Source organism: Indolivaga alginatilytica (assembly GCF_003201355.1).
Lineage (GTDB): Bacteria > Bacteroidota > Bacteroidia > Bacteroidales > Dysgonomonadaceae > Dysgonomonas_A > Dysgonomonas_A alginatilytica.
In genome coordinates this window covers 115,344-173,014 of the sequence record NZ_QICL01000001.1, presented here as the reverse complement: position 1 = coordinate 173,014, position 57,671 = coordinate 115,344, and the positions used below count along the sequence as shown (strand labels likewise).

51 protein-coding genes and 1 tRNA gene (2 of these 52 cut by a window edge) are annotated in these 57,671 nt (G+C 36.6%); 30 read left to right on the top strand and 22 right to left on the bottom strand.

What is annotated here, in order from left to right:
• The 9 genes from CLV62_RS00710 to CLV62_RS00670 all read left to right on the top strand — a co-directional run.
• Window positions 1-463, top strand: partial view of an ExbD/TolR family protein gene (locus tag CLV62_RS00710; protein ID WP_394337191.1) — the 3' portion only. 191 nt of this gene lie to the left of the window's left edge; 463 of the gene's 654 nt are visible here — the last part of the coding sequence; its start codon lies beyond the left edge, outside the window; the stop codon is at window positions 461-463.
• Between the two features lie 23 nt (window positions 464-486).
• The gene (locus CLV62_RS00705; protein WP_110308865.1) at window positions 487-1,317 is read left to right on the top strand and encodes an energy transducer TonB; all 831 of its coding nucleotides are present in this window, start codon (window positions 487-489) and stop codon (window positions 1,315-1,317) included.
• Window positions 1,318-1,425: 108 nt separating this feature from the next.
• Window positions 1,426-1,665, top strand: a complete 240-nt coding sequence (locus CLV62_RS00700) for a hypothetical protein (RefSeq protein WP_110308864.1) — start codon at window positions 1,426-1,428, stop codon at window positions 1,663-1,665.
• 119 nt (window positions 1,666-1,784) lie between these two features.
• The gene (locus tag CLV62_RS00695; protein WP_110308863.1) at window positions 1,785-2,732 is read left to right on the top strand and encodes a PstS family phosphate ABC transporter substrate-binding protein; all 948 of its coding nucleotides are present in this window, start codon (window positions 1,785-1,787) and stop codon (window positions 2,730-2,732) included.
• A 73-nt stretch (window positions 2,733-2,805) separates the two neighbouring features.
• Window positions 2,806-4,437: a tetratricopeptide repeat protein gene (locus tag CLV62_RS00690; RefSeq protein WP_110308862.1), complete on the top strand. Its 1,632-nt coding sequence runs from the start codon at window positions 2,806-2,808 to the stop codon at window positions 4,435-4,437.
• Window positions 4,438-4,729: 292 nt separating this feature from the next.
• Window positions 4,730-5,998: a methionine adenosyltransferase gene (gene metK, locus CLV62_RS00685; protein WP_110308861.1), complete on the top strand. Its 1,269-nt coding sequence runs from the start codon at window positions 4,730-4,732 to the stop codon at window positions 5,996-5,998.
• 165 nt (window positions 5,999-6,163) lie between these two features.
• Entirely contained in the window at window positions 6,164-7,045 is an 882-nt protein-coding gene (locus CLV62_RS00680; RefSeq protein ID WP_110308860.1) for a DUF4271 domain-containing protein, read from the top strand.
• Complete coding sequence (locus CLV62_RS00675) at window positions 7,042-7,794, top strand: uroporphyrinogen-III synthase (RefSeq protein ID WP_170120004.1); 753 nt, start codon at window positions 7,042-7,044, stop codon at window positions 7,792-7,794. Before CLV62_RS00680 ends, CLV62_RS00675 begins: the two co-directional genes overlap by 4 nt.
• A gap of 77 nt (window positions 7,795-7,871) precedes the next feature.
• Window positions 7,872-8,567: a M48 family metallopeptidase gene (locus tag CLV62_RS00670; RefSeq protein ID WP_110308858.1), complete on the top strand. Its 696-nt coding sequence runs from the start codon at window positions 7,872-7,874 to the stop codon at window positions 8,565-8,567.
• Window positions 8,568-8,740: 173 nt separating this feature from the next.
• Here the strand turns inward: CLV62_RS00670 and cdd are convergent, their stop codons facing one another.
• Window positions 8,741-9,223: a cytidine deaminase gene (gene cdd / locus CLV62_RS00665; protein ID WP_110308857.1), complete on the bottom strand. Its 483-nt coding sequence runs from the start codon at window positions 9,221-9,223 to the stop codon at window positions 8,741-8,743.
• A gap of 139 nt (window positions 9,224-9,362) precedes the next feature.
• Here cdd and CLV62_RS00660 point away from each other — a divergent pair, with 139 nt between their 5' ends.
• Window positions 9,363-10,310, top strand: a complete 948-nt coding sequence (locus CLV62_RS00660; protein ID WP_110308856.1) for a glucosaminidase domain-containing protein — start codon at window positions 9,363-9,365, stop codon at window positions 10,308-10,310.
• Here the strand turns inward: CLV62_RS00660 and CLV62_RS00655 are convergent.
• Window positions 10,296-11,342: a glycosyltransferase family 2 protein gene (locus tag CLV62_RS00655; RefSeq protein WP_170119979.1), complete on the bottom strand. Its 1,047-nt coding sequence runs from the start codon at window positions 11,340-11,342 to the stop codon at window positions 10,296-10,298. The genes CLV62_RS00660 and CLV62_RS00655 overlap by 15 nt on opposite strands.
• Window positions 11,343-11,451: 109 nt before the next feature.
• Complete coding sequence (locus tag CLV62_RS00650; protein ID WP_110308854.1) at window positions 11,452-12,345, bottom strand: DUF3078 domain-containing protein; 894 nt, start codon at window positions 12,343-12,345, stop codon at window positions 11,452-11,454.
• A gap of 299 nt (window positions 12,346-12,644) precedes the next feature.
• On the opposite strand from CLV62_RS00650, the gene CLV62_RS00645 reads away from it, so the two are divergent.
• From CLV62_RS00645 to CLV62_RS00635, 3 genes are all read left to right on the top strand, one after another.
• Complete coding sequence (locus CLV62_RS00645; RefSeq protein ID WP_110308853.1) at window positions 12,645-13,355, top strand: hypothetical protein; 711 nt, start codon at window positions 12,645-12,647, stop codon at window positions 13,353-13,355.
• 103 nt (window positions 13,356-13,458) lie between these two features.
• Complete coding sequence (ettA, locus tag CLV62_RS00640; protein ID WP_110308852.1) at window positions 13,459-15,144, top strand: energy-dependent translational throttle protein EttA; 1,686 nt, start codon at window positions 13,459-13,461, stop codon at window positions 15,142-15,144.
• Window positions 15,145-15,355: 211 nt separating this feature from the next.
• Entirely contained in the window at window positions 15,356-17,872 is a 2,517-nt protein-coding gene (locus tag CLV62_RS00635; protein ID WP_245903945.1) for a DUF5686 and carboxypeptidase-like regulatory domain-containing protein, read from the top strand.
• Between the two features lie 95 nt (window positions 17,873-17,967).
• Here the strand turns inward: CLV62_RS00635 and CLV62_RS00630 are convergent, their stop codons facing one another.
• The 5 genes from CLV62_RS00630 to glf form a co-directional block, all read right to left on the bottom strand.
• On the bottom strand, window positions 17,968-19,476 hold the full coding sequence (locus tag CLV62_RS00630) for a glycosyltransferase family 39 protein (RefSeq protein WP_170119978.1): 1,509 nt from the start codon (window positions 19,474-19,476) through the stop codon (window positions 17,968-17,970).
• Window positions 19,477-19,497: 21 nt separating this feature from the next.
• Window positions 19,498-20,862: an ArnT family glycosyltransferase gene (locus CLV62_RS00625; protein ID WP_170119977.1), complete on the bottom strand. Its 1,365-nt coding sequence runs from the start codon at window positions 20,860-20,862 to the stop codon at window positions 19,498-19,500.
• A gap of 143 nt (window positions 20,863-21,005) precedes the next feature.
• Entirely contained in the window at window positions 21,006-21,719 is a 714-nt protein-coding gene (locus CLV62_RS00620; protein ID WP_110308848.1) for a glycosyltransferase family 2 protein, read from the bottom strand.
• Window positions 21,716-22,132 carry a GtrA family protein gene (locus tag CLV62_RS22325; protein WP_110308847.1) on the bottom strand — a complete coding sequence of 139 codons (417 nt, stop codon included), beginning with the start codon at window positions 22,130-22,132 and terminating at the stop codon, window positions 21,716-21,718. The genes CLV62_RS00620 and CLV62_RS22325 overlap by 4 nt, the downstream gene beginning before the upstream one ends.
• The gene (gene glf / locus CLV62_RS00610) at window positions 22,129-23,244 is read right to left on the bottom strand and encodes a UDP-galactopyranose mutase (RefSeq protein WP_110308846.1); all 1,116 of its coding nucleotides are present in this window, start codon (window positions 23,242-23,244) and stop codon (window positions 22,129-22,131) included. The genes CLV62_RS22325 and glf overlap by 4 nt, the downstream gene beginning before the upstream one ends.
• A gap of 230 nt (window positions 23,245-23,474) precedes the next feature.
• Between glf and CLV62_RS00605 the strand changes: the two genes are divergently transcribed.
• Both CLV62_RS00605 and CLV62_RS00600 read left to right on the top strand, forming a co-directional pair.
• Complete coding sequence (locus CLV62_RS00605) at window positions 23,475-24,284, top strand: threonine/serine exporter family protein (RefSeq protein WP_110308845.1); 810 nt, start codon at window positions 23,475-23,477, stop codon at window positions 24,282-24,284.
• A 4-nt stretch (window positions 24,285-24,288) separates the two neighbouring features.
• Window positions 24,289-24,813 carry a threonine/serine exporter family protein gene (locus CLV62_RS00600; protein WP_394337190.1) on the top strand — a complete coding sequence of 175 codons (525 nt, stop codon included), beginning with the start codon at window positions 24,289-24,291 and terminating at the stop codon, window positions 24,811-24,813.
• A 13-nt stretch (window positions 24,814-24,826) separates the two neighbouring features.
• Here the strand turns inward: CLV62_RS00600 and CLV62_RS00595 are convergent, their stop codons facing one another.
• The 3 genes from CLV62_RS00595 to CLV62_RS00585 form a co-directional block, all read right to left on the bottom strand.
• Window positions 24,827-25,339 (bottom strand): contractile injection system tape measure protein, encoded by a 513-nt coding sequence (locus CLV62_RS00595; protein WP_146212652.1) that lies wholly within the window; start codon window positions 25,337-25,339, stop codon window positions 24,827-24,829.
• Window positions 25,340-25,473: 134 nt separating this feature from the next.
• Window positions 25,474-26,850, bottom strand: coding sequence for a C1 family peptidase (locus CLV62_RS00590; RefSeq protein WP_110308843.1), 1,377 nt, complete (start codon window positions 26,848-26,850; stop codon window positions 25,474-25,476).
• Between the two features lie 59 nt (window positions 26,851-26,909).
• Window positions 26,910-28,706: a MutS-related protein gene (locus tag CLV62_RS00585; RefSeq protein WP_110308842.1), complete on the bottom strand. Its 1,797-nt coding sequence runs from the start codon at window positions 28,704-28,706 to the stop codon at window positions 26,910-26,912.
• Between the two features lie 373 nt (window positions 28,707-29,079).
• Here CLV62_RS00585 and CLV62_RS00580 point away from each other — a divergent pair, with 373 nt between their 5' ends.
• Window positions 29,080-30,492 (top strand): aminotransferase-like domain-containing protein, encoded by a 1,413-nt coding sequence (locus CLV62_RS00580; protein ID WP_110308841.1) that lies wholly within the window; start codon window positions 29,080-29,082, stop codon window positions 30,490-30,492.
• Here the strand turns inward: CLV62_RS00580 and CLV62_RS00575 are convergent.
• From CLV62_RS00575 to lon, 11 genes are all read right to left on the bottom strand, one after another.
• Window positions 30,489-31,679, bottom strand: coding sequence for an aminotransferase-like domain-containing protein (locus CLV62_RS00575; protein WP_110308840.1), 1,191 nt, complete (start codon window positions 31,677-31,679; stop codon window positions 30,489-30,491). The two genes, CLV62_RS00580 and CLV62_RS00575, sit on opposite strands and share 4 nt — an antisense overlap.
• A 217-nt stretch (window positions 31,680-31,896) precedes the next feature.
• Complete coding sequence (recO, locus tag CLV62_RS00570) at window positions 31,897-32,619, bottom strand: DNA repair protein RecO (RefSeq protein WP_110308839.1); 723 nt, start codon at window positions 32,617-32,619, stop codon at window positions 31,897-31,899.
• A 108-nt stretch (window positions 32,620-32,727) separates the two neighbouring features.
• Window positions 32,728-33,399 (bottom strand): OmpA family protein, encoded by a 672-nt coding sequence (locus tag CLV62_RS00565; protein WP_110308838.1) that lies wholly within the window; start codon window positions 33,397-33,399, stop codon window positions 32,728-32,730.
• Between the two features lie 27 nt (window positions 33,400-33,426).
• Entirely contained in the window at window positions 33,427-33,756 is a 330-nt protein-coding gene (locus tag CLV62_RS00560; RefSeq protein WP_110308837.1) for a hypothetical protein, read from the bottom strand.
• A gap of 93 nt (window positions 33,757-33,849) precedes the next feature.
• Complete coding sequence (gene topA / locus CLV62_RS00555) at window positions 33,850-36,285, bottom strand: type I DNA topoisomerase (RefSeq protein ID WP_110308836.1); 2,436 nt, start codon at window positions 36,283-36,285, stop codon at window positions 33,850-33,852.
• A 252-nt stretch (window positions 36,286-36,537) separates the two neighbouring features.
• On the bottom strand, window positions 36,538-37,488 hold the full coding sequence (locus CLV62_RS00550; protein ID WP_110308835.1) for a glycosyltransferase family 2 protein: 951 nt from the start codon (window positions 37,486-37,488) through the stop codon (window positions 36,538-36,540).
• 3 nt (window positions 37,489-37,491) lie between these two features.
• Window positions 37,492-38,019, bottom strand: coding sequence for a DUF4199 domain-containing protein (locus CLV62_RS00545; protein ID WP_110308834.1), 528 nt, complete (start codon window positions 38,017-38,019; stop codon window positions 37,492-37,494).
• Window positions 38,020-38,107: 88 nt separating this feature from the next.
• Window positions 38,108-39,187, bottom strand: coding sequence for a GyrI-like domain-containing protein (locus tag CLV62_RS00540; RefSeq protein WP_110308833.1), 1,080 nt, complete (start codon window positions 39,185-39,187; stop codon window positions 38,108-38,110).
• 75 nt (window positions 39,188-39,262) lie between these two features.
• Window positions 39,263-39,532, bottom strand: coding sequence for a zinc ribbon domain-containing protein (locus tag CLV62_RS00535; RefSeq protein WP_110308832.1), 270 nt, complete (start codon window positions 39,530-39,532; stop codon window positions 39,263-39,265).
• A gap of 131 nt (window positions 39,533-39,663) precedes the next feature.
• On the bottom strand, window positions 39,664-40,116 hold the full coding sequence (locus tag CLV62_RS00530) for a GNAT family N-acetyltransferase (protein WP_110308831.1): 453 nt from the start codon (window positions 40,114-40,116) through the stop codon (window positions 39,664-39,666).
• Between the two features lie 131 nt (window positions 40,117-40,247).
• A complete protein-coding gene (gene lon / locus CLV62_RS00525; RefSeq protein ID WP_110308830.1) occupies window positions 40,248-42,731 on the bottom strand; it encodes an endopeptidase La in 2,484 nt (827 codons plus the stop codon).
• A gap of 177 nt (window positions 42,732-42,908) precedes the next feature.
• Between lon and CLV62_RS00520 the strand changes: the two genes are divergently transcribed.
• The 14 genes from CLV62_RS00520 to CLV62_RS00455 all read left to right on the top strand — a co-directional run.
• On the top strand, window positions 42,909-43,628 hold the full coding sequence (locus tag CLV62_RS00520) for a tRNA1(Val) (adenine(37)-N6)-methyltransferase (protein WP_110308829.1): 720 nt from the start codon (window positions 42,909-42,911) through the stop codon (window positions 43,626-43,628).
• A 521-nt stretch (window positions 43,629-44,149) separates the two neighbouring features.
• Complete coding sequence (locus tag CLV62_RS00515) at window positions 44,150-44,908, top strand: SDR family NAD(P)-dependent oxidoreductase (RefSeq protein WP_110308828.1); 759 nt, start codon at window positions 44,150-44,152, stop codon at window positions 44,906-44,908.
• A gap of 105 nt (window positions 44,909-45,013) precedes the next feature.
• Window positions 45,014-45,748, top strand: coding sequence for a hypothetical protein (locus tag CLV62_RS00510; RefSeq protein ID WP_110308827.1), 735 nt, complete (start codon window positions 45,014-45,016; stop codon window positions 45,746-45,748).
• Between the two features lie 30 nt (window positions 45,749-45,778).
• On the top strand, window positions 45,779-47,287 hold the full coding sequence (locus CLV62_RS00505) for an NAD(P)H-hydrate dehydratase (RefSeq protein WP_110308826.1): 1,509 nt from the start codon (window positions 45,779-45,781) through the stop codon (window positions 47,285-47,287).
• Window positions 47,288-47,459: 172 nt separating this feature from the next.
• A tRNA-Glu gene (locus CLV62_RS00500) sits at window positions 47,460-47,531 on the top strand.
• Between the two features lie 42 nt (window positions 47,532-47,573).
• Entirely contained in the window at window positions 47,574-47,825 is a 252-nt protein-coding gene (gene rpsT, locus CLV62_RS00495) for a 30S ribosomal protein S20 (RefSeq protein WP_110308825.1), read from the top strand.
• A gap of 227 nt (window positions 47,826-48,052) precedes the next feature.
• On the top strand, window positions 48,053-48,265 hold the full coding sequence (locus CLV62_RS00490) for a hypothetical protein (protein ID WP_110308824.1): 213 nt from the start codon (window positions 48,053-48,055) through the stop codon (window positions 48,263-48,265).
• 234 nt (window positions 48,266-48,499) lie between these two features.
• Window positions 48,500-50,458, top strand: coding sequence for a DNA topoisomerase (ATP-hydrolyzing) subunit B (gene gyrB / locus CLV62_RS00485; protein ID WP_110308823.1), 1,959 nt, complete (start codon window positions 48,500-48,502; stop codon window positions 50,456-50,458).
• A 143-nt stretch (window positions 50,459-50,601) separates the two neighbouring features.
• Window positions 50,602-51,510 carry a S66 peptidase family protein gene (locus CLV62_RS00480; RefSeq protein ID WP_110308822.1) on the top strand — a complete coding sequence of 303 codons (909 nt, stop codon included), beginning with the start codon at window positions 50,602-50,604 and terminating at the stop codon, window positions 51,508-51,510.
• Window positions 51,498-53,006: a potassium/proton antiporter gene (locus CLV62_RS00475; RefSeq protein WP_245903942.1), complete on the top strand. Its 1,509-nt coding sequence runs from the start codon at window positions 51,498-51,500 to the stop codon at window positions 53,004-53,006. Before CLV62_RS00480 ends, CLV62_RS00475 begins: the two co-directional genes overlap by 13 nt.
• A 153-nt stretch (window positions 53,007-53,159) precedes the next feature.
• A complete protein-coding gene (locus tag CLV62_RS00470; RefSeq protein WP_110308821.1) occupies window positions 53,160-54,152 on the top strand; it encodes a M28 family peptidase in 993 nt (330 codons plus the stop codon).
• A gap of 50 nt (window positions 54,153-54,202) precedes the next feature.
• Window positions 54,203-54,634 (top strand): SufE family protein, encoded by a 432-nt coding sequence (locus CLV62_RS00465; protein ID WP_110308820.1) that lies wholly within the window; start codon window positions 54,203-54,205, stop codon window positions 54,632-54,634.
• A 153-nt stretch (window positions 54,635-54,787) separates the two neighbouring features.
• A complete protein-coding gene (locus tag CLV62_RS00460; RefSeq protein WP_110308819.1) occupies window positions 54,788-56,191 on the top strand; it encodes an arylsulfatase in 1,404 nt (467 codons plus the stop codon).
• 283 nt (window positions 56,192-56,474) lie between these two features.
• Window positions 56,475-57,671, top strand: the beginning of a protein-coding gene (locus CLV62_RS00455; RefSeq protein ID WP_110308818.1) for an alpha/beta hydrolase family protein. The gene runs 1,344 nt beyond the window's last position; only the first 1,197 of its 2,541 coding nucleotides appear in the window; the start codon lies at window positions 56,475-56,477; its stop codon lies off the right edge, out of view.

The following is a 57,671-nucleotide window of genomic DNA, read 5'->3' as shown; positions in this document are numbered from 1 at the left end:
AGAAGAGGATAAAAATCAGGTAAAAGCTTCTAAAGCGATTACTGTGATACTTGGTGAGAAAGATAAAATTTATTATTATGAAGGGGAACCTGATTATACTGATTTTAATACTCTAAAAGTAACAGATTATACTCCTGAAGGTTTTAGAAGTCTTTTATTGCAACGCAACGCGGATGCTGTGGCTAAAATAAGAGAACTAAGGATTGATAAAGTCAAGAAAAAAATTACAGAAGAAGAATTCAAAGAGCAGTCTAGTGAAATAAAAAATGCGAAAGACGGTCAGGTAGTTGTAATAAAACCTACAAACGGAGCTTCGTATAAAAATTTGGTAGATGTGCTTGATGAGATGGCTATCTGTAGTATTGGTAAATATGCTATTGTAGAAATGGCTGATGGAGATAATTTCTTAGTACAGAACTTTGAATCCAAAGGCGCATTATCAGCTCAGACTGGAGGAAAATAAATCACATATTTAATAACATAAAAATGGGAAAAGATATTAATTTAAATTCCTCTGAATGGCGTGATATAGTATTCGAAGGCAAAAATAAAAAATATGGAGCGTATGAGTTACGCAGCTCATCTTCAAAAAGACACGTTGTTGCATTTATTGTAGTACTTGTGTTTGTTGGAGTAGTTGCAGCGTTACCTGCTTTCCTTGAAGCTGTGAAAGCTGGCCAAAAGCTAGCCGGAGTAGATGAAGCTTTCGAATTATCGAATATAGCCAATGTAGAGGAACAGGTTCCGGAAGAAAACATTATACGTCAGGAAACCGCACCACCTCCCCCCCCTTTGAAGGCGACTATTCAGTTTACACCTCCTGTAATTACAGAAGACAGTAAAGTGAATGAAGATAAAGAAATGAAATCTATCGAGGAGTTAAACGAAACGAAAGTTCAGATCTCTATTGCAACCGTAGAAGGTACAAATGACAAAAACGCTGTAGATATTGCAGAATTGAAAGAGCATAAAGTGATTGTTGAAGAAAAGGAAGTAGAAAAACCTTTCGTCAGCGTAGAACAAATGCCACAATTCCCCGGTGGAGATATTGAATTGATGAAATTCATTAATGGAGGTATCAAATATCCAACTATTGCAGCAGAAAATGGAATTGAAGGACGTGTTGTAATTCGTTTCGTTGTCGGAAAAGATGGTAACGTATCTGATGTACAAGTAGTAAGATCGCTAGATCCTTCTTGTGATAAAGAAGCGGTGAGAGTAGTAAAAACAATGCCTAAATGGGTACCCGGTAAACAAAATGGACGTAATGTACCAGTTTATTATACGCTGCCTGTATTGTTTAAACTACAAAAATAAGAATATGTATGGCTTCACATAAGAAGTTACATAAACCATAATGTAAAAGAGAGAAGTTGATGATATTTTATATGGATTCACTTCTCTTTTTTAAAATATAAGCTACACATGGAAGAAGAAAAAAAGAATGGCATTACATTTAAGTTTATTTGGAATATTATCATGTTTGTGATATATCTGGGTATAGCTTATTTGATTGCTTTTACACCAATGCTTTTGCCTTACAATTACAGGGCGAATGACTCACATGATGATTTTGTAATACCTCGCATCGTACTGGGTGTAGGAGTTGCTGTATATGCTTTGTTCAGAGGGTATAGATTGTTGAAAGAAAGAAATTTTAAGTAATAGTAAATATTTATTGCTATGTTTTATGACTATAACTGCCTTTGGTTGTTATACTTGCCAAAGCAATAAAAAGCTCTGTGAGCTTAGTTAGCGAAGTTTTTATTTAATTATCATAATTTATGAGAAAAGTTGGTTTATTTTGTATATTGTTATTGATAACAATTTTCTCAGCGTGTAATAGCGGACAAATCAAAATTACACGAACTGATACTCCCACAAGCGGGGTAGCCGAGATCGCTGTTGATGATTGCTTTGCTCCCATAATTCAAGAACAGATAGATGTATTTGAAGCTTTGAATGATGAGGCATCAATTATTCCTATTTTTGCAAATGAAGTAGATGTTATAAATTTACTCTTAAAAGATAGTATCAGATTAATAATTGCAGCACGTGATCTTACTGATGCTGAAAGACAAGGCTTATTGAACAAGAAATTGCAAGCTCGTTCACAAAAGATAGCAATAGATGGTATTGCTTTAATCATTAACCAAGAAAATACGGACTCACTAATTAGTTTGTCTGCACTGAAAAAGATAATGACAGGCGAGATTGATTCATGGAAATCAATCAATCCGCAATCAAAATATGATAAGATTTCGGTTGTATTTGACAATCCGAACTCAAGTACAGTTCGTTTTATTAAGGATTCTATTAACAGAGGCGAACCTTTGGCTGAAACTTTAAAAGCTCAGGATAATAATAGAGCTGTTTTGGATTATGTAGCTAAAACACCTAATGCAATGGGTGTGATAGGTGTAAACTGGATCAATAATCCCGGCGATACAACTAATCTGAGTTTTTCCAATAAAATTCGGGTAATGTCTGTCAGTAAAAATGATGAACCTACTATTCAAAATAGTTTCCAACCATTTGCAGCTTATCTGGCATTGGGCGAGTATCCCTTAAGACGTGACGTATATGTAATATTATCGGATTTGAGAGGAACACTGCCAGCCGGATTTACTAGTTTTATAGCAGATGACAGAGGCCAGAGAATTATCTTAAAAGCAGGTTTAGTACCGGCAACAAGACCGATGCGATTGATTACGGTAAAAGAAAATTTCTGATAGTTAAGTGGAGTATGCACTGTCTATCGGTATAATTAAAATGAGTAAATAAACTATATTATAAGATTTAACGATGAAAAAAAAGTATTTATTAGGAGCTTTCCTTGGTTTATTACTTAGTTCTCCAATTTTTGCACAAAGCAATATTGGTGCTGACTATCTAAATACCGGAGAGCTAAAAGTTGCGAGAGAAATTTTTGAAAAGCAAATAAGTCAATCTCCAGCGGAAGCTTACTATTACTTAGGTGAAGTATCTTACCGTGAAGGTAATATGGCAGATGCTAAAGCAAATTACGAAAAGGGATTAGCTGCATCACCTGACTTCGTTCTTAATAATGTTGGTCTGGGTAAACTTTTATTAAAGACTAATCCTAAAGAAGCAGAAGAGCAATTCTCTATTGCTTTGAAAAAAGATAAAAAAGATGTAGCTGTACTTGTTGCAATTGCCCGTGCATATTATGATAATAATATGAAAGAAAAAGCGGATGCAAAATTGGCCGACGCAAGAAAAGCTGATAAAAAAGCACCGGCTATTTATATTCTGGAAGGTGATCTAAAGGCTAAAACAAATGTAGGGGAAGCCGCAGGTAGCTATGCTCAGGCATATACTTTCGATCCGACTTCTGCTATAGCTTATATCAAAACAGCACAGGTTTACGAAACTGTAAATCCTACTTTAGCTGTTGAAATGTTGCAAAAGGCCCTCGAAATTAATCCAAATTATACTTTAGCTTATAAGTATCTGGGTAGTATAAATTCTCATACTGCACATTTCCCTGAAGCAATTGAAGCATATAAAAAATATTTCGCACAAGGATCATATGATGTAACTGACTTGACTCGTTATGCAGGAGCATTATATTTCACGAAACAATTCGAAGAGGCTAAAAAATTGATAACTGAGGGTATCACTAAAGAGCCTAATAATTTTGTGTTGAACCGTCTTTTGATGTATAGCTACCTTCAATCGGGAGATTTTGTGAATGGATTGGCTGCTGCTGAGAGATTTTTCTCTTTAGATAAAGGTACCAGTGAATATATTGTTCAGGATTTTATGACTTATGGCGAATTGTTGAGCAAAAATAATCAATTGGATAAGGCTTTGCTTCAATATGATGCAGCTATCAAATTAGACCCTTCTAAGTCGGCTGTTTATAAAGAGATAGCTGTTGCTTGTGCAGATGCCGGTCAATATGCAGATGCTGCTAAATATTATCAGGAATATGTGGATAAAGCAGATCCTGCTACATTGGAAGCGACTGATTTCTTTACTTTAGGAAGATATTCTTACTTGTTTGCCAGCAGTAATATCAAAAGCGAAGATCCTGCTATAGCTGCACGGGCTAAAGAGCTTTTACTTCAGGCTGATAAAGCTTTTGCTACAGTAAGCGAACGAATTCCTGATAGTTATTTAGGATATTTCTGGAGAGCACGTACGAATGCATTATTAGATCCGGAAACTACAGGAGGATTAGCTAAGCCATATTATGAGCAAGTTGCAAGCATAGTAGTAGGAAAAGCTGACGGAAGTAATCAAACTGAATTACTGGAAGCTTATCAGTACCTAAGTTATTATTACTATCTGTTATTTGATAAATCGAAAAGTGCTACTGATAAAGAGCAAGTGAAATTATATAGTGAAAAAATGTTGGAGATAGATCCAACCAATACGGTAGCTCCTCAATTGTTGGAGGCTATTAAGTAACAGTTAGTACTAAATATAACAATCTGTTATAGCTATATTTATCAAGATAATGAACAAGGTCTAAGACCTTAAATAAGATTTATTTATCTTAATATATAAAAGATTGATACATAATTTTGTATCAATCTTTTTTGTTTCCAAAAATAAAGATACCTTTGTATCAGTTTACGGTGGATAGATTTGTACGATTGCAACCACAAGAAAAAATGCTAAAATAGATTATTCTTCATTTTTTTCTGCAACACTACATTTTGCTCCTCTTTTATTTTAATTAAAATAAAACTTAAGAGATATGAGTTATTTATTTACATCGGAGTCCGTTTCTGAAGGACATCCTGATAAAGTAGCAGACCAAATTTCGGATGCATTGTTAGATGAGTTTTTGGCTTATGATCCAAATTCGAAAGTAGCATGCGAAACTCTGGTAACAACCGGTCAGGTTGTATTAGCCGGAGAAGTTAAATCACAAGCATATATAGATGTGCCTGAAGTTACTCGTAATGTTATCGAGCGTATCGGGTATACAAAGAGCGAATATCAGTTCGAAGCTAAATCATGTGGTGTATTATCTGCAATACATGAACAATCGGATGACATTAACAGAGGTGTTGATAAAAAAGCCGATCCTATGGATCAGGGGGCAGGTGACCAAGGTATGATGTTTGGTTATGCAACTAACGAAACGGATAATTATATGCCTTTGGCTTTAGATCTGTCTCATGCATTATTACTTGAATTGGCTGCTATCCGTAAGAATGAGTTGGCTTTGATGCCATATCTTCGTCCCGATGCAAAGTCTCAGGTGACTATTGAGTACGATGATAATGGAACGCCTTTGCGTATAGATACTATTGTAATCTCTACTCAGCATGATGATTTTGGAAGCGATCAGGAAATGCAGGATTTGATCCGTAAAGATGTTATAAACATCTTGATTCCAAGAGTAAAAGAAAAGTATAAATTCCGTGAAGATATCATCAATCTTTTTGATGGTAATATAACTTATCATGTGAATCCTACCGGAAAATTTGTAATTGGTGGTCCTCATGGAGATACCGGATTAACAGGTCGTAAGATCATCGTTGATACTTATGGTGGTAAAGGTGCACACGGTGGTGGTGCTTTCTCCGGAAAAGATCCTTCGAAGGTAGACCGTTCTGCTGCTTATGCAAGTCGTCATATTGCTAAGAATCTGGTTGCGGCAGGTGTTGCTTCCGAAGTATTGGTTCAGGTTTCGTATGCTATCGGAGTAGCTAAACCGATGAACATCTATGTGAATACTTACGGAAAGGCTAATGTGAAGCTTTCGGATGGTGAGATAGCGAAGATCGTTGATCAATTGTTCGATATGCGTCCTAAAGCGATAGAAGACCGTTTGAAGCTAAGAAATCCGATCTATTCGGAAACTGCGGCATATGGTCATATGGGACGTGCACCTCAGGTTTTGACTAAAGTTTTTAAATCAAGATATAACCCTGAGCCCAAAGAGATAGAAGTTGAATTATTTACTTGGGAGAAACTCGATTTGGTTGACGTGATTAAAAAAGCGTTTAATCTGTAAATAAAAATGTATAGTAGCTATAACAGTTTATGATTGTTATGCTTAGTGAAATATTTAACAGGTCTGAGACCTTAATAATAAAAAAAGTGATGCATCCTTGATGATTTTATATCAAGGATGCATTGTTATAACTATCTTTGTGGCGAATTTAATTTTGCATAACTTTTGAATACCGAAGCAACAACATATTATGTGATAGATAGCCTGAGAATTGCCGAATCATGCAAAGATTCTGTAGATCATCGTGCGTTGTTCGCTTTCGAGAAAGATACCAGTCTCTTTTTCACAAAAGATAAACTTGAAGCCCGCTATGGTACTGCCGTTCAAACTCAAATGGGAGGAGGGCATGAAGGGGTCGGGAAAATATTTACATTGGAGCAGGATGATGGAGTGCTGGCACTCTTAGTGCTTTGCTTTCTTTTCTTTACGCGGGTTTTTAAAGGTGGATTTACTTTCTTTAAAGAGAATGCACGGTTATTATTTTCGACTCGTGAAAATCTGAACTTGTTTAGTGAAACTACAGTCACCGAATTTTGGTTCAATTTTATTCTTATTTTCCAAACGATATTGCTCGGCGCCATTGTGATTTTTGATGTCTTTCTGGAGTCCGATGCGTACAAAGTCCCGCAGCACAGCTTTTATACGATTATCTTATTTATGCTGACTATTTGGGTCTTCTTTTTCTTGAAATATTTATTATATAGAGTATTAGGTTATTTATTCGATATACGGGATCGGGTCAAGATATGGTTGAGAAGTTGTACGATAGTTTTTTCAATGATTGGTATTATAGCTTTCATACCTACATTGATGATGGTATATTCCCAAAATTTTCATGATTTTTTGCTAATATTCTTTCTTGGACTGTTCATTATCTCGCAGTTAATACTTTTTTATCGAGTTATAACTTTTTTTTTACAAGGGAATGTTAATTTTTTCTTTTTGATTGCCTACCTTTGTGGCGTTGAAATTATACCTTATATAATTTTGTATCAGGTATTGATTTATTTGTATAAAGTTGATCTAATTGGTTTATTATGGCTTTGAAAATAAAAAGAGTGCTGATCTCCCAACCGAAACCGGCAACTGAAAAGTCTCCTTATTTCGATATTGCAGAGAAATATAATGTGATAATCGATTTTAGGCCTTTTATTAAAGTAGAAGGTCTTGATGCGAAAGAGTTTAGACAGCAGCGTATCAATATTCAGGATTATACTGCTATAGTCTTTACAGCGAAAGTGGCAATAGATCATTTCTTTTCACTATGCGAAGAAATGAGAATAACGATGCCGGAAACGATGAAATATTTCTGTATTTCGGAGTCGGTAGCTCTTTACTTACAAAAGTATATCGTGTATCGTAAGCGTAAGATATTCTTTAGTACTACCGGAAAGATGGATGGCTTGGCTCCTTCATTGGTAAAGCATAACAAAGAAACCTTCCTGGTACCGGTATCGGATGTGCATAACGATGATATGACTAATGTTTTGGACGATAAGAAAATTTCTTACACCAAAGCAATTATGTATAGAACTGTAAGTACAGAATTTACACCGGAAGAAATAAAACAGTATGATATGCTTGTTTTCTTTAGTCCTTTGGGTGTACTATCTTTATTTAAGAATTATCCCGAATTTGAACAGGGTGAGGTTGCTATCGGTAGTTTTGGTGCGACAACAGCAAAAGGAGTGCGTGATGCTAATTTACGACTCGACTGTGAGGCTCCTTTACCCGGTGTTACTTCTATGACTGCAGCTTTGGAAGCTTTCATAAAAGAGAATCATAAGAAGAAATAGAAGGTTACTTACAATTATATGAAGAGCTTGATTTTTTTATTATAAAAAATCAAGCTTCTTTTAATAAGGGCTTTTAGATGAACGAAGAATTTATCGATAAAGATTTAGGCAGGATTGCTATAATCAGAAATGTTCGGGCAAAAAGTGTGATTGCACGCCGTAAGTCGGGTTATATTCAATTGACTGTACCTGATCGGTTTTCGATGAAGCAAATCTCAGATGTTTTTCAGAAAATGAAACCACGGCTCGAAGTTTTACCCGAAAAGCCTGTTATAAGCTTTTCTGCCGATTCGTCGTTTCAGACTTTCAGCTTTTCGCTGAAAATAGAGGAGAGAAAGATCAAGAATCATTATATGACTCTTAAGGATAATACGCTGTATATTGTATGCCCTGAAAATATTGATTTTGATGATTCTGACGTGCAAGGTATGATTCGTAATTGTATCGAAAAAGCAATGCGGCATGAAGCTAAACGTCTTTTTCCTGCTAAATTGACAGCTTTAGCAAAACAAAATAACTTTACATATACTGATCTTAAAATAAACAAGAGCAGATCCCGATGGGGGAGTTGCTCTTCTAAAAAAGGGATTAATCTCTCTTATTTTTGCTGTTTATTACCTGAATATCTAATCGACTTTGTTATGTTGCACGAACTTTGTCATACCATTGAGATGAATCATGGTGAAAGATTCTGGCAGTTATTAGATAGTGTAACCGATGGAAACGCCAGACAGCTTACCCTCGAATTAAATAAGTCTCAGGTACACTGGTGAATTTAAGGTCTCAGACCTTTTTATTCAATTGGATTAGTCGTTTATCACGATTCGGCATAGTTCAAGTAAATTTGATTCTGCTTTCACCGCTCTAAACGTTGCTTTGACCGATCATAACAGCCAGAGATAGTTCTGCTGATAAAATATCGCATTAAATTATTAAAGGTTACTTGCTACCCGTTTAAAGAATCTTTTCCAAAGCAAAAAGGCAATAAATCTCTTATCGAATCTACTTCATAGATATGATTCTCCCCATACATAATAATTTGGATGGGTGTATCATACCTGTTCTCTACTTCAACGAGTACTTGGCGGCACGATCCGCAAGGCGCACAAATGTCTTTAGTGAAGCTTCCTTTAGTCTGAGCTGCTATTGCTATTGCTTTGACTGCCAGACTAGGATAGTGTGCATTTGCATAAAACAGTGCAGTACGCTCGGCGCATATTCCGGAAGGGTAGGCTGCATTTTCCTGATTGTTTCCTGTTACAATAGTACCATCTTCGAGCAAAACTGCTGCTCCCACATGAAAGCCCGAATAAGGGGCATATGCTGAATTTGTAGATTTTTTAGCTTTTTCTATCAAATCTTTCTTCTCTTTTGAGCATTCTATTAAACTATAAACCCTTACTTTTGTAAGTATTTCTAAACTTTCCATCAATTATTAATGTTTATTGAGTAACAGCAAGTATTTAATACAACATTTTCAAAGAGAATAGTTAGTTGTACTCATACTTGCCGAAGTAATAAAAAGGTCTCAGACCTCAGATAACAATCAAAGATATAAAAAAATAGAGATGTCACACATATTTGAAAGAAAAGGTATTTTGAGATTATTGGTATTTGCGGTTCTATTGATACTGCTTCCCTATACACTTATTGCAGCTGAAAGAAAACGGAATACTTTTTATGATGCTTATGTTGAGAAATATAGCGATTTGGCAATTAGTCATATGAAGAAATATAAAGTACCGGCAAGTATTACATTGGCTCAGGGATTATTGGAGTCGGGAGCGGGTAGAAGCTCTTTGACTTTGAGATCAAATAATCATTTTGGGATAAAATGTCATAATGGTTGGAAAGGCGAATCGGTAATAGCTGCAGATGATACTCCTAACGACTGTTTCAGGAAATATAAGAAAGCAGAAGATTCGTTTGACGATCATTCTCGGTTTTTAAGTGAAAAACAACGTTATAGCGATTTGTTTTCATTAGATATAACCGACTATCGGGGATGGGCGAGAGGTTTACAAAAGGCCGGTTATGCCACTGATAAGGCGTATGCCAATAAGTTGATCAAACTGATTGAAGATTATGAATTGTATAGGTACGATAAAAAAGGTGGAAAAAGGGATGTGGAAAGAGAAGAGATCCAAATTATAACACCTGTTGTACCATCAGGTGTAAGACATATTCCTTACAAAACCCATGGTTTGGTATATGTAGTAGCCCAGAGAGATGATTCTTATGCTTCTATAGCAAGTGAATTTGGCTTTAAAGTGAAAGATTTATGTGAATACAACGAAGTACCCGACAATTTCCCGATTCAGGAAGGCGATCTGATTTATTTCCAGAAAAAGAAGAAAAAAGCAGATAAACCCTATTATGAGCATGTGGTGCAAGTGGGCGAATCGATGTACAGTATTTCTCAACTATATGGCATAAAAGTGAATAATCTCTATAAAATGAATAAAAGAGACTTCGAATATGTACCTGTTGAAGGCGATATTTTAAGATTGAGGTGAGTATTGAAGATTTGGTTTTCTAAGTTTTTTCATCTTTTTATTCCATAGCATATTTATTACGATATCTGTGTATCCCAATTTTATTAATAACCATTTAGGATTTCTTAAAGAGGCTCTTATAGTACGTTCCCATGTCAGTAGTTTTTTGATGTTATTGTCTGTGTAGTATTGCTTTATATTGTTCCTGATCTGAATGGGATCGCAGTTTATATCATTATTCTTAATTTCATTTTTGATCAGGTGATAATAGAAGATTACAGTAGTATTGTCGTTTAAATAAATTAAACTTTGGGTATCAGCATCATATTTTTTTAATATCTCTTTAATCACTTTGTTTGCAAAAGTACTACTCTTCATAAATTCTTTATTATAACTACGAATTAGAGAAGTTGTATTAACTCTGTAGGTATAATATTTATTGGTTAATATAACTAAATTTGTAGCCCTGATCAAAGTTTCTATAAAGAATGGTTTATCTTCAATCACTGTTATTTCGCAAAAGGTTAAATCTTTTATAATTTCTCGGCGAATACATAATGCACATACTGATCCCATCTTAGCTATAGCCATTTTGGCTGTACCTATAAATTGGTGAATAAATTGCGATCGGATTTCTGATTTAGAATATATAGTTTTACTGATATTGTGCTTTCTGTCAGTGAATGGTATATAGAAAACATCTATAGTATCTTTGCTTTTTTCCAGATAATCAATTATTTCCAAGTATAATCCTTGTCCTATAAAATCGTCGGAATCGATAAAGCAGACATAGTCTCCTGATGTATATTTTAAACCTAAATTTCGGGCGGCTGCTGCTCCCTTATTTTCTTGGTGTAAGACCTTTATTCGTTGATCTCTTGCAGAATAACTATTACATATTTGACCCGAAGTGTCGGTACTACCATCGTTGATTAGCAGCACTTCAAGATTTGAATAGTTTTGATTTAATACGCTGTCAATACATTCATGTAAATAATTTTCAACATTGTATACAGGTATTATAACTGATATTTTAATATTGGGCTCGGACATAACTATCATGCATTTGTATCTAAGATTGACGAATACTCGAAATGTTGCATCCGGTATCGTTTTTTTTAGTAAATAACTAAAATTATAGCGTAAACTAAAATATTGTTTTTTAGAAATTATACCCGATACCAATACCGATGATTTCTTTGAACTGAACTCTGGGGCCTTTTTTAGTACCGTCTTCGCTGATAGCTTTTATATCGTCATCATATTTCAAACTGGTATTGATGTTGGCATTGAGGTATTTGTTTATTTTCATGTTTATCAGTACATTCCAATCTATGTCGATATTGCCGAAACTATTGTCGTAAGCTGTAAAGAAATTGGCATCGGTCATTAACTTTACGTTCTGCATAATTTCTTTCTGATAGGTACCTCTCAGAAATGTACCAAATTCGGCTCTGAATTTATCCCCGGGCGTTACTCCAAAAAATCCTCTGTCGGAAAGAAAGTCGTCATTCACAAACGTAAATTTACCTGCAGTAGGAGAGAAATATAGCGTGTAATACGAATCTTTAGGTCTTAATTCCATCCCTAATGAAACATTAGAATAGGCAGGAGCCATAAACTTAGATATATATTCGTCTTTGTTGGGATAGTTATACCCTTTACTAAACTGGGTCTTAAAATCGGCCATAACGGTATAAAACCATTTATTGTTGGTGCTGTATCCGAGTTGAGTCGTATAGTCTATTTTATCGGTTGCTTTTTGAGAGCCTCCCGCTTTGGTTCTGGTAAGACCATACTCTAAAATTAAGAGGTTATTCCATAACCATTCGCCTTTTCGATATTGTAAATTACCATTAAAAACTGCATTACCGGCTACGGCATTATCACCTCCGGCAGACCAGTTTGATAAAGACGTTTGAGAAAAGTTCAGAGATGCAATACCATTGTGTTTCCATGGTGATATATTTGTGCTGTCTGTTTCTTGTGTTGCATCTTGTGCAGACAGTCCTGATAACGAAAGTGCCAATGAAGCGGCTAAAAATAATCTTTTCATAATTACTTTACTTTGTTAATAATTCTTCAAAATTAGTTATAGTGGATAGTGTTAGTTCCATTTTAATGCCAAAGATAGGGCGAATACACAAGATTTCCTTTTATTCCTCGCTATTTTTTGGACAATATTCGATTAACACTCTATAAGATATATTTGTTCATTAAAACTTATTAACGGATTTAGATATTGCATTGCTATAAAATGTTGAAAATTCTCTTGGTAGGACATAATTCATTATATTTGCAGACACTATTTGATGAGCCGGAAATAATAGGTAAATAAAGAACTGTATAATAACGATGAGCGTAATTTTTATTTCTTATGAGAGAACACTGGTAGATCAGGTAGAGTTGGATGCTACCTTTTCTTGTCCTAAATGTGGTTCTGATAAATGGTTATTAAATACAGTAGAAACAAAGGCTTCTGTTTTGCTCGGAAATACAAGAATGGTGAAAGCAGTTGTTGTTTGTAAGGGTTGCGAAAAAAGGATAGCCAAAAAATACCAAAGCTCGTCCATTCGTGATTTGGCGGCAAGTAAGGAGAAGGAATTTAAGCCTTCTTTTTTGAAAAGATTTGGTTTTATTATCTTGCTACTCGTTCTTTTTACAGGAATAATGTCTTATGCAATTATTGATACTGTTGTAGATCATAACAGGGTGGTGAAGAATGCGCAAGAAAATTTTGCGAAAGCATATGGGCAAGATGCGAAAAAGGTATGGTTAGAAAATATTCAACCGGGAGATTTTATTCTTTGTAATAAAGATTATTATGATCCGGCAAGGGTATTTCAGGTAAAGGAAGTAAAAGAGGATATTTTGATTCTTACCGAATTTGAACAGTCTGTACCCAGAAGTGAGTTTGAAGATGTGGATAAATTGAATCAACTGGTATTAGGAACGGGAGATTCTCGTGATATAGAAATAAGGAGAAAAGATTTTAATCGAAACATTATTGAATTGGATGGCGATAGCCGTAATAATTTGATGATACAGCAAATAAGAAAAAAATAATTGAACGTATTTAATGATATGTTTTATAAGTATAACCAGTATTAGTTGATGTGCTTACTAAAGAAATAAATAGCTCTGTGAGCTTAAATAAATATAAAAATATATGTCAGTAGAAGATAAAAAAATTATTTTTTCGATGATTGGTGTAAGCAAGACTTACCCTCCACAAAAACAAGTGTTGAAGAACATTTACCTGTCGTTTTATTATGGAGCAAAGATTGGTATTATCGGTCTGAACGGATCGGGTAAATCAAGTTTGCTGAAAATTATAGCAGGTATTGAAAAAGAATTTCAAGGCGAGATAGTTTCAGATAAGGCATTTAGTGTAGGTTATCTGGAACAAGATCCAAAATTAGATCCTACTAAAACCGTAAAAGAAATAGTTCAAGAGGGTGTTCAGCCGATTATTGACATTTTGGCGGAATATGAAGCAATCAATGAAAAATTTGGTCTGCCCGAATATTATGAAGATGCCGATAAGATGGACGGTTTATTTGCCCGTCAAGCAGAACTTCAAGATAAAATAGATGCTGCTGACGCTTGGAATCTGGATAATAAACTGGAGCGTGCAATGGATGCTTTACGTTGTCCTGATGAAGATCAGTTGACCGAAAATTTGTCAGGAGGAGAGAAGCGTCGTGTTGCTCTTTGCCGTCTTTTACTACAAGAACCCGATGTATTGCTACTTGATGAGCCTACTAACCACTTGGATGCTGAATCTATTGATTGGTTGGAGCAACATTTGCAACAATATAAAGGTACAGTAATCTGTATTACTCACGACCGTTACTTCTTGGATCACGTAGCAGGTTGGATTCTTGAACTTGACCGTGGTGAAGGTATTCCTTGGAAAGGGAATTATACTTCCTGGTTAGAGCAAAAGACCAAACGTATGGAGCAGGAAGAGAAACAAGTGAGCAAACGCCGCAAAACATTACAACATGAGTTGGAGTGGGTGAGAATGGCTCCTAAAGCTCGTCAGGCTAAAGGTAAAGCTCGTTTGAATTCGTATGAAAAATTGATGAATGAAGACCAAAAAGAGAGAGAAGAGAAATTAGAGATTTTTATACCTAATGGTCCTCGTTTGGGTAATAAAGTAATAGAAGCACATGGTGTATCTAAAGCTTATGGCGATAAACTGTTGTTTGATGATCTGAACTTCTCGCTTCCTCCCAATGGTATAGTGGGTATTATCGGACCCAATGGTGCGGGTAAAACAACTCTTTTCCGTTTGATTCAAGGATTGGAAACTGCCGACAAAGGAACATTCGAGGTAGGTGAAACTGTGAAGACTGCTTATGTTGATCAGGCTCACGAATCTATCGATCCTGCTAAAACTGTTTATCAGGTAGTATCTGATGGTTCTGATTTTATCAGAGTCGGAGGAAAAGAAATAAATTCGAGAGCTTACCTGTCCCGTTTCAATTTTGCAGGAGGAGATCAGGAAAAACTATGTGGAGTACTGTCGGGTGGTGAACGTAACCGTTTACATCTGGCTCTTACACTGAAAGCTGAAGCTAACGTTTTATTACTCGATGAGCCTACAAATGATATTGATATTAATACATTGCGTGCATTAGAAGAAGGTTTGGAAAATTTTGCGGGGTGTGCGGTAGTTATTTCTCACGACCGTTGGTTTTTAGACCGTATCTGTACACACATTCTGGCTTTCGAAGGCAATTCGGAAGTGTTTTATTTCGAAGGATCATATAGCGAATACGAAGATAATAAAAAGGCTCGTTTAGGTAATGTTGAACCTAAGCGTGTTCGTTATCGTAAACTAATGTAATCACTCATGAGAACTGTTTATTACTTTTTCTGTTATAATATCTATCAACACAATAAAAACAGGTGATCTGTTTATCGAAAAATCCGGATATTAAGAGAAGATTAGGGGCTTAATGCCCCTGTTTCCCTTTTTAGGATAGATTTTAGAAATAATGTAAAAGATTCGAATGAGGATATCCATCATATACAACTTAAGAATTCTCCGTTATAAGATGATAGTGCTTTTTGCCCTATTCTCTACCCTTACCATATACTCACAAACTACAACAGTGCAAGGAGTTGTTAGAGACTCCGTTACCAATGAACCTCTCGAATTTGCCACAGTACGTATTGATGGAACAACTCTGGGGAAATTGTCGGATGAAAACGGTAAATTTTCACTTAACAATAATACCGGAGGTAACATTCTGGTTGTTTCGATGATGGGATACGAATCCCGAAAAATAACTTTACCTGCCAATAAAGCCTCTCAACTTGATATTAAATTGAAAGCTGAAGGGGTGCAATTGAATGAAATCGTAATCAGACCCGGAAAAGAGAAATACTCAAAAAAGGATAATCCCGCAGTAGAACTAATCAAAAAGGTAATAGCGAATAAATATGATTACCTGATAACCAATCAGGATTATTATATGAATGACGAATATGATCGCCTCATGTTTGCATTTAACGAGTATGTGCCGGGAAAAGGGATATTGAAAAATCTCAAATTCGTTTCTAAGTATGCCGATACTTCTAAAATAGATAATAAACCGATATTGCCGTTTTCGATTCGTGAAACATTATCTAATGTTTATTACCGCAAAGATCCCAAAGGAACACGTAGGGTGGTGGTGGCTTATCAGAATGAAGGTCTGGATGAACAGATGAATACCGAGTCGATGGAGAGCGTTATTGCCGAAGTATTCAAAGATGTAACCATTACGGATAATAATATTAATATGCTGTTTCAGGACTTTGTAAGTCCATTGAGCAGCACATCATCTGTCAATTTCTACAAATGGTATATTATTGATACCGTAATGATAGATCAGAAGAAGTACGTAAATCTTGGATTTGTGCCTTTTAATACTCAGGATGTTGGTTTTATCGGGAATCTTTATGTTCAGCCCGAAGCTCCATATGCAGTTAAAAGAGTATCATTCAGAGTGCCACCAAAAATTAATGTGAATTACGTAGAAAATATGCTTATCACTCAGGAGTTTTATGAAAAGTCTCCTGATCTCTGGGTGCCTTTGCGATTTACAACAGCCATAGATATGTCTATGTATGGTGCTGCTAAATTTTATGTGGAAAAGGAAAGGACTTTTGAGAATTTCGTATTCAATCTTCCGGTTGATGCAGCTTTCGGAACATCATCGCCGGTAGTTTATTTATCAGATTATAAAAAGCATGATAAAAATTATTGGAATGCCAGCAGACCCAAGGTTGTAAATAAAGATTATCGCTTGGGTGAAATGATGGACGAATTCAGAGCTAACAAGTTTGTGGATATTACACTGAAAACAATAGATGTCCTGACAAGTCAATATCTGCCCACGAATAGCAATGAGGAGAAGAATAAGCTTGATTTGGGAACTACACTTACTTTCTACAGTTATAATCACCTCGAAGGAAACAGGTTCCGTTTGACAGCTTCTACAACTAAAAATCTGCATCCTCACTTTTTCCTGTATGGATACCTTGCATATGGAACAAAGGATGAGAAGTGGAAATATTATGGAGAGGCTACCTGGTCGTTCAATCAGAAGAAATATCATAAAGATGAATTTCCGAAACACAATATTTCTATTGCTCATAAATACGATGTAAACCCTTTAGGCCAGCGTTTCTTACAGGCAGAGCGTGATAATATACTTCTTTCTTTTAGAGCAAGACGGTATAATAACATGACTTACGATCGTATGACTGAAATTGACTATATACATGAGTATCATGGTGGGTTTTCATATAATATATATGGTAGAACTCATAACGAAGAAGCTGCCGGAGAACTCAAGTTTCAACGCAAAGATGAGAACGGTATGTTGGTTAACATGGGTAATCTGAAAACGACGGAAGCAGGAATAGATATAAGATATGCTCATGGAGAGAAATTCTTCCAGCAAAAACGCAGACGCCAAGCTTTACCTTCAAAAGGATATACAATTCAGTACTCTCATATCATGGGATTCAAGAATGTATTGGGAGGTCAGTTTAAGTATAATAAAAGTTCTCTTTCTTTTGATAAAGAACTCTGGATTGCTCCTTATGGGCGTCTGGGGATTACTGCAAAGGGTGAGAAAATATGGGGCTCTGTACCGTTCCCTCTTTTGTTATCGGCGAATGCCAATACTTCTATAACCATTCAGAGAGGATCGTTCTATATGCTTAGTCCCTTGGAGTTTCTGAATGATTCGCAAGTGACATGGGATGTCGATTACCGTATGGGTGGGTGGCTCTTTAACCGCATTCCTATCATTAAATTACTTAAACTGAGGGAAGTTGCCGGTTTTAGGGGTTTTTGGGGACATTTAACGGATGGTAATAACCCTGAATATAACAGAGATCTGCTTGTCTTCCCTAAAGAGGTCTTTTCGATGGGGAAAACTCCATATATGGAATATAGCGTAGGGGTTGAAAATATATTTCAATTTTTCAGAGTCGATTATGTTCGGCGTTTGAATTATTTGGATAATCCGGATGTCAAAAAATCAGGATTCCGGATAAGCTTTGAGTTTAGTTTTTAAATACAACTATATAAAAAAGAGAAAAGCAGTAATTTAATATTACTGCTTTTTCTTTTTATATGAAGATGAATTGAATCGTGAAGGCAAGCTATTTCTTAATTTTTGCGTTTGTAAAGGATGTGCTGATATGCAGGCCATTTAGCGTATGATGTATATTCTTTTACGACATCATATTCAGCCTCTATTACGGGGAGGTAGATATCCATATCGGTTTTTACATTGTTTATTGTTATATATCTCGAAATAGTTATATATAGAGGTGCTTTATCACTTTTCATTATCTCTATGTTTGTATCTATTATCTGCGGATATTGGCTATATGAGATATTGGGCAGATAAAAATATTTATTGGGGGGGATGGTATTTGTAAGAAAAAAATAACCCTCGTCCATTCCCAGATTTAATATACTTAATTCTTTTTCTCCTATATGTTCTTTCATATACTGAGAAAATTCAATTTGATAATTATAGCTATTTATATTCTTGATCATCTTTCTTTTTAATACCACATTAATACCTATAATTAGGAGTATGCTTATAATGAAATATTTTATGTGCACATTATTATAGCGCTTTTGGATAATGCTCGCTATAGTAACAATCCCTAATATTGAGAGAACAGACACCGACATGATATAATAGTCGTAATATGCACTTCTGAATATCGATAAATATAAAATTCCAAACATCGGGAAAAGAGAGAATCTAAATACTCTTTCTTTTATTACATTTCTGCTAAAAGTGAAATATGATATTCCTAATATTATGTAAGAAAGTGCTAGGGGGTGCGTCTTTAGTACCTCTATTGGTATATCTGAAAAAGCATTTAAATCAGAACCTATTGATGCATATATTGTATTGAATATAATATAAGATTCCCAAAAGTCAGATAAACTATCTACAGCAAAAAAATAGCATACAAAGGGTGCAATAACCAGAAGCACACCTAAAGTCGTTAATAGAAAATATCGTACTGCTAACTTGAAATTCTTATCAATAATGGTTTGGATTATAATTGCCAGTAATGGAATAAACCAGAAAATAATAATATTGATTTTAATAAGGGCAACACATCCGATTAGAATACCTTGTATGAAAATATATCTTAAGTTCCGAGGGTTATTCTTGTCTATAAAATGCTTGAAGAGCAAATAAAGTCCAATTGTCTGAAATAATAAGATAAACTCTTCGGCACTTCCTCCCCGAAGATTTGTAGCAAAATAAATAATACTGAAAGAAAGGCTTGCGATATAGGCATATTGTTTTGATAAAAAAAGACCGCTTAACTTATACATAAAATAGAGAATAGTAGTAAAAGCTATACACTGTAATATATAAATACCCCAAAAACTGTCATTGGAGATAATATATCCTATTCCGTAGATTATATATAATAGTGGACCCTTATGGTCAAATAGATCTTTATAAGGAATGCATCCATTCATCCATCCTTTGCCCATGGTAAAGTATGCGTTGACATCCTCCCAATCATTAAATACATAAATCGGAGACGATTTAGTTCCGAGTAATAAGGTAATGAAGGAGAAGAGAAGAAAGGATATTAGTATATACTTCTCTTTTTTTATTGCTGGTATAATATTCATAGAATATCTCATGTAAACAATTTAGTCTATTCTTTTATAAAGGATATATTGTAATGCTGGCCATTTGCCGTAATCAGTGTAAACTTTTGCTACCTCATATCTTAGATTGATGATTTCTTTGTAACGCGAACCGTATCCCGCTGACGATTTTGTCATGTCTACATATCTGTAATCAGTAATATATAAAGGTGCTTTATCACTTTTTAGCAGTTTAATATTTGAGTCGATAATTTTCGGATATACTTCATATTTAATTGCAGGCATATAAAAATATTTGCTTACCGGAAATGAATTAGTTAGAAGATAATATCCTTCATCTAATGTTATGGTTAATAGTTCAGGTTCTTTTCCTTTAGAATTTTCTTTCATATAATTTACGAACTCAATTTGATGATTATATGAGTTTCGTTGTTTAATGAAATTTCGTTTTAGGAATAAGTTTATAAGAATTACACCTACTAATATAATCAATATGTGAGTATAATTCTGTTTGTATTGTTTTTTTTCAATAATAGAGAGTAAAGCAATTAATCCTAATACAGATATGATACATATGCCAATAATATAGTAGGCGTAATAAGTATTTTTAAATATAATATAGTAGGTAGCTATAAACATTAAAGGGATACTACTTTTCAAGATATTACTTCGTATCTTATCTGTAAAGGTAAAATATACAACACCACCTATTATTATTGACATTATAATAGGATTTGTAGTAAATTCATCCTTTACTATAATGAAAAAAGGATCAATTTTAGTACCCACTGAGGAGTATATAAAATTAAATATGATGTATGATTCCCAAAAATCACCTAAGGCTCCTACAAAATAAAAATAAGCAATAAAAGGGAGTGTAATTATCAGTATTCCTGAAATTATAGCTAGAATATATTGTAACGCTAATCTTATGTTCCGGGTCCGATATTTTTCTATGATGATTGCCAGTAATGGAAAAAACCACAAAATAATGATGTTAAATTTAATTAGGGCGACACAGCCTATCAGAATACCTTGAATAAATAAATAAAATAGATTCCTTGGGTTATTATCATCAGTGAAGTGTTTGAGAATAAGATATAAACCTATCGATGTAAATAGTAAATTAAATTCATCGGCACTAGCACCTAAGCTACCTGTAGAAAAGAAAATAATGCTGAATAATAGAGCTGCTATATAAGCATAATGGATATTGACGAATAAAGATGCTGACTTATATATGAAAAACAAAATAAAAGAAAAAGAAATACTTTGTAATATATAAATGCCTAAATAACTGTCATTAGATATAAGATATCCTATTCCAAAAATGACATATAGTAATGGACCTTTATGGTCAAATAAATCTTTATAGGGAATATACCCATTTAGCCAGCCTTTCCCCATAATAAAATAAACATTAGGGTCTGAACCTTCGTTAAAAAAATACAGAGGGGACGATTTAGTCCCGAAAAACATTATTATGAAGGAGAATAAAAAAAAAGATAAAAGTAGATACCTATCTGGCTTGATTGTTTGCATAAATAATATCAGATAGACTTTTTTAATATTTTGTTAATCTCAATAAACTCTTTTACGGCTTGAAGTCCAATCTTACATATTCGTTTGAAGTTTATAGAATTAACTCCTCCCTGGCGAGGTTTAAATGTAATAGGTAGCCAAAGAAAATTTTCTTTTTTCTTTTTGGCTATAACTGAAATGAGGACATTTGATAAAAAGAAATCTTTGGGTATAAGCTTTAGATACTCAATAAGGTGTTCTCTCTTCATTAGTCGGAAAGGAGTGTTTGCATCTCTTAAATCAAGACCAAATGTAAATCTTATAACAATTCGGAGTACACGTGTTACCAATATTCTGGATGATCCGTCTTCTCTGGCATTACGAACTCCGATACCAATATCAAAATGATCGCGTTGCTCCCAGAATTGCCAAAATTCAGCCGGCTCGGTTTGTCCATCAGAATCAGTTTGGAAAATATAATCGGCTTCGTTCTCTATCGCATAATTGTAAAGAGCAAGGCAAGTTCCTCCATGTCCTGAGTTTTTCTTCGTCTTACCTATTAATTGAGGATATTTCGATTCTAAATCTTTTAACTTGGCATAAGTACTGTCCTTGCTTCCATCGTCAAAAATCACAAGTTTGCTATCTATACCTATTTGTTCTACAATCGGATGCCATTGTTTGATTACAGCTTCGATATTTTCTTCTTCATTATAAGCCGGCAGGACGATATATAGTTTCATGCATTTTTAGTTTTAAAGGTGATTGTTTTATTAAGTATAAATTGAACCAGAGCAACAATGATTATTGTCAGTAATTTAGATGTAACTTTATTAAGGTTTACAATATCAACCAATAAATATAGAAAGCAGAAACTTAAAGTCAATCCCAAAAGCCCGATTCCATAGAATTTTATAAATCTTACTGCTGTTTTATCTTTTATTTTGAAATTGAATTGCCTATTAAGTATAAAACTGCAAATTATTCCACAATGAACACTTATGACGTTTGCTATTAGATAATTAAAAGAAATATAATTAGTGAGAAAAAGATAAATAATAAAATCTAATCCAGCTGATATAACTCCAATTATGCCATATATAATTAGAGAGCGGCATTTTAGAAATAGGTCTTTCAATGTGTCTGCTGATATCATTTCTGATTATTTAGCCAGTTGTTAATTTTGTCGAGAGTTGCTGCAATCACATTATCCATATTATAATAGCGGTATTCGGCGAGCCTGCCAATAAATAAGAATTTGCCGGAAGCTTCTAATTGTGCTACTTCCTGCATGTATTTAAGTCTTTTCTCGTTGTTTTCTTTGGTTGGAACAGTATAGAAAGCATGACCTTGAGCCAGTGGATATTCATAGCAGATAGTCGTTTTATCCGAAACTTCGCCTGTTAATTGTTTAAATTCGGTGGTGCGTGTCCAATCATAGTCATTTGGGTAATTTACAACAGGAGCAGGTTGGAACTGCTTGGTATCATAAGTTTTCAGTTCGATACGTACCGAACGATACTCCAATTCTCCAAACTTATAATCGAAGAAGCGGTCTAATTCGCCCGTATAAATTGTTAATTTCGACTCTATTTCATCTTTTTTACTGAAATAATCGCATCCGAGTAAAATCTGAATATTAGGATGATCCAACATATTGCTCATCATCTTTGTATAGCCATCTTTGGGTATTCCCTGATACATATCGGTGAAGTACCTGCTATCGTTGTTAGTTCTGATAGGTATGCGAAAAGCTAGTTCCGGCGATAAGTTCTCAGGATCAGTGTTCCACTGTTTTTTTGTGTAATTTTCAAAAAACAGAGAGTATAATTTTTCACCCACTTGCGATACTATAGCATCTCTAAAGGAAAGATGAGGGGTGTTGAATTTCGATTTTTTAACTTCTTCTTTTAAAAACCCCTCAATTTCATTACATGAGAGTTCTAAGCCAAATATCTTATTTATGGTAATTCTGTTTATCGGAAATTCGATAAAATTACCTTCCGCATAACTGAGGACACTATGTTGAAAGAGGTTGAATTCGCTAAACCGGGTGACAAAATCCCAGACCCTTTTTTCTTTGGTATGGAAAATATGAGGACCATATTTATGTATTGTAATATTATTAGAATCTTTATAGTCGAAACACTGTCCACCTATATTACGTTCTTTTTCAACAACAAGTACCTTAAATCCATTTTCGGCAAGAATATGAGCCGACGTTGCACCGGCTAATCCACTTCCTATGATAACAATATCGTATAACATCTTAGCAGGATAAAAAATTAAAAAGCAAAGATATTGATTTAGTTTAACAGTTGAATTATATTATATGCTAAAGTTATTGGATAAAACATGTTTTAAATGTTAAAATTATGATTGAGGTTACATAATCAGATAATTTAAATTGAATCTTAAGTCTGCTAAACTTTAATTTTCTTATAGATGAGAGCACTCTTTTTAATATCTTTGCAAGGATTTTTAAAGTATGTTTTGATATGTCAAATCCTAAATATGATTGTGCAATAGTAGGAAATATTCCGGTGAAACGTTTTGCTGATTTAATTCTTGATATCGGAACTTTTCTACTTGCTTCGGGAGCTCATAGCGGGCGTGTAAAGAGCAATATTACACGTATGGCTGTTACATGGGGATTTGATGTGAACCTACAACCCACATTTAAAGGTTTATTGGTAACGGTGAAAAGCCACTGTCGGGAAGACGATACTATAACCATGTTCAAAGAATCGCCTACTCATGTGGTACATTTAGAGGTGTTGACAAGGGTTAGCCATCTTTCGTGGAAGGTATACGAAGAGAATCTGTCGATTGAAGAGACAGAGAATGAATTTGACAAGATAAAGAATATGCCTCATTATAATCCATGGATTGTATCTGTAGCAGTAGGATTCTCTTGTGCCGGATTGTGTTTCTTTGCTTTTGGCGATATATTTAATGCTTTGGTGGCTATGTGCGGTGCCTTTATGGGATCGCTCTTCAGATATAAAATTGCAGCTTTAAAATACAATCAGATGATTTCGATAAGTATTGCTGCTTTTATTACTACAATGATAACGGGTGGGGGAACTGTTTTTGGAATAGGCAGCTATCCCGAGGCTGCAATGGCAACGGCGGTGCTTTATCTCATACCGGGTGTGCCGCTTATTAACAGTGTAATCGATCTGATTGAGGGTTACTTGTCTTCGGCGGTAAACAGGGCTCTATTCGCCGGATTTATATTGTTATGTATTGCAGCAGGTATGACTCTAAGCATTACTCTGTTGGGTATTGAAAATTTTAAGCTTTAGAAAAATGATAGATACGGATATACTATTGTCTATCGCCCGCGATTTTGCAATAGCATTTATCGTTGGCGTTTGTTGGGGGGTACTTTTCGGTACACCTAAAAAAGTACTTATTGTTGCCGGATTATTGGGTGGATTGGGGCACTGTCTGCGTTTTATCCTTTTAGAACTAGATTTTGGACTTATTATGGCTACCCTTACAGGATCGGTTGCTATTGGCTTTATCGGTATTGTTGCTGCTCATCGGGTCGATAATCCTCCCGTTGTATTTACAATGCCTGCTTGTATTACTATGATTCCCGGAATGTATGCTTATAAAACGATGCTTGCCGGAATAAAAATTACCGACTTGAGTGTTGTGGATGATAACCCGACAATTCTTATCACCATGGCGCATAATCTGACGCTTACCATGTCACTATTATTTACTCTGGCAATAGGTATTTGCATTGCAGCGCTTTTATTCAGGCAGACAAGTGTAAAGGAGATCGAATTTGCGAAGAAGATAGAGCGAATGACCCATTTCAAATAGACAAAAACAAACCCTATCTCCACTTTACTATAACAGGCTTCTTCATCCAAGGCATTTTGACCATCCTGAAATTCCATGGAATACTGTCCATAAGTATATCGTATGCTTTTTCTTCCACTGTAAGATAGAACGCATCCTCTTTTTCTTCTAGCTTGCCGTTCCTCCTTAAAAAAGTTTCGCGTAATGCCATGATAGATGAGTGTTGCAGTTTCCGCCAATTTTGTAATACTCCGTTCAGCATCGATGATACAGTCTCTTTTTCCTGCGTGCTCAGTTCCACCTTCTGAGGTATCGGATCACTGATTTCCATTCCCACAAAAAGTTTATTTATTGCGAGTTCCAACTCGTCGGCTTCTTCCCTTTCCCAAACAGCATAGTGCAGGATGAATATGGCTTTTATACGGGCATTCTTATCTTTAAAGTCACCGTTCTCTATAAGTGATAGCATTGAAAAAAGACGGGGCAAGTAAGGATACAGTATAACTATACCCGCATTATTAGCATCAATTAAGTTATTCTTTTCCATAATGTCGTTTTTATAATTAGCTGCCGAATCATGGTAAATATAACATAAAATACACAGAGATAATACAAAATCCATAATTTATACACCTTGCCCCAACTCTCTCCATCAGGGAGGGAGTAGCTTTTTTGATCTGTTTAATTCATATAATCCCACATAGGTAATTGAATTGGTTTTTGATTCAAACTTTCAATAGCTTTTGTATCCAGATATTTGCGGTGAATAACCAGACGGAACATATATTCGTTAAACCAATTGTCGGTAAATGTCAGATAACCATTGTTTCCGGCTGTTGTTCCCCAACTGTTTTCGAATTCCCATTTAGTTGGCTTGTCGTTATTATCGGTATCGCATCCGATGAGAAGCATGGCATGGCTCGATCCACTCTGGCGAGTTAGTATGCGTGCTTTTTTATCCATATTGATTTTTACTCCAAACAACGACTCATAATCATACATATCAGGATCCATAATACCCGTTGCTCTGTTGTGTTGCTTGCCTACATCGCACGAGGCATACAATGCTTCATTATTTTTAATAGAAGATAAAGCGGCTTTCTTTATATCCTCATTCGGAAGATTAAGATATACCCAGTTGATTCCTTCAATTGTATTCCGATAGTTTTTAATCTCGTATATTTTATAATATTCGCGGGTAGGATCGTTCATTATCATAATATAATTTTCGGGGCTATAATCGGAAGGAGTTATTTCATTGTAAAACTCTTTAGGAGTATATTTTTTTTCTTCGATTTTGCCCGCTTTGGTTTTGTATCTCCATGTAAATTGTGTGGGAGGTTCACCCAAACACAGAGCCAGCATACGATATACATCTTTCAGGATAGCTTGTTTTTCGGTTCTGAGGTCTTTATCTTTTTTTCCGCTTGAAGCCAATTCTCTGAGATCATATCCGCCCATGCGCAATTTTTCGTTGATAAGTCCGATCATCTGACCTGTACTGTTCGAGTGGGCTGTTTCGGGCATAACGGCATCAGGTACTACACCGTATTTAAGTGCGGCATTGTAGTATAGATTCCAAACCCCTCCGTCACTGACCGGCGATTTAAAGAATGTGACTACTTCTCTGTCGTCAATAGGATTTGATGCGGTTGCTATTATATTTTCGAGATATAGATTTGCCTTTTCGAATATATCCCAGAAATACAGGTAATTGTGAGAGAAATCGAAGTTGTCTATATTATACTTGGCCATGATTGACGGACGAAGTACATTCATCGAAGTAAACATCCAGCAACGTCCTGAGCTTTTCTGATTCGTAATACCTTTCACCTCAACCCGGTATTTGAATAGGTGATCTATTCCTGTTTGCAGATCGTGATTCAGGGCGTTGTCTTTGATATTGCTCTGTACGGTAAGAATATTCTGAATGGCTGTAGTAGGAGCGTCTTTTTTGAAACTGCCTCTTATATCCTGCAAATCTTTCTCTGTTACTGATTGGGAAAATACAGAGACAGAAGCTAGAAGCATCGAGCAGGTTAATAACTTACTTTTCATAATTATATATTTATTTATTAGATTTACAAGACTTGATAACCGTTGGCTGATAACTGAAACTACAATCCTGTTATACCCATTTTCTTCATCAGGAAGCAGGCATTCATATTCTGAGCTACCCCTTCGCGTATCTTGTATGAGAATGTTAACTGATCGTTGGTGATATCCGCCTCAAAACGATAGTCTTTGACATTATCGGGATATTCCTGCTCCAGATTTCCCAGTAACAAATCGTGAGTTGCAATGATACCGTTTCCGTTGAGTGAGATCAATTGTTTCATCAAAGCCATAGAGCCTTTCTGTTTGTCTTCCGAATTGGTTCCTTTTAAAATTTCATCTAAAATTATAAATAATTCTTCACCCGATTGCAGGCGATCTATAATCATTTTCAAACGTTTTAATTCGGCAAAGAAGTATGATTCGTTATCAGCCAGAGAATCGGCAGTACGCAAATTCGTAACTAATCTACAGGGATAAAACGATAAAGATTCTGCACATACGGGCAAACCTGTACAAGCCAGAGTATGATTGATACCGATGGTACGCAGATAAGTACTTTTACCCGCCATATTGGCTCCTGTGATCACTAAGAAGTAAGGTGTCTTAGAAATATTGACATCATTGCGTACGCATATATCTCTGTGTAGCATAGGATGTCCTAATGCTTTACCTTCGAAAATGAATTTGTCGGCAACCTTTGGATACGTATAATCGGGATGATTAAATGCAAATGTGCCCATAGATACAAGCATATCGAATTGTGCAATGGCTTCGAACCACTGTTCTATTTCCTGTTTGTATTTTTCAGTCCATTGTTCTACTTTGATTGCATATTTTACATTCCAAAGCAAATAAGGATTGAACAGCATCAAGACAGGGAAAGTATAAGATACAGTAAGGTTATTATGATACGATTTTAATTGATTTATTGCATGCGAGGCATTCGTTATACCTTTCAACTGTGACTGAATGTTTTTTAGCTTGGCGGACTTAAGCTCTTCATCTTCAATGATTCTGAAAAGCTTTGAATATGTATCGAGTACCTTCGACTTTTCGTTGAAGGTTTCCATTATCTGAGCCACTTTTTTACCCGGAATGAAGCTTATACCCAATGTCAGGATATACACCAGCGAATAATATCCTCCAACTATAACATCGAAATAAATAAGTAGCCCGAATATGATATGGATGAGGGGTATGATGTAAACCATACTTTTCCATAAAATGCTATTTTTCAATATAGAAGGACGTTTAAACGATGCCGAAAAATCTTTTGAATTCAGGCTGTCTGCTTCGCTCATTTGACCTATTGCTCTGAAATGAGCCAGTAGTTTTGCTTTTTGTTTAAGTTCTTCTACAGCTTGCTGTTGATCTAAGATGTCTTTTTTATTTTCGAAAGGATGTATGAATATATTGGCGAGGGTATCCTTCCCGAAGGAAGTAACAGTTCTGTTTATAGACTGAAAGAAAGACCTTTTGCCGAATAGATCGAGATCGAGGCTGAAACTATGTTCGGCATCTGCTTTCTCGGGAGCCCCATCGAATGCCGAAAAGTCATAATTTATACCTTTCAATTCATTTTGAGCATTTACTATCTGCTGTTCGCAATAGCTCTTTTTTATAAATAATTTATTGTGGTGTTTCATTAATGCCAGAAACGCTATGATAAAGGCAATAAGAGTGATTATAACGGATGTTGTATCGCCCCACAAAATATAGGTACTTACTATGGCGGCTATGGAAATAATCAATCGTATGGTTCCTACCCAGAATATTACTTTCTTTAGTTGACCGAGTTCATTATCGTACTTATTGATGATATTCGAATAATGAGACTGTACTTCGCTTATATTCATTATGAAGTCATTTACGTTAGTTGAAAAATTATTAAGTTCGCAGAACTATTTATTGCATTGGCAAGTGCAATAGTAATAGATAGTTATGATTCCAAAATATAGCATTAAATATTTTCTTTTACTTAATATATCAATGGGATTAGTCGGTTAATATCTGAAAAGCCAACATCTAACACATCCGGTATACTAATTAAGGGACAAAGATATAATAGAAAATGAAATTTTGTTTCATTTATTTGTGGCAAAGCTAAGGGTTTAAGCTATACTGTTTGAGTAATTCTTTCATATATTTGATAGTTTTGCTGAAAGAACATTAAAAATAGGGTAGGGATGCAGATGTAAAATTGATATATTTGCAGGATACAGATTGATTATGAAAAGAGAAATTCTATATCAGAAAATAGCCGGTACAATCGCCCGTCAGATAAAAGCGGGTATCTGGAGAGTAGGCGATAAACTTCCTTCTTTGCGTACTATCAGCAGAGAAAATGGTATCAGCTTAAATACGGCGATACAAGCATATTATGAATTGGAAAAAGAAGGTTTTATTGTTGCATCGCCAAAGTCAGGATATTTTGTTAATTACAAACCTTTACGTTTATCGGCGCCTGCCACAACGCAACCTCCAACCAAAGATACGGGTGAGGAAGAAGATTATTTAATATCGGAAGTTTACCGTTCTATAGAAGATTTGTCAATCACCCGTTTTTCTATGGGTGTTCCCGAAGATATTCTTTTGCCAATCGCAAAACTCAACAAAGAACTTATAAGAGCTATGCGTTCACTTCCCGGCAGTGGAACACGATACGAGGATGCACAGGGAAGCCTCAAGTTAAGAAACGACATAGCCCGGTTTACATATAATTGGAATGGAAATTTAACGGAAGAAGATATTGTAATTACGGCAGGGGCAGGAAATGCTACTTCGCTGGCATTATTGGCAATTACACAAAGAGGCGATACAATTGCCGTCGAAAGTCCTGTATATTTCGGCATACTGCAGTTGGCGAACAGTTTGGGGCTCCGTGTTTTGGAGTTGCCCACAAATCCCATTGTCGGAATTGATCCCGATGCTCTAAAAAAAGTGTTGCCACAGATTAAAGCGTGTATACTCATAAGTAACTTTAGTAATCCTATGGGATGTTGCATGCCGGAAGAAAACAAAAAAGCCGTAGTGAAAATGCTGGCGGACTATAATATTCCGCTGATCGAAGATGATTTGTATGGTGATGTTTTCTTTGAGAACTCCCGACCCAAACCATGTAAAGCCTTTGACGAAGAAGGACTGGTTCTTTGGTGTAGTTCTGTGTCTAAAACGTTGGCTCCCGGCTACAGGGTTGGCTGGATTGCTCCCGGTAAATTCAAGAATGCGATTATCCGCCAAAAAAAGATTCATCTAATATCTACACCCCCCTTAACCCAAATGGCTGTTGCCAATTTTATGGAAAACAGCAGATACGAAAATCATCTGCATAGGTTAAGAAGGGAGCTACACTCGAACAGCCTTCATTTTGTACAGTCCATTATAGATTATTTCCCGGAAGAGACTAAAATTGTGCGTCCGCAAGGTGGCTTTATGATCTGGGTCGAATTAGACAAAAAAATCGATACAACAAAGCTGTATTATGAGGCTATGCGTCAAAGAATAAGTATAGCCCCCGGTCGTATGTTTACTTTACAAGATCAGTTCAAGAATTGTATGCGCCTAAGTTATGGACAAAAATGGACTCCTGCTATTCAAGAGCGTTTAATGCTGTTGGGAGACATTATAAAGAAATCGATTTAACTTTTTACATATTGATTAATCACCTCTCCGATGGTTTTAAGCCCTATTCTGATTTTATCTTCCGGCATATTAGAATAATTGATCCTGAGTGTATTTTCCATCTTTCTATTTGGGAAAAAAGAATCGCCAGGCACAAATGCGATTTTTCTTTCTAGACACTTGTCTAGAATTTCACGTGCAGAGATGTTTTCGGGCAACTCTACCCATGTGAATAATCCGCCTTCGGGGTTGGTGAATTTTATATTTTCAGGAAAGTAAAGTTCTATACATTCAATAGCTATATCCTTGCGTCTTTTGTATACTTCTACTATTCTCTCGATATGTTTGTCGATGTCATACTGTTTCAGGTATTCGGCAATAATCATTTGGGCAATAGTATTGCACTGTAAATCTGTACCCTGTTTAACTAAGACGTACTTCTGGATGATGCTTTTGTCTCCGGCAATCCAGCCTATACGAAAACCGGGGCAGAAGATTTTAGAAAAACTTCCTGTGCATAGAGTATAACCTTTTGTATCGAACGAATTTATAGATGGTAAAGGTTTTCCTTCGAACCTTAATTCTCCGTACGGATTGTCTTCAATAACAATAATATTATATTTCGAAGATAATTCGGCTAATTGTTTGCGTCTTTCCATACTCCATGTTTTTCCTGTCGGATTCTGAAAAGTCGGTACAACATATATTAGCTTTATATTATTTGTTTTCTCTAAAACATTTTCCAGTGCACTCATTATCATACCATCCTGATCGGTTGGTATTTCGATGAAATTACACCCGTATGCTTTGAATGCACTGATTGCCGCCAGATATGTGGGACTTTCGCAAAGAACGACATCTCCCTCGTCAAGAAAAACTTTGCCGGATAAATCCAAAGCCTGTTGAGAACCATGAGTTATCAGGATATTATCTTCATCGAACGATGTTCCAAGTTGTATATTCATCCGATTGGCAATCCATTCCCTCAGTGGTTTATAGCCTTCGGTTGTGGTGTATTGAAGAGCTTTTGCTCCGAATTCTCTTAGAACTATCTGGTTTATTTCATTAATTTCTTCAATAGGGAAAAGTTCCGGTGCAGGTAATCCCCCGGCGAATGAAATTACATCTTCCTTTTCTGTAACTTTAAGTAGTTCTCTTATTTCTGAAGCTTTTATGTTGGACATTCTTTTTGCAAATTGTATCTGCATAATTTTTTGATGTATTTGGAGGTTCAAATCTGATTTTAAGTAGCAATCGCAAAGGAAATAAAAAAAACAAAGAGGAAACAGATATAATTTTTTCTATATTAAGGGGTACAGATTTATTGTTGGAAGAATAAACTTTGTCTCTTTACATATGGATTTGTGGCTTTTATAAAATGCTTTTATACTGACTGGATGTCATGCCGGATAGAGAGGGGTACGCTTAAAATAATTCGTGCAAAATATCCAGTGATTTGAGTGGCTGAAAATCGTGTAAATGAATACGATAATATTCGAGCATACGGTTTATGATATTCTGCCGGTCTTGTCTCGATAATAAGAATAAGTGCATATTCTCATACGATATTCTGGATAATAAAGATAATACTTTACTGTCAACCTTATTTACATAATGGTTGTGCAAGGGTTGATTACTCACGAATATACCGTTCAGCATATCGAAGTAATCGTTATTATGATAATCTTCCAGGTTTGGATAAAAGCCTAGAAACCGGGTCAGTTTCAACATGAATACCAGATGGTAGTTTGCCAAACCTTTTTCGGACTCTTCCAATACTTGTATCGAATGACTCAGGAAATTGTATATGATTTCGTACTCATCGGTATCTTTTAGTATTCGGCTCAGAAATTCGGATAGGAAGAAAACAATGGATGTTTTCACCATGTTTCCCGAAATAGAATACAAAGGATAAAGTATATGTGCCTCCCGTATGCGCTGAATATCGCGTGAAGCCTGATGCTCTGTCTCCATATCGAGTATAGACAGGGGTGCAAAAAGTGATTTCTGTACTTTTGTCGATTTACTTCGTGACTTGGGAACCATATACGTAACCCGTCCAAAAGCACTGGTGTATACCGAGGCAAGCAGATACTTGTCGTTATAGTTTATCGTATTGAGCACTATGGCTTGAGTCTTATGGAGCATTGATAAAAAGATACGTATGGTGCAAATTTACTCATTTTGGCAGACGAAAAAAATCCCTGATGTAATTAACATCAAGGATTTTGTATTATGGTGCGATAAATATCTAAATTATTTACCTGCTTGAGCGTCTTGAATCATTTTTTCGTTCGGATGGATATATACTTCCACACGACGGTTTTGAGCTTTTCCTGCAGAGGTATTATTGTCTGCAACAGGTTGTGCTGATCCCATACCCGACGATGTCATACGGTTGCCTGCAACACCTTGTTGTAAAAGAAAGTTATAAACGGCTTGTGCACGTTTTTCGGATAACGGGTTATTGATAGCGTCAGAACCTGAACTATCTGTGTGACCTGTAATCTGAATATCGGTATCGGGGTGATTTCTCAATGATGTAGCAAATTGACTAAGAGCACTTTGTGATGCTGAATTCAATGAGCTGGAATTAGTTGCAAATAATATACCCGATTCGAATGTTACTTTGATAGCTTGTCCGTCATTAACAGACTCTACCTGAGCACCATTTATTTTTTCTAATTCTTCTTTTTGCTTGTCCATCTTGTTTCCGATGATCGCACCGGCTCCGCCACCTACAACGGCACCTATACCTGCACCCCAGGCTGCACCTTTGCCACCACCCAGAATTGCACCTATACCTGCACCTAATGCACCACCTGCACCTGCACCAACACCTGTTCCTTTAACTGTGTTGCTTGCACCACAACTAGATAATAATAATGCTGCGGAAAGAGCTAATGCTCCAAAAATGTTCTTATTCATAATCAAAATATTTTTATTTTAATTTTCTTATTCAAAAATGTCTATGGACTCGCAATATGCCAGTTCTCCTTGTATTATAAATGTGATTTCATCAGCAGTGAAATCCTTCAGTTTGTCTTTCTTAGTATTTTTCAGGACAAAGGCAGTCAATTCATCCTCATCGATGTCTATAACCTCGTCATCGGACGAACTTTCGTCCAATAAACCTTTGTCTTCATAAAATTCGTATATAATATCAATGATGTAATTGATTTCATCATTTGAAAATTTGCCTTTCAATTCTTGAGGGAGGTAGTTCTGTATATATTTTACAGCATCATCTTCATCATAACCTATTGGATCTATTTCAGCACTCATATGATATTTTATATTTAAATTTTTAATATTCGATTATATTATAACAATCCTTTATAACCAATGTTCACGCAATGTGAGATTATAAACAGGTACTTACTTTTTGGGAGCTTTAGCTTTCTTTTCTTTAGCTTCTTCTTCCAATACCTTTTTCTTTTTCTCGGTTACTTTGGTCTTTTTCTTTTCTTTTTTCTCAACCTTGGTTTTAGTTTTACTTTTGGTTGTTTTGATTATCTCCATACATTCTTTTAAGGTAAGAGCTGCAGCATCCACTGTTTTTGCAATCTTATAATTTTTCTCCTTATAGGCTATGTACGGACCGTAACGACCATTCAGTATCTGAACCGCATCTTTCCCATCTTTTCCATCTTTTCCTTCGAAAATTTTGATCAGTTTTTCTCTGTCTTGCTTTCTTTTAGCTTCGATGAGTTCGATAGCCTCTTCTTGGGTTATGGTGTATGGATCGGCATCTTTGGGTAGCGATATGAATTTGCCGTCGAACTTAATATAAGGACCAAATTTACCAATGGAAGCGGTCAGTTCTTTTTCTTCGTATTCTCCGATAGGGCGGGGCAGATCAAATAATTTGATAGCTTCTTCTATGGTGATTGTTCCTAAGGATTGTCCTTTGCGCAGAGATACAAATCGGGGTTTCTCTTCATCGTCCTGAGTACCCAATTGAATCATAGGACCAAAGCGTCCGATTTTTGCTGAAATCTGTTTCCCCGATTTAGGGTCTATACCCAAAATACGTTCACCAACTTTATGATCTTCGTGAGTGTTGAGAGCTTCCTCTACAACGGGATGGAATTTCTTATAGAAACGATCAATCATATCCGTCCATACTTCGGCGCCTACCGCTACGTAGTCAAATTCTTTTTCGACATCAGCAGTAAAGTTGTAATCCAAAATACGTGGAAAGAATTCGGTCAGATAATCATTTACAACTATTCCCGTATCAGTCGGTTTTAGTTTATTCTTATCTGCACCTGTTTTTTCGGTTTTGATAGCGTCTGTTATTTTGCCTTTTTTCAAATGCAAAACATTGTATTCGCGATCAGTACCTTCTATATTTGTTTTCTCAACATATTCTCTGTTCTGAATTGTTGAAATGGTCGGTGCATAAGTCGATGGACGACCGATTCCCAGTTCTTCGAGTTTCCTTACCAGAGAAGCTTCCGAATACCGGGCAGGGCGTTGCGTGAAACGTTCTGTTGCAGTAGATTCTTTCAAATCGAGAATATCCTTACGCATGATGGGAGGTAGCAATGTACTCTCTTCGTTATCCGCAGGTTCATCATCGGTACTTTCGAGGTATACGCGAAGGAATCCGTCAAAGGTGATAACCTCACCGCTTGATACGAATTTTACATCTTCGTCCTCAAAAATATTGATGGTAACGGTTGTTCTTTCAAGTTCCGCATCAGCCATTTGAGAGGCTATGGTGCGTTTCCAGATAAGTTCGTATAGCTTTTGCTCTTGTGAAGTACCCGTTGTTTGATGGGCGTTCATATAAGTGGGACGTATAGCCTCGTGAGCTTCTTGTGCTCCTTTGGATTTAGTCGAAAATTGTCTTGTCTTAACGTATTTTTTACCATATGCTTCTCCAATTTCAGCTTTCGAGGCATTGATTGCCAGTGACGAAAGATGCACGGAGTCGGTACGCATATAAGTGATTTTTCCCGATTCATACAGTTTCTGAGCTACCGACATGGTTTGCGAAACAGAAAATCCCAATTTACGGGCAGCTTCCTGTTGAAGTGTAGAAGTCGTAAACGGAGCAGCAGGCGATTTTTTTGCTGGTTTGGTAACAACGCTGTCTATGGTGAAAGCGTTGATGCCTTTGAGTCTGTTTAAAAACTCCAGAGCTTCCTCTTTTGTTTTTAATCGCTTATTTAATTCTGCATTTATCTGATAAGGAGTACCTCCTTCTTTTTTCAGGAAAGTAGCTTGTACACGATATGCTGCTTCGCTTTGGAAAGCGTCTATCTCGCGTTCTCTTTCGGTAATAAGCCGTACTGCTACCGATTGTACACGTCCCGCCGAAAGGGCAGGTTTAATCTTTCTCCACAATATAGGAGATAGTTCAAAACCTACAATACGATCCAGTACACGGCGTGCTTGTTGTGCATTAACCAAATCTCTGTTTATTCTTCGCGGATTTTCTATCGCATGAAAAATAGCATTTTTGGTTATTTCGTGAAAAGCAATTCTATGATATTGCTTATCCCTTAAGCCCAGAGTTTCGTATAAGTGCCACGAAATAGCTTCTCCCTCGCGGTCTTCATCGGAAGCCAACCATACAACATCAGCTTTATTTACCGCAGCTTGGAGTTCGGATACCAATTTTTCTTTATCTGCCGGTACTTCGTATAGCGGTCTGTAACTGTTCGCTAAATCAATACCCAAGTCTTTTTTCTTGAGATCACGGATGTGCCCGTAGCTGGACATCACTTTGTAATCCTTGCCCAAAAACTTTTCTATTGTTTTTGCCTTAGCAGGAGATTCCACTATAACTAAATTTTTCTGCATTCGATGTTATTTTTTGTATTCATACAATGAAACGGCAAAAGTAATCAAATTGTTTATTATACAAGCCGTTTTTTTCTTTTTGTAAAAGAATCATACATCACCTCAATTGATTAACATCATTTTGTTTTGATTGATTGAGTTATTCATTTACGGTTTTACCGAAGTAAGCAATACGGTCTGTTTATTGCTCTGCTTCTCAGTCATGGCCGATAGGGAGTTGTATTGAAGAAAATAATAAGAAGGTCTGAGACCTTATAATATTTGAGTTTCGATCTTGTAATCGTTTCGCCCGGCTGAATTTCTCGATATAAGCTCGCCTATAAATCCGGCGAGAAAGAGTTGCGTACCCAATATCATGGTGGTAAGCGATATGTAAAAGTAGGGCGAGTCTGTAACCAATCCGTAAGGCATACCGTTAGTCATGGCATACATCTTGGATGCTCCTATCCATATAACGGCAATAAGCCCGATGAAGAACATAAAACTACCCATAAGACCGAAAAAGTGCATAGGCTTACGTCCAAAGGCGGAAAGAAACCACAAAGTCAGCAAATCGAGATAGCCGTTAAAAAAACGGCTGATACCGAATTTACTGCTGCCATATTTTCGAGCTTGGTGATGTACCACCTTTTCCCCAATACGGTTAAAACCTGCAATTTTTGCCAGATATGGTATGTAGCGGTGCATATCGTTGTATACCTCTATGTTTTTTACGACATCTATACGGTATGCTTTCAATCCACAGTTAAAGTCATGCAGGTTGATGCCCGATACTTTGCGTGCGGTTGCATTGAATAGTTTGGTGGGGAGTGTTTTGGTGATCGGGTCGTATCTCTTTTTCTTCCATCCCGATACTAGATCGTAGTTTTCGTTAACGATCATATTATACAGAGCAGGAATTTCTTCGGGACTGTCTTGTAAGTCGGCATCCATGGTGACAACCACGTCTCCCTGAGCGATTTCGAAAGCACAATGTAAGCCGGGCGATTTTCCGTAATTGCGGCGAAATTTTATTGCTTTTACATGGGGTGATTTTTCCTTTAATTCTTTTATCACCTGCCACGATCTGTCGGTACTCCCGTCATCCACAAATATTACCTCATAAGAGAAGTTATGTTCTGTCATCACCCGTTCTATCCAACTGTATAGTTCGGGCAACGATTCTTCTTCGTTGTATAAAGGGATGACAATTGATAAATTCATAACTTACATATTTTTAGGAGGATAATTTCTTTGGCGTGAAACAAAATACCCGAGTATCAAAGCCAGAAAAAATCCTATTATTATGTTTTGAAGAATAAAAGAGAAAATATAGTATACTCCCGTATATGAAAGAATCGTATCAAGTTGATTCATATATATGGCAGGCAGGTTCATTTTGCTAAGTTCGGTATAAATCTCATGATTCATCACGCTCACTATTCCCGGATTTAGCACCAATAAATGAAGACTGCTGATTACCGTCTCGAAGAGAGAGGCAAAGATGAAAACTGTGATCGTAAAAAGGATACTCCTTTTATAGGTAATAATACCTTCAAGTTCTTTATCTCTATATCTGCATAGTAAAGCATATGCTATTAATGGTGTACCGATACTCAGAATACTATTGATATATTTACTTATTTCGGCATATTCGCCTCCAATGATAAACAGATATTTGAATATCCAGAATAATCCCAATGGGATTGCATAGTTCATGGCAGTAGAAGCCATGCTCTTTTTGTTTTCGCTCATAATTTTTAATAACGGTCGATGTAATTACAATGCGAAAGTAGCAAAAAAAGAGTAGATATAAACAAAGTGACATTACTTCCTTTTACTTTTATAATACAGGTATGTATATTTCGGTAATAATGTCTTCTTCTTTTACTTTGTCGGGATCGGTTGTATACTTTTCGAAGAAAGTGGCTTTTCTCAATCTATAGTTTGATGTTGGTAACCATCCGAACCAGATGTTTTTGTAGTAGTCGTTTAAGCCTTTGTATGATCCTTTGTGTGTGAAAACGGCATATTGTCCGCCCTTTATGCTTTTGCAACCTATTTTTCCAGTCGGGATGACCGGTTTATCGATCGTGAGACAGGCATAAAAGCGGCACTTGTTGGTTTGTGTAGTGTTAGGGTCGTCAAAACTGATTCCCAGCCATTCGTTGGATTCCCGTAATAAATTATTGTCTGCTGCAAATTGGTGAAGTTCTCCCCATGCACGTTTGTATACTTCCTTGGTTCCGTATGGGGCTATTACCCTTATATAGATAAGGTTCTTTTGCTCTATGTCGCAAATTTGCGGAGATAGTCGGTCACTATAGATTTTCTTATCAACCGATGCCAGTTTGTAAACACTGGGAGGTGTTCCGAAATGTTTTTTGAAAGCTTTGGAAAGGGCTTGTTCCGTATTATAACCTGCTTTCTCGGCTAGTGTGTTGAGGCTTAGTTCTGTTGTTTTAAGTTTTCCGGCAACGTATTCCAGTCTCAGGCGTTGCACGTATTCGCCGAGGTTTTCGCCTATGATAGCTTTAAATATACGGTGAAAGTGAAAAGGTGATACATTGGCAATTTGCGATAAAGTTGTAAGGTCGGGTTTTTCGTTCAAATGCTCATTGATATAATCAAGCACTTTATTTATCGACTTGTGATACTCCTTTTGCGTGTTTTCTTTTTGTGCCCATCGTTTTAGTGTAGGCAGTTTTTTTCTAAGATGATCTATGGCTTCGTTCGGTGTAATATCTGTCATGTATTTGGCACAGAGTTCTATCATTTCGTCCATGGTAGAGTCGGATGTGAATTGCCCGTTTTTGAAGCAATATTCACAATAGTCTTTTACTCTGATACCTCTTTTATCGGTGCCGAATTCATTTAATTGATGCAAAGGCATCCCACAACTTTGACAAATAGTATATTCCATAGAGTAAAAAAACTGTTTAAGGGTAGGGGCGTATGCAATACGTCCCTACGGTATCAATTTACAACGAATGCTTTTTCAGCTTTTCCAACGTAAAAGGGTAGGGAAGTGTTGCTTCATTCCTGCAATTGCTTCTTCTTTGGTGTATTTTATATCCGAATCTTTGTTGAATTCGTCTACGTATTCTGCACACTTAAGGATCATTTCGTCCATTGTTACATCGGCTGTAAATGCACCGTCTTTATAACAGTAGCTGCAATAGGTTGTATTTACCGATCCGTCTTTGTTTGTACTGTTAAATTCTGCTGACATAGGCATTCCGCAGCTTTGGCAAAAAGTTTGTTCCATTGTATTAATAATTAGTTGTTTATATTCGAAAGCAAAGATAGGAATATCTTGTTTCGATTTACTTATCCAATCTTGCTAAAAAAGAAAAAGGCAGATGTTTTACTTTCTGTCTTTTGTCTGTAATCAGCATATTATTGCAACGATTTGCTCATACAAATGCTTTCGGGATTATCGGCATACTGTCCGTAATTGGGTATTTGGGTGTATCCCATCTTCTTATATAGATGTATGGCTTCGAGCATTTTGTAACCTGTTTCGAGAACCGCAATCGAAAAGCCTTTTTCCGCAGCCCATGATTCTACTTCTGTGAGCATTTTATTTGCAATACCTTTACTTCTGAAATCAGCATCAAGGTACATTCTCTTTATTTCCACCGTTTCGCTGTCAAGCTCTTTGAAGCAACAGCAGCCGACAGCTTTCTCGTTAGAATAAGCTATTACAACAGTCTCTATAAATGGAATCTTATTATAAATGTCATACTGAAATTGTGTATCACCATTGCGAATACTTAGTTCTTTGTCGAGTTCTGTAATAAGCTTCTTAAAATCGTTGTTCTCGCTATTGGTTCTTATCAGTTCTAGCATAATTTGGGGGGATGACGTGAGGTTATTATAACTGCCTTTATGTTTGTAGGGGTAAATCTATGTGTTTGCCAATATTAGGACAGACACATAGGTTTACCCCTACATTTTAATGATAGAAAGGTTTCAGACCTTTAATTATCTTTTTTCTCCGGTTCTTTCATCTCAAAACTCAGAGGGTTTTTTACCTTGTCTTTAAGAAGTGCAATTTCCAGAACCTCAGATATATCAGAAACATAGTGGAAAGTAAGTCCTTTCAGGTAAAGTTCTTTTATTTCCTCTATGTCTTTCTTGTTCTCTTTACACAAGATAATCTCTTTGATGCCTGCACGTTTAGCAGCTAAAATTTTTTCGCGGATACCGCCTACAGGAAGTACTTTTCCACGAAGAGTAATTTCGCCCGTCATAGCCAGATTGGGTCTTACCTTGCGTTGAGTAAATGCCGAAGCCAGAGAGGTTACCATCGTAATACCGGCAGAAGGTCCGTCTTTCGGAATAGCTCCTTCGGGTACATGCACGTGTACATTCCAGTTTTCGAGTACACTGTCATCGATGCCTAACCTTTGGTTGTGAGAATGTATGTATTCGAGAGCCAGCATAGCCGATTCTTTCATTACATCTCCCAGATTTCCGGTAAGAGTCAATTTACTTCCTTTTCCTTTGCTCAGTGATGTTTCAATGAATAGAATTTCACCACCGACCGAAGTCCAAGCTAAGCCCGTAACGACACCTGCATAGTCGTTGCCTTGGTATTCGTCTCTTGAGAATCTGTTTGCACCCAGATAATCCTTAAGGTTTGCAACATCCAGAGTCTTTGGGTATTCTTCTTTTAAAGCTACTTTCAGAGCCACTTTACGCATTATTTTAGCCAAAGTCTTATCTAATGAACGTACGCCCGATTCGCGTGTATAGTCTTCGATAATCTTTTCGATAGTCTTTTTAGGAATATCGATGTCCTCTTTCTTTAGACCATGATTTTCGAGTTGTTTCGGAATGAGGTGCTTGCGGGCAATCTCTACCTTTTCTTCCATAATATATCCGCTGATATCGATCAATTCCATACGGTCGAGTAGGGGTTGCGATATGGCCGAAACATTATTGGCTGTTGCAATGAACAGTACTTTCGACAGATCGTAATCGATATTCAGATAGTTATCGTGGAAAGCGAAGTTTTGTTCCGGATCAAGCACTTCCAAAAGAGCTGATGCAGGATCGCCTCTAAAGTCGTTACCTATTTTATCTATTTCGTCTAATACAAATACAGGGTTCGATGCTCCTGCCTTTTGTATGTTTTGAATGATACGTCCGGGCATAGCGCCTATATAAGTACGACGGTGTCCTCTGATTTCCGATTCGTCGTGCAAACCACCGAAAGATACTCTTACGTATTTACGGTTAAGAGCTTCGGCTACCGATTTTCCCAGAGAGGTTTTTCCTACTCCCGGAGGGCCGTAAAGACAGATAATAGGTGACTTAAGGTCGCCTTTCAACTTCAAGACGGCAAGATGCTCTATGATACGCTCTTTTACTTTTTCGAGTCCGAAGTGGTCACGATCGAGTACTTTCTGAGCGTGTTTCAAATTGAAATTGTCTTTGGTGTATTCGTTCCAAGGCAATTCCAATAGGGTTTGTAAATAGGTATATTGTGTAGAATAGTCGGGTGACTGAGGGTGTAGGCGTTCCAGTTTTTTAATCTCTTTGTCTACGCTTTCAGCTACTTTCTCATCCCACTTTTTAGTCTTTACTTTTTCTTTCAGATCATCAATGTCGGCTTGTTGAGGGTTGCCTCCCAACTCATCCTGAATAGTTTTGATCTGTTGTTGAAGAAAATATTCCTTTTGCTGCTGATTCAATTCCTCACGGGTTTTCATCTGGATATTCATTTTCATTTCCAGCATTTGAGTTTCCCTGTTCAGAATCATAAGCAAACGATAAGCTCTGTTTTTATCATCGTCAATATTCAGTAACTCTTGTTTTTCAGAACCCGACACAGGCAGGTTTGTACAGCAATAGTTTACCAGTAACGGTGATTTAGAGTTTTCGTTGAGCTTGGTTATTAAATCCTTGGGAGGATCGCCGTACATACGTAGCATATGTATGGTAAGGTCACGAATAGACTCTAAAAGAACCTGATATTCTTTATCGTCTTTTTCCGCAGCAGTTGTTTCTTTTATTGTATACTTAGCTTTCAGAAAAGGTTCGGTTGCAGTTAACTGATCTATTCTGAAACGCTTTTTCCCTTGTAATATAACTGTCAGATTGGGATCATTGGGTATATCAATGATACGGATAACTTCCCCGATGACACCAATGTCATATAAATCGTTTTGCTCGGGATCTTCTGTTTCTGCATCTTTCTGACAGACCATTCCTACAATGCCTTTCTTGTTCTTTAAGCTTTTGAGAGCTTTAAGTGACTTGGGTCGGGCTACTGTAATCGGAAGGCTGGTTCCAGGGAAGATGATAGTGTTTCGAAGTGCCAGAACCGGAATTTCTTCTTTCAGATACTTTTCGTCAATGTCAAAATCAACATTGCCTAATTCGTCTGAAACTATAGAAATTACAGGCTCAGAGTTCCCGTCAATACTAAAAAAATCTCTGTCTTTATTTTCAAACATTGTATGTTATTTGGTTTTATCCTGTTATGCTTCTTGTTATTTTTGAGGTGTGCAAAGTTAATAATAATAGCTAACTTTGCTTTACTGTTTAAGTTTAACAAATACTGTGCCAGTATAGTTTTGTTTGACTTTATAAAGGGGCGGTGTTGACAATTTGTCTATAACTTATTATCGATTATGTCTAATTCATACTTCAGCTTTAAGAAATTTACAGTCTGCCACGATAAATGTGCCATGAAAGTGGGCACTGATGGTGTCTTGCTTGGTGCCTGGGTTAAAATAAAAGAGGCAAAAACTGCTCTTGATGTTGGTACCGGTACCGGGCTGATCTCTTTAATGCTTGCCCAGCGTTCGGATAGTCTATTGTCTATTGATGCTATTGATATAGATGAGGGTGCAATACTGCAAACGACCGAGAATGTGGAGCAATCGTCTTTTAAGAATATAAGGTCTGTCCATTCTTCCTTGCAGGATTATGTAATTGACTGTGGTAAGCATTACGATTTAATTGTATCTAATCCTCCTTATTTTTCGTCTTCTTTGCATTCTCCATCCGGGCAGCGTACGCTGGCACGACATACCGATTCGTTGCCAATGGCAGAATTTATGAATATTTCAGCTCACTTATTGTCTCCTGACGGTTATTTATCCCTGATATTTCCGCACACTGAAAAAGAGTTATTGATAGAGCTGGCACAAAATGCAGGATTGTTTGTATCTCGAATAACGACTGTTTATCCGATGTCTCACTTACAAGCCAAAAGGGTATTGCTTGAGTTTTCGATGATAAAGCAGGATATTGAAGTTGCAGACTTGATTATAGAAAAAGAACGTCATGTATATACGGATGAATTTTCTGAATTCGTGAAAGATTTTTATCTCAAATTAAGGTCTTAGACCTTTTTATTGCTTTGGCAAGTGGATTAGCGATAGTTAGTTATAACTTTAAAATATAGCATTAAATATTTTGTATTACTTATAAGGTTTACTAAGGTTTCAGACTTCAATGCCATTCCCTAAATTTAAGCAGGCTTTTAATATTAAGTAAATGAAAGTTTTTAATGAGATACTTTCGAATTGTAATAAGCTATTGCTGTTGTGCTTACTAAAGCAATAAAAAGGTTTGAGACCTTAGAATGCGAGTGAGTTGTTGAGTTTATCTATAAGTAAACATTAAACGGATTCTTAAAAATAACAGAAAATAAACCTGTAAAAAAAGTGTTACTTTTGTCACTTTTGTTACTTTTTGAATTGTTATTCGTTGATTTGTAGCGGTTTGTGTAAATGTGAAAAGTGACACTTTTTAGTCATTTACCGGTTCCTTTTGTTACCTTAATTGTTTACTTTTTGTAATAACTGATTAACATTCATAAAAGAATTGTAAATTTAAGGTCTCAGATTTAAAATATAAAGCACGAATGAAAAAGATTGCATTAATAACCGGAGCTACTTCCGGTATAGGAAAGGCTACCGCCGAAAGATTGGCGAAAGATGGTTTTGACATTATTATCACCGGACGCCGAAAAGAAAAATTACAGGAACTGGAAAGTGTACTTCAAAAAGAATATAAGACAGAGGTGCTTTCTCTCGAATTTGATGTTCGTAATTATGCTGAGGTTGAAAAACATCTGGGCAGTCTTTCCGAAAGATGGAAGAATGTAGATGTGCTTGTGAATAATGCAGGCTTGGCTGTTGGTCTTAATTCTATTCAGGAAGGAGTCGTGGATGATTGGGAACGAATGATCGATACCAATATCAAAGGACTGTTATATGTGACGCGTATAATCTCTCCCCGTATGGTCGAACGTAAATCGGGACATGTAATTAATATAGGTTCTATTGCATCCAGAGAGGTGTATGCCAATGGTGTAGTATATTGTGCTACCAAGCACGCTGTAAAAGCATTGTCGGAAGGTATGCGTTTGGATATGGTTAAGTATGGTATTAAAGTAACTTTGGTCTGTCCCGGAGCTGCCGAAACTGAATTTTCGCTTGTACGTTTTAAAGGGGATGGGGATCGTGCGGATAAGGTATATGATGGCTTTGTGCCTCTTACGGCTGATGATGTTGCAGATGCTATTTCTTATGCGGTATCGGCTCCCGATCATGTAGACGTGCAAGATATATTGCTGATGGCAAAGGCTCAGGCCTCGGCTACAGTATTCCACAAGGAATAAAAAGGTCTGTGACCTTGAGTATGGAATTTTAGTGTTTACTTAATCTATATACTATATCTGTTGAGGTATAACTTAGGTATGTACACACTAAAATTTCACTTATCTATGAAAAAGTATTTCTCCCTTATCCTTCTCTTCGCTTGTATTCAAAGCCTTCGATCTCAAGAAAGTATTATCTGTCAATGGAAAATAGACTTTTTGATATCTCTATGGTATAATCAGATTGAAGATCATCAAGAATATAACTTATATAGGATTACTCAATCAGATGAACAGGCGTTCGATTGGGGTAATTGGATGAGCTTCAATCCGGATGGAACTTTTAGATCTTATTATACGGCTCCTTGCGGTAATGATTGTTTCCCGAATGTATATGGTCAATTTAAACTTTTAGATGACGATCGTGTTTTATTACATGTAGATTCTATTCTGATTGGTGGCTTTTGTAAGAATGAACAGTTTTATCCGAATAAAGATCTAGGTATATTTAAAATATTCCCTACAAATTCTGGCTTTAAGCTTATCAAAAGTGAAGCGTCTTTAGGCTCCGATTCCGAGAATCTGGCTTATTCGAGATTAATGGATAGTTTCGAATGGAATGGCAGTAATGCAGCAAAACAGAATCAGCTGAATTGGATACCTCTAAAAAGTAATAGTTTGGCCGACTTGATGAAGGGATTGGGCAAAGTAACCGGATATGATGCTGCCAAAATTAGAATCCTTTACAGTAAATACTTGGCGGCTGGTAAGGCTATTTTGTTTGAATATAATGGTGAAAAACGTTTAGCCTTTTACTATCCTCAGGCACTGCAATTTGCAATATTTGATGATCCTTTATAAGTAAGTGTTTTTTTTTATAAGAACTAAGTTATGGTTAAGATTTTTAATGTATCTCAGATCAAGAAGATCGATGGTTGTACGGTCATCAATCAGGGCATTACATCTATAGATTTGATGGAAAGAGCTTCGCTTGCAGTTGCAGAAAAGCTCATCCGGTTTTTAGACCCCGATCAATGTATACTTGTTTTTGCCGGAACGGGTAATAATGGAGGCGATGCACTGGCTATTGCCCGTATACTTCTATCGAGACATTTTAAATTATACGTATATATTGTTGCTCCTGACGAGCTGTTTTCTGATGATTGCCTGGTGAATAAAGAATGTCTGGAGCGACTGACTGACGTGAAGCTTATTAAAGAAAATCAGGATATACCGCATATTCCTGAGGATTGCATTGTTATCGATGGATTGTTCGGGTCGGGTCTTAACCGTCCCTTGGAGGGTGTCTATCTGGATGTTGTAACGGTAATTAATGCCTCACATAATAAGGTGTATTCTGTTGATATGCCCTCGGGTATGTTTGTTGAGGATAATGCAAGTAATAATCCTGAAGGTATTATTAAGGCGGAAAAAGTATTTACTTTCCAATTTCCAAAACTTTCTTTACTGCTGCCCGACAGTGCGAATTATTGTAAGAAAATGACGGTCGTGAATATCGGGTTGTGTGAAAAATGCATCAAGGAAGAAGAAACTGATTTGTTCTTTATCGAAAAATCGGATGCAACACAATTGCCTATACCACGAGATAATTTTTCTCATAAAGGAACTTTTGGAAAGGCTTTGCTGATTGCAGGTTCATATGGTAAAATGGGAGCTGCTGTTTTGTCGGCTCGTGCTTGTCTGCGGACTGGTGTGGGATTACTTACTATGCATGTGCCTCGCTGTGGGGTCGATATCCTGCAAACTGCTGTTCCCGAAGCAATGGTTCAGGCTGATGAGTTTCCGGAGAATGTAAGTAGTGTGGGAGACAATATTGATCAGTTTGCTATTGGTATTGGTCCGGGTATAGGGACTGACGATAAGACTAAAGATTTATTATCCGATCTTTTTGATAAGTATCGTAAACCGATGGTTATCGATGCAGACGCTCTGAATATAATTGCCGGAGATGAATCACTCAAAGAAAAGATACCGTCTAAAAGTATTATTACGCCCCATCCTGTGGAATTCGATCGTTTAATGGGGGGTGTGTCTATTAATGGATATGAACGATTGCAAAAAGCTGGAGAATTTGCGAACAGGTATGATATTTACATTGTATTGAAGGGTGCATACTCTGCAATTATAACACCTGAACGAAAGGTGTACTTTAATTCGACCGGAAATCCCGGAATGGCGACCGGCGGAAGTGGTGATGTGTTGACCGGAATGATAACTTCTTTACTTGCTCAAAAATATTTGCCCCTGAATGCGGCAATTTTGGGAGTGTATTTACATGGGTTGGCAGGAGATTTAGCAGCAAAGTCAAAATCTCAGCAAGGAATGTTGCCTAGTGATATGATCGAATATATAGGAAAAGCATATCGGGCTTTGAAATAATGAAAAAAAGATGTACTTTTATGTTCTTGATTCTTAAAATTTTAGGGTTTTATGGCTAATTTTTTCGAAAAAAAGTATTGAGAATGTTTGCAGGAATAGAAATATCCACTACCTTTGCATCCGCAATCGAGAGATAACGACACTTGAAAAGTCAAGCTGTAACTCACAAATTGGTCCATTCGTCTATCGGTTAGGACGCCAGGTTTTCATCCTGGAAAGAGGGGTTCGACTCCCCTATGGACTACAAAAAAGAAATAGAAATTAAACAAGGAAATAGATTAGTCAAATGGCAAATCATAAATCTTCGATAAAAAGAATAAGACAAACAGATGTAAAACGTCTGCGTAATAGATATGTGGCTAGAACAACTCGTAGTTCGGTGAAAAAGTTTCGTGCTTTGACTGATAAAGATGAAGCTAGAAAATTATATCCATCTGTATCTTCAATGCTTGATAAATTAGCTAAAAAGAATGTTATTCATAAGAATAAAGCAGCTAATTTGAAATCTAAGCTTGCTCATTATATGAATTCTTTATAAGAAATTATATCTGAAAATAATACAAAAGGTCGAACTTTTAAGTTTGGCCTTTTTGCTATTTGTTTAACCCTCTGTTATGATCTGTTGGAGGTGTTTTGTTGTGAAATGTTCCAAAAGATTAATTTAAACTAAAAGTTGAGCAGATTGACCCATTTTCTGTGATATATACTATATTTGTGTCTTTCTAATGTTTAGAAAAGTATAACACAATTAAATTGTTTTGAATTATGAAAAAAATAGCTTTATCATTAGTAATGTCTTGTGCGTTGTTGGCTTCAAGCGCAGTTATGGCTCAGGATGCAAAACCAGCAAAAGCTGACAAGCCTAAAACAGAAGAAACAAAATCTTGCTGCTCAAAGAAGAAAGATGCCGACAAAAAAGGCACTTGCACAGAAAAAACTGACAAGAAAGAATCTTCTTCAACAGCCAAGAAGAAGTAAAATAGAATAAAAATCGGACTTTTGTCTGAGGAGTACGCTCGTAGTCATATCGTTGATTGCGAGCGTGTTTTTTTGTAGAAATGTAAATGTTTTTATGTTATGTTTTTTTGAGATTATGATATGCTAATCGACTTGTTTATAAGGGTAATTTTTTGTATATTTGTTTGCTTTTTTTGAAGGGTTCGTGCACTTCTGTTCAAACCTTCCTGAAAGATGCAAGCTAAATGAAATAAAATGACAGATAACGAAAAAAATCTAGCAAGCGGCTCGTATTCCGCCGACAATATTCAAGTATTAGAAGGTCTTGAGGCTGTTAGAAAGAGACCAGCCATGTATATTGGCGATATAGGTGAAAAAGGTTTACATCACTTGGTTTACGAAGTCGTCGATAACTCTATTGATGAGGCTTTAGCGGGTTATTGTAATGATATCAGAGTGACGATTTTAGAGGATAACTCTATTTCGGTATGGGACAACGGACGGGGTATTCCTGTAGGTATAATGGAGAAGGAGCAAAAATCGGCTCTCGAAGTTGTATTGACAGTTCTGCATGCCGGAGGTAAGTTCGATAAAGGGACTTATAAAGTATCAGGAGGTCTGCACGGAGTAGGGGTGTCATGTGTGAATGCATTATCTACTTATCTGAAAGCAGAAGTTCGCAGAGAAGGTAAAATACATATGTTGGATTTCTCTTGCGGAAAGCCATTGCATGAGGTTCAGATCTTAGGCGACTCTACAGAAACAGGTACAACTATAACATTTACACCTGATAACAGTATATTTATAACTACAGAATATAAATATGATACGTTAGCTTCACGTTTGCGTGAACTTTCATTCCTGAATGCAGGTATCAAGTTGTCATTGACTGACTTGAGACATAAAAAAGACGATGGTTCTTATAAATCGGATACTTTCTTTTCAGAAAAAGGTCTTGAAGAATTTGTGAGATATATAGATGCAGCCAAGGAAGCTCTTATTGAGGATGTTATACATATCAATACTGAAAAGCAAGGTGTTCCTGTTGAAGTTGCTATAACATATAATACATCTTATAATGAGAATGTATATTCGTATGTAAATAATATTCATACAATTGAAGGAGGTACTCACTTAACCGGTTTCCGTAGAGGATTGTCGCGTACTTTGAAGAAGTATGCCGATGATATGAAAATGCTGGATAAAGTGAAAGTTGATATCAGTGGCGATGACTTCCGTGAGGGGCTAACTGCTGTTGTATCAATTAAAGTTGCTGAACCTCAGTTTGAAGGACAGACCAAAACCAAGTTGGGTAACAATGAGGTAATGGGTGCTGTAGATCAGGCGGTAGGCGAAGCTTTGGGTTATTATCTGGAAGAACATCCGAAGGAAGCTAAAATAATTGTAGAGAAAGTTATACTTGCAGCTACTGCACGTTATGCGGCTCGTAAGGCTCGCGAAATGGTGCAACGCAAATCGCCGCTTACCGGTGGTGGATTGCCCGGGAAATTAGCTGACTGTTCAAGTAAAGACCCTGCAGTTTGTGAAATATTTCTTGTCGAAGGGGACTCTGCGGGTGGTACTGCCAAACAAGGACGCGACCGTGGATTTCAAGCTATTCTTCCATTGAGAGGTAAAATTCTGAATGTGGAGAAAGCGATGCAACACAAGGTGTTGGAAAGTGAAGAGATCAGAAATATATATACAGCTCTCGGGGTTACTATTGGTACCGAAGAGGATACTAAAGAATTGAATCTTGCAAAACTCCGTTATCATAAGGTGGTTATCATGACCGATGCCGATGTCGATGGTAGTCACATTGCAACGTTGATTCTTACTTTCTTCTTCCGTCATATGAGACCATTGATCGAGTTGGGATACATATATATTGCTACCCCTCCACTTTATCTGTGTAAAAAAGGTAAGGTTGAAGAGTATTGTTGGGATGACAGACAACGTCAGGCATTTATCGATAAATATGGTGATGGTAACGAAAGTGCTGTTCACACACAACGATATAAAGGTCTTGGAGAGATGAATGCAACTCAGCTTTGGGATACAACAATGAATCCTGAGCATAGAACGCTTCGTCAGGTAACGATTGAAAATGCTGCAGAAGCAGATCATATTTTCTCGATGCTGATGGGTGAAGATGTTGCTCCTCGCCGTGAGTTTATTGAAGAAAATGCTACTTATGCTAAGATAGACGTATAAGAAATAGCTTATAATATAAAATAGGAAAAGGATACAATATATATTGTATCCTTTTTTTGTGTGGTTTCGGTTCATAAAAAGATTGTTTTTCGATTTGTTTTTCTTAATAATTACTACATTTGTTATAAAGGAAATGTTTTAGGATGAAGAAAATAATATGTCCGCCCTTCTTAAATACACTTGACAAAGCAATAATAATATCTCCCTCAGGAAGTATAGATTCTCAATATATAGATAGTGCTTATCAGGTATTACAAGGTTGGGGCTTAATGGTCGAAATTGCTCCTCATGCAAGAGGGCAATACGGACGATATGGCGGTACGATAGAAGAACGGCTTTCTGATTTGCAAGAGGCTGTGGATGATGAGGATATAAAATTAATTTTTTGTTCCCGGGGAGGTTATGGAGTTGTCCAATTGCTGGATAAACTCAACTTAGAAGGGATAAAAGAGCATCCCAAATGGATTGTAGGATATAGTGATATTACCGCTTTACATTTGGCTTTACTTCAAAAAGGAATAGTTTCGCTTCATGCTCCTATGGCTCGTCATTTGAGTGAAGACAGCAATGATACCGCAAGTTGTTTTCTGAAAGAGACATTATTTCGGGGGATGCCCGACTATACAATAACTTCTCATCTATTAAACAGGGAAGGCATTATGGAGGGGAAATTGTTTGGTGGAAATCTGGCTGTGCTAAGTAGCTTGATAGGTACGCCTTATGTGGATGTTCCTGAAAACGGAATACTATTTATAGAAGATATCGGAGAGGCTCCTTATAAAATAGATCGTATGATGTGGCAATTGAAACTGTCGGGAATACTGAGTCGCTTATCAGGATTGATAGTCGGTCAGTTTACGGATTGCCCCGAAGATACAGCGATGGGTTCTACCATTTATGAGTCGATCAGAAGTACAGTTGATGATTATAATTATCCGGTTGTTTTTGATTTTCCTGTAGGTCATGTCAAAGAAAATTATCCGCTTTTACATGGAGGAATGGCAAAAATAGAAGTGAAAGAAGATAAAATAACAATGAAATGGATCATATAATGTTAGAGACTGTTTTGTTGATATTGTCGGTACTCCTTTTTATAAGCATAGTAGTTGGTAGAATAGGAGGGCGTTTGGGGATTCCGGTACTTGTTTTGTTTCTTGCTGTAGGCATGATTTTTGGTTCTGATGGAGTAGGAATTATTTTTGATAATTTATACTTGGCGGAGGCTATAGGTACTGTAGCTCTTTGTATCATATTGTTTTCGGGTGGTTTAAACACCAAATTCAAGGAAATAAAACCTATCATAGGACAAAGTATAATGCTGGCAACCGTAGGTGTGGTAGTTACTGCAGCTCTTACAGGATTGTTTGCATGGTGGTTATGTGGTGAGTTATTACCGTCTGTTGGTATTTCTCTATTAACAGCGGTATTACTGGCATCGGTGATGTCGTCTACCGATTCGGCAGCGGTATTTGCAATACTCGGCTCGAAAAATGTGCAATTGAAACATAACTTGAGACCAACTCTCGAATTTGAAAGTGGTAGTAACGATCCTATGGCTTATATGCTGACAATTACACTTATAGGGTTGATAAAAGCAGGAGGAGAGCCCAATATACTGATGATAGTTCTGTCTATAATTATGCAAATACTTGTAGGAGCTACTGTTGGGTATTTTGTAGGACGGTTTGCGGTATATGTTCTCAATAGAATAAAGATTGGTAATGAGGTTTATTATCCTATTATCGTACTGACGTTTTGTATATTTATCTTTTCATTTACACATTTTGTGAATGGCAACGGCTATTTGGCTGTATATATAGGAGGGCTGATTATTGGTAATTCTAAGTTTGTTACGAAGCGAACAACCTTCAAAATGTTTGATGCTATATCGTGGTTGAGCCAGATTCTGATGTTCTTAACTCTGGGATTATTAGTAAACCCAACAGAGTTGCTTCCTATTGCTGTGCCTGCTCTCCTTATCGGTTTGTTTATGATGTTTGTAGCACGTCCTGTCAGTGTTTTTATTAGTATGCTGCCTTTCCGAAAGGTTGGTTTTAAGGATAAAATATTTGTTTCATGGGTCGGATTAAGAGGTGCTGTACCTATTATCTTTGCTATTTTTCCTCTTACCGCAGGCGTACCACATGCTCAATTTATTTTCAATATAGTGTTTTTCATAACCTTATTGTCTATTTTATTGCAAGGTACTTTCCTGACTCAGATGGCAAAATGGTTAGGGCTCTTAGGGCCAATTAAAGTACGCCGTCGTCATGACGACTTCGACATGGATTTACCCGAAGAAATAGGCTCTCTTTCCATTGAGATAGAAGTTACGGAGCATGCTGTTAAAGATGGAAATAGATTGATGAATATGCCTTTACCAGACGATGCATTGGTGGTGATGGTAAAGCGTAATGACAAATATTTTGTACCAAAGGGTAAGACCGAATTGCATGTGGGCGATAAGCTTTTGGTGATGATGAATAGCGAGGAAACCTTGACTCAGACATATCAGAATATGGGGTTGTCGGGTGGTTATCATAAATAATAAATTGAGGTTTACAGACCTATTTATTGCTATCATTACATATCTTTGTAAGAAAGTAAGGTGTGAGACCTTTGTGATTTTTTGTTGTAAAGATAAAAGGATCAAGATATCACCCATGAGGAACCATGAATATTTACGTTACTTATATAACTTATGATTTTTAGAAATGTAACTTTAACCTGTTTTATGGTGGGCCTATTGGCTTGTTCGTGTGGACAGAAAACCGTAAATAACACAACAGTGTCGGAACGTTATGAACAAGTATCTCCCGATTTTAATTCGGACAGTGCTTTTTATTTTGTGGATAAACAAGTAGCCTTCGGACCACGTGTGCCTAACACCGAAGCTCATAGAGCGTGTGGTGATTATCTGGTGTCTCAGTTGGAGCGGTTTGGGGCTAAGGTGATTGAGCAAAAAGTAGATTTAAAGGCTTTTGACGGAACGATACTACATGCACGCAATATAATAGGTGCATTTAACCCCGAAAAAACAGACCGTATATTATTATTTGCACACTGGGATACACGTCCTTTCTCGGATAAAGATCCTGATGAGAAGAATTATCATACGCCCGTACTAGGTGCTAATGATGGAGCAAGTGGAGTGGGAGTCTTACTCGAAGTTGCCCGTATATTGCAGGAAAAGGCTCCTGATTTAGGTGTTGATATCATCTTTTTTGATGCCGAGGATTATGGTACACCTAATTTTGTTCATGATATTCCCTCAGGAGAAGGATGGTGTTTGGGTTCGGAATATTGGTCTAACAACCCTCATGTGCCCGGATATAAAGCACGTTTTGGTATTCTTCTGGATATGGTTGGTGCTCCTGATGCTACTTTTTATAAAGAATCAATATCAAGGCAATATGCCCGAGGCATTGTTGAAAAGGTATGGGGTACAGCTCGTGATTTAGGATACGGAAAACATTTTGTAGATAAAGACGGTGGAGGTATTACTGATGATCATCTGCCTGTAAATGAGAATAGAGGCATACCCAGCATCGATATTATTCAATATGATTTGAGTACCGATTCGGGTTTTGGATGGTATCACCATACAACAAAAGACGATATGAGCAATATCAGTAAAGAGACGCTTAAGGCTGTCGGACAGACAGTATTGGAAGTAGTCTATAAAGAGAAATAAGGTTTAAAAAACCTATCTGTTTTTTAATATTTCATTGTACATTAATAGAAATGAATCAAGCAAAAATAAACGATATTCAAGACGAAATAATAGAAGAATTTTCGATATTCGAAGATTGGATGGATAAATATGCCTACCTGATCGAATTGGGAAATTCATTAGAACCTTTAGACGAAAAGTATAAAGTAGAACTAAACCTGATAGAAGGTTGTCAAAGCCGTGTTTGGTTACAAGCTGAATGCGAAAATGGTATTGTAACATTCAAAGCTGAAAGTGATGCGGTGATTGTAAAAGGAATTATAGCCTTATTGATACGGGTTCTGACTAATCATACACCGGACGAAATTATAAATGCAGATTTGTATTTCATAAATAAAATAGGCTTGAATGAGCATCTTTCCCCAACCCGTTCGAATGGATTGGTGTCGATGGTAAAGCAAATGAGGTTTTACGCTATGGCATTCAAAGCTAAAAACGCTTAATTGAATAGATTACAGAGATAGGGAGTTGCCCTGTCTGTGATAAATATCCGACTAGTTTCTGTTATTGTTACTCTCTCAGTAGATGGCAATAACAGAAATTGTGTTTGATATAGTTTCCTGATGAATAACCTAATTCTAATATAATTATAAGCTATGAAAGTTCAATTGTTGTTTCTGTCAAGTGCATTTTTGTCAGTACAAACTGCATGTAAAAGCGAGACTCTTAAAGATCAGGCACCTATGAATGTGATATACATTCTGGCAGACGATTTGGGATATGGCGATATCGGATGTTATGGTCAGGAGAAAATAAAGACCCCTAATATTGATCAACTGGCGGGCGAAGGGATGTTATTTACCCAACATTATGCAGGCTGTACGGTGAGTGCACCTTCGAGAGGTTCGCTAATGACAGGATTGCATACGGGACATTCGCAAATACGTGGAAATAAAGAAATCAAACCCGAAGGTCAACAACCGATGCAGGAAGGTACTTATACGCTGGGTACTTTAATGAAGTCTGCCGGATATGCTACCGGTATCTTTGGTAAATGGGGATTAGGCTATCCCGGTTCAGCCTCTGTTCCTTCGAAAATGGGATTCGATGAATTCTATGGTTATAACTGCCAACGCGAAGCTCACACATATTACCCCGAACATTTGTGGCATAACGATAATATTGTTCTGCTTTCTGAAAATGAAAATAATGGCAGGAAAGTTTATTCTCAGGATTTAATCCATCAACAAGCCATGCAATTTATACAAGCGAATAAAGACAAACCCTTTTTCGCTATGCTGACGTATACACTGCCACATGCCGAATTGAATTTACCTCATGACTCACTCTATCAAATGTACGAAAATGCTTTTGAGGAAGTTCCTTATGATGGAAGTGCAGGTTATTATGCAAGTGAAAAACCTTATGCTTCTTTTGCTGCTATGGTTTCGAGGCTCGATATGTATGTGGGAGAAGTTGTTGCCCAGTTGAAAGATTTAGGATTGGATAAAAATACAATCATTATTTTCACCAGCGACAATGGCCCTCACCGTGAAGGTGGAGCTAATCCCGATTACTTTAAAAGTTATGGTCCTTTAAAAGGCGTGAAGCGTGATGTATATGAGGGTGGAATACGTGTGCCTATGATTGTGTGGTCTCCCTCTAAAATAAAGGGAGGCGTAAAAACCGATCATATAAGTGCTTTTTGGGATGTGATGCCTACTTTGGCTGAACTGACAAATGTTACCTTGCCCGAAAAAGGTGATGGAATATCTTTTCTTCCAACATTATTTTCGACTACTGATCAGAAACAACATGAATATTTGTATTGGGAATTTCACGAAATGAATGGACGTGAAGCTCTCCGCAGTGGAAATTGGAAACTTATCCGTCAACCAATAGTAGGCGAAACTATATTGGAGTTGTATGATTTGGATAAAGATATTCATGAAGATCAGAATCTGGCAACTCTTAAACCCGAGAAACTGAGTGAACTTGTACTTCTGATGGATAATGCACGTACTGAATCTCCATTATTTAATTTTGGACGAAAAAACTAAAGTTGCGTGTACTCTTATTGTATTTGTAGCTAAAACAGTTATAAGGTCACAGACCTTTTTATTGCTTTGGCAGGCATAACAACCAGAGATAGTTATACTGATAAAACATCGCATTAAATATTAAACGTTACTTAAAACTGGTAACATGAGAATATATCATTAAATAGAGCTATTATTTAAATCATTATTCTGTGTATATTTACTGAATAAAGTACACAAATAAATAGGTCTGAGACCAAAACATAAACAAAATCTTGTTAGAGCAGGATTAAATATTGTAATTATGACAAAGCCAAAGTATTATTTTATCCTCTGTTGTCTGCTAATTTGCCATACCGCATTTGCACAGCAAACCATTACTTTGAAAAGGTTGTTTTCGACTGGCAAACCATATAATGTTGAAAATCCTGTAATGATCGATTCCGTTAATTTGAAAGGGAGTAAGTTTGATAATAAAGATTTGTTGGAATCTTTTATTTCGTTTCCCGATCAGAGTGCTTTTACAGAGGAACTGAAACCTGATTTGTCTAATTACTTTTTTGTGACTAAAGCTCAACGAGGTGCACGCTTTCATTTACTCTCTTTTCGGGTAAATGTGGATAAGTATGCAAAAACGAACATAAGAATAACTGCTCCCAGTATGTTTGAGGCATATATCAATGGGAACAAAGAGACTTCTAAAACTTCGATAGAGGATACGCTCTCGACTTCTAAAACGATAAAACTGAACTTCCCCGCTTTGCCCGGTACATATACCGTACTTATTAAGTATATGAGTTTGGCAACTAATAAAAGTGCCGAAGGAATCAAGGTAACGATAGAGCCCGAAGACAAAAAATCTACTGTAAATTACACTTTCGACAATGGAGATAAAAGAAACATCACGATAAAAGACCTTTTGGATGGTGAGCGTGTGTCGTCTACCTCGATTTCTCCTAACGGACAGTATATTTTATTGGGCTATACAACTACCAAGAGTGATGGGAAAACATTCTCTACTAAGGAACTTCTGTCTCTTAAAACCAATAAGAGGGTAGCGTTGGCGAACAGCAATAAATATGAGTGGATGCCTACCACAAATAAGTTCTACTACACTGATAATGCAAGTGGCGAAGTAAAACTGATAGTGGTTGATCCCGAAACAATGGTTGAACAAGTATTGTCTAACAATATACCTACGGGCGATTTCCAAATAGCCTACAATGAGCAATATTTGATATATACAGACCGTGAGGCTGCCGATGCTCCAAAGGGTGATCTTATTCTATTAACAGCCCCTGAGAGCAGACAGCCTAATAATTATGATCGGTATTTTCTTTCTCTTTACGACCTTTCTACAGGAATAAAACAAAGGTTGACATTCGGTAAACATTCTACAAGTCTGAATGATATAAGTAAAGATTCACGCTATCTGCTTTATTCTGTAACGGAATATACTCCAACCATTCGCCCGTTCTTTCAGACATCCATGTATAGGCTT

What these genes read in the sequence shown, in the direction of transcription:
- CLV62_RS00705 (WP_110308865.1), top strand. Translation starts at nt 487, where the DNA reads ATGGGAAAAGATATTAATTTAAATTCCTCTGAATGGCGTGATATAGTA.
- CLV62_RS00700 (WP_110308864.1), top strand. Translation starts at nt 1,426, where the DNA reads ATGGAAGAAGAAAAAAAGAATGGCATTACATTTAAGTTTATTTGGAAT.
- CLV62_RS00695 (WP_110308863.1), top strand. Translation starts at nt 1,785, where the DNA reads ATGAGAAAAGTTGGTTTATTTTGTATATTGTTATTGATAACAATTTTC.
- CLV62_RS00690 (WP_110308862.1), top strand. Translation starts at nt 2,806, where the DNA reads ATGAAAAAAAAGTATTTATTAGGAGCTTTCCTTGGTTTATTACTTAGT.
- metK (WP_110308861.1), top strand. Translation starts at nt 4,730, where the DNA reads ATGAGTTATTTATTTACATCGGAGTCCGTTTCTGAAGGACATCCTGAT.
- CLV62_RS00670 (WP_110308858.1), top strand. Translation starts at nt 7,872, where the DNA reads ATGAACGAAGAATTTATCGATAAAGATTTAGGCAGGATTGCTATAATC.
- cdd (WP_110308857.1), bottom strand. Translation starts at nt 9,223, where the DNA reads ATGGAAAGTTTAGAAATACTTACAAAAGTAAGGGTTTATAGTTTAATA.
- CLV62_RS00660 (WP_110308856.1), top strand. Translation starts at nt 9,363, where the DNA reads ATGTCACACATATTTGAAAGAAAAGGTATTTTGAGATTATTGGTATTT.
- CLV62_RS00655 (WP_170119979.1), bottom strand. Translation starts at nt 11,342, where the DNA reads ATGTCCGAGCCCAATATTAAAATATCAGTTATAATACCTGTATACAAT.
- CLV62_RS00650 (WP_110308854.1), bottom strand. Translation starts at nt 12,345, where the DNA reads ATGAAAAGATTATTTTTAGCCGCTTCATTGGCACTTTCGTTATCAGGA.
- CLV62_RS00645 (WP_110308853.1), top strand. Translation starts at nt 12,645, where the DNA reads ATGAGCGTAATTTTTATTTCTTATGAGAGAACACTGGTAGATCAGGTA.
- ettA (WP_110308852.1), top strand. Translation starts at nt 13,459, where the DNA reads ATGTCAGTAGAAGATAAAAAAATTATTTTTTCGATGATTGGTGTAAGC.
- CLV62_RS00635 (WP_245903945.1), top strand. Translation starts at nt 15,356, where the DNA reads ATGATAGTGCTTTTTGCCCTATTCTCTACCCTTACCATATACTCACAA.
- CLV62_RS00630 (WP_170119978.1), bottom strand. Translation starts at nt 19,476, where the DNA reads ATGAATATTATACCAGCAATAAAAAAAGAGAAGTATATACTAATATCC.
- CLV62_RS00625 (WP_170119977.1), bottom strand. Translation starts at nt 20,862, where the DNA reads ATGGGGAAAGGCTGGCTAAATGGGTATATTCCCTATAAAGATTTATTT.
- CLV62_RS00620 (WP_110308848.1), bottom strand. Translation starts at nt 21,719, where the DNA reads ATGAAACTATATATCGTCCTGCCGGCTTATAATGAAGAAGAAAATATC.
- CLV62_RS22325 (WP_110308847.1), bottom strand. Translation starts at nt 22,132, where the DNA reads ATGATATCAGCAGACACATTGAAAGACCTATTTCTAAAATGCCGCTCT.
- glf (WP_110308846.1), bottom strand. Translation starts at nt 23,244, where the DNA reads ATGTTATACGATATTGTTATCATAGGAAGTGGATTAGCCGGTGCAACG.
- CLV62_RS00605 (WP_110308845.1), top strand. Translation starts at nt 23,475, where the DNA reads ATGTCAAATCCTAAATATGATTGTGCAATAGTAGGAAATATTCCGGTG.
- CLV62_RS00600 (WP_394337190.1), top strand. Translation starts at nt 24,289, where the DNA reads ATGATAGATACGGATATACTATTGTCTATCGCCCGCGATTTTGCAATA.
- CLV62_RS00595 (WP_146212652.1), bottom strand. Translation starts at nt 25,339, where the DNA reads ATGGAAAAGAATAACTTAATTGATGCTAATAATGCGGGTATAGTTATA.
- CLV62_RS00590 (WP_110308843.1), bottom strand. Translation starts at nt 26,850, where the DNA reads ATGAAAAGTAAGTTATTAACCTGCTCGATGCTTCTAGCTTCTGTCTCT.
- CLV62_RS00585 (WP_110308842.1), bottom strand. Translation starts at nt 28,706, where the DNA reads ATGAATATAAGCGAAGTACAGTCTCATTATTCGAATATCATCAATAAG.
- CLV62_RS00580 (WP_110308841.1), top strand. Translation starts at nt 29,080, where the DNA reads ATGAAAAGAGAAATTCTATATCAGAAAATAGCCGGTACAATCGCCCGT.
- CLV62_RS00575 (WP_110308840.1), bottom strand. Translation starts at nt 31,679, where the DNA reads ATGCAGATACAATTTGCAAAAAGAATGTCCAACATAAAAGCTTCAGAA.
- recO (WP_110308839.1), bottom strand. Translation starts at nt 32,619, where the DNA reads ATGCTCCATAAGACTCAAGCCATAGTGCTCAATACGATAAACTATAAC.
- CLV62_RS00565 (WP_110308838.1), bottom strand. Translation starts at nt 33,399, where the DNA reads ATGAATAAGAACATTTTTGGAGCATTAGCTCTTTCCGCAGCATTATTA.
- CLV62_RS00560 (WP_110308837.1), bottom strand. Translation starts at nt 33,756, where the DNA reads ATGAGTGCTGAAATAGATCCAATAGGTTATGATGAAGATGATGCTGTA.
- topA (WP_110308836.1), bottom strand. Translation starts at nt 36,285, where the DNA reads ATGCAGAAAAATTTAGTTATAGTGGAATCTCCTGCTAAGGCAAAAACA.
- CLV62_RS00550 (WP_110308835.1), bottom strand. Translation starts at nt 37,488, where the DNA reads ATGAATTTATCAATTGTCATCCCTTTATACAACGAAGAAGAATCGTTG.
- CLV62_RS00545 (WP_110308834.1), bottom strand. Translation starts at nt 38,019, where the DNA reads ATGAGCGAAAACAAAAAGAGCATGGCTTCTACTGCCATGAACTATGCA.
- CLV62_RS00540 (WP_110308833.1), bottom strand. Translation starts at nt 39,187, where the DNA reads ATGGAATATACTATTTGTCAAAGTTGTGGGATGCCTTTGCATCAATTA.
- CLV62_RS00535 (WP_110308832.1), bottom strand. Translation starts at nt 39,532, where the DNA reads ATGGAACAAACTTTTTGCCAAAGCTGCGGAATGCCTATGTCAGCAGAA.
- CLV62_RS00530 (WP_110308831.1), bottom strand. Translation starts at nt 40,116, where the DNA reads ATGCTAGAACTGATAAGAACCAATAGCGAGAACAACGATTTTAAGAAG.
- lon (WP_110308830.1), bottom strand. Translation starts at nt 42,731, where the DNA reads ATGTTTGAAAATAAAGACAGAGATTTTTTTAGTATTGACGGGAACTCT.
- CLV62_RS00520 (WP_110308829.1), top strand. Translation starts at nt 42,909, where the DNA reads ATGTCTAATTCATACTTCAGCTTTAAGAAATTTACAGTCTGCCACGAT.
- CLV62_RS00515 (WP_110308828.1), top strand. Translation starts at nt 44,150, where the DNA reads ATGAAAAAGATTGCATTAATAACCGGAGCTACTTCCGGTATAGGAAAG.
- CLV62_RS00510 (WP_110308827.1), top strand. Translation starts at nt 45,014, where the DNA reads ATGAAAAAGTATTTCTCCCTTATCCTTCTCTTCGCTTGTATTCAAAGC.
- CLV62_RS00505 (WP_110308826.1), top strand. Translation starts at nt 45,779, where the DNA reads ATGGTTAAGATTTTTAATGTATCTCAGATCAAGAAGATCGATGGTTGT.
- rpsT (WP_110308825.1), top strand. Translation starts at nt 47,574, where the DNA reads ATGGCAAATCATAAATCTTCGATAAAAAGAATAAGACAAACAGATGTA.
- CLV62_RS00490 (WP_110308824.1), top strand. Translation starts at nt 48,053, where the DNA reads ATGAAAAAAATAGCTTTATCATTAGTAATGTCTTGTGCGTTGTTGGCT.
- gyrB (WP_110308823.1), top strand. Translation starts at nt 48,500, where the DNA reads ATGACAGATAACGAAAAAAATCTAGCAAGCGGCTCGTATTCCGCCGAC.
- CLV62_RS00480 (WP_110308822.1), top strand. Translation starts at nt 50,602, where the DNA reads ATGAAGAAAATAATATGTCCGCCCTTCTTAAATACACTTGACAAAGCA.
- CLV62_RS00475 (WP_245903942.1), top strand. Translation starts at nt 51,498, where the DNA reads ATGGATCATATAATGTTAGAGACTGTTTTGTTGATATTGTCGGTACTC.
- CLV62_RS00470 (WP_110308821.1), top strand. Translation starts at nt 53,160, where the DNA reads ATGATTTTTAGAAATGTAACTTTAACCTGTTTTATGGTGGGCCTATTG.
- CLV62_RS00465 (WP_110308820.1), top strand. Translation starts at nt 54,203, where the DNA reads ATGAATCAAGCAAAAATAAACGATATTCAAGACGAAATAATAGAAGAA.
- CLV62_RS00460 (WP_110308819.1), top strand. Translation starts at nt 54,788, where the DNA reads ATGAAAGTTCAATTGTTGTTTCTGTCAAGTGCATTTTTGTCAGTACAA.